This window comes from Pseudomonas bubulae (assembly GCF_900618535.1).
Taxonomy (GTDB): domain Bacteria; phylum Pseudomonadota; class Gammaproteobacteria; order Pseudomonadales; family Pseudomonadaceae; genus Aquipseudomonas; species Aquipseudomonas bubulae.
Genome location: NZ_UYJA01000004.1, coordinates 339,998 through 395,413 on the forward strand (window position 1 = coordinate 339,998; position 55,416 = coordinate 395,413).

Here is a 55,416-nt window from a genome sequence, read left to right on the forward strand (position 1 = left end):
AAGACACCATCGACGCCAGCCTGCTCAACGACAAGAGCCTGCTGTTGCTGGGCGAAGGTCACTGCTTCCGCGATCAGGTGCTGGAAGCCTGCCCGACTGTGGCCAAAGGCAATGATGGCGCCATGCACACCACGGTCGAATCCAGCTCGCTGGAAACCATCCGCCACATGGTCGCTTCCGGCCTGGGTATCTCGATTCTGCCGTTGTCGGCTGTCGACAGTCATCACTATGCCCCGGGCATCCTGGCCGTGCGTCCGCTGACCCCGCCGGTACCGTTCCGCACCGTTGCCATCGCCTGGCGCGCCAGCTTCCCGCGGCCAAAGGCGATTGAAATCCTCGCCGACTCGATCCGCCTGTGCTCGGTGGCCAAGCCGCCTGCCGCGACCTAAGTGCCACAGCAATGACCGAGTTGTCGAAAGTGTCGGTCACCGCGCTCAAGGGCGTCGGTGAGGCCATGGCCGAAAAATTGGCCAAGGTCGGACTGGAAAACGTCCAGGACGTGCTGTTCCATTTGCCGTTGCGCTATCAGGACCGCACCCGCGTTGTCCCGATTGGCGCTTTGCGCCCCGGTCAGGATGCCGTTGTCGAGGGCCGGGTCATTGGCGCCGACGTGGTCATGGGCAAGCGCCGCAGCTTGCTGGTGCGCATCAACGATGGCACCGGCGGCCTGAGTCTGCGCTTCTACCACTTCAGCAATGCGCAGAAGGAAAGCCTCAAACGTGGCACCGAAGTGCGCTGCTATGGCGAAGCCCGCCCCGGCGCTTCGGGACTGGAGATCTACCATCCCGAATACCGCGCCATTACCGGCGACGAACCGCCACCTGTCGACACCACGCTGACGCCCATCTACCCCACCACCGAAGGCCTGACCCAACAGCGCCTGCGTCAGCTCAGCCAGCAAAGCCTGGCCATGCTCGGCCCGCGCAGCCTGCCCGACTGGTTGCCGCCGGAGCTGGCCAAGGACTATCAACTGGCCCCGCTGGATGAAGCCATTCGCTATCTGCATCAGCCGCCTGCCAATGCTGATGTTGAAGAACTCGCCCTGGGCCATCACTGGGCCCAGCACCGCCTGGCCTTTGAGGAGCTGCTGACTCACCAGCTGTCGCAACAGCGACTGCGCGAGAGCCTGCGTTCACAACAAGCCCCGGCGTTGCCCAAGGCGAAAAAACTGCCAGTGCAGTTCCTCGCCAATCTGGGTTTCCCGCCGACGGGCGCGCAGACCCGGGTTGGCAACGAGATTGCCTACGACCTCAGTCAGCCCGAACCCATGTTGCGCCTGATTCAGGGCGACGTGGGCTCCGGCAAGACCGTGGTTGCGGCGATGGCAGCGTTACAAGCACTTGAGGCGGGTTATCAGGTTGCCCTGATGGCCCCCACGGAAATCCTCGCCGAGCAGCACTTCATCAACTTCAAGCGCTGGCTCGAGCCTTTGGGCCTTGAAGTGGCGTGGCTGGCCGGCAAGCTCAAGGGCAAGGCCCGGGTCAGTGCGCTGGAGCAAATCGCCAGCGGCGTACCGATGGTGGTCGGTACCCATGCTCTGTTCCAGGACAACGTGCAGTTCAAAAACCTGGCGCTGGTGATCATCGACGAACAGCACCGCTTTGGCGTGCAGCAACGTCTGGCCCTGCGCAACAAGGGCGTGGGCGGGGTGATGTGCCCGCACCAGTTGATCATGACTGCCACGCCGATCCCGCGCACCCTGGCCATGAGCGCCTATGCCGACCTCGACACCTCGATCCTCGACGAGCTGCCGCCGGGCCGTACTCCGGTTAATACGGTACTGGTGGTCGATACGCGGCGTCTCGAAGTGATCGAGCGGGTGCGCGCCGCCTGCGCTGAAGGGCGCCAGGCGTATTGGGTGTGCACCCTGATCGAAGAGTCTGAAGAAATGACCTGCCAGGCTGCCGAAACCACCTTTGAAGACCTCTCCAGCGCCTTGGGTGAGCTGCGCGTCGGGTTGATTCACGGGCGAATGAAGCCCGCTGAAAAAGCTGAAGTCATGGCGCGCTTCAAGGCTGGCGAGCTGCAATTGCTCGTGGCCACCACGGTGATTGAGGTGGGCGTCGACGTGCCCAACTCAAGCTTGATGATCATCGAAAACCCCGAGCGCCTCGGCCTGTCCCAGCTGCACCAGTTGCGCGGTCGCGTGGGCCGGGGCAGCGCCGTCAGCCATTGCGTGCTGCTGTATCACCCGCCGCTGTCACAAATCGGCCGTCAGCGCCTGGGCATCATGCGCGAGACCAACGATGGCTTTGTGATCGCCGAAAAAGACCTCGAACTGCGCGGCCCCGGCGAAATGCTCGGCACCCGCCAGACCGGTCTTCTGCAATTCAAGGTCGCCGACCTGATGCGCGATGCCGACCTGCTGCCCGCCGTGCGCGAGGCCGCCCAGGCGTTGATCGAACGCTGGCCGAGCCATGTCAGCCCCCTGCTTGATCGCTGGCTGCGCCACGGTCAGCAATATGGTCAGGTGTAAAAGACCATTCAGTAAATGGCCCGGCGGCCGATCAAGAGCTAATCAAAATCAAGTTGTACAGAACGGATGCAGACCATGACTGAAGTTGCCAGTGCCCTTGTTGCTGCGAGCACGCCGTCCGTTATCGGGCGCTTGCTCGGTGACCTGGCTGTTGCCTATCGCAAAGTCCCGGATCACCCGGAGCTCGACCCTGCGCGCAAGGTGCACGCCGTACTGCTCGACGATTCGATCGGTCCCCTGCTGGTGCTGTTCACCCAGAATCATTTACTTGATCTGAACCGTCTGGCCGACTTGACCGGGCGGCGCATGACCGCCGTTGCGCCGGAGCGCCTGCAGGTCTTGCTGGACAAGCATGGCCTGAGCCAGCTGCCGGGCTTGCCAGCGCTGGTCAACTCGCCCTGCCTGTACGAAGAACACTTGCTGCAACAACCCTCGCTGCTAATCAGCACGGGTGAACCGGGCCTGTGGCTGGAGATTGCCCAGCAAGACTTCAAACCCCTGCTCAAAAACGCCAGCGCCGGCCGTTTTGGCGAGCCTTTGGGCGCCATCACACCTGATCTCGGCGGGGACGATGGCGAGGCCATCACCCGGGCAGTGCAGGCCTTCACGGCGCGGCGCATCCAGCAGCGGCTGGAGGCCACCATCGAACTGCCACCGCTGTCCGAGAGCGTGCGCAGAATCATGCGGCTGCGCTCCGACCCTGACGTGACCATCGATGAAATCACCAGCGTGGTGGAAACTGACCCGGCGCTGGCGGCGCAGGTCATGAGCTGGGCCTCGTCATCGTTTTACGCCTCGCAGAGCAAGATTCGCTCGGTCGAAGACGCCATTGTGCGCGTGCTGGGGGTTGATCTGGTGATCAACCTGGCACTCAGCCTGTCGCTGGGCAAAACCCTGAGCCTGCCCAAGGACCATCCGCAATCGAGCACTCCTTACTGGCAGCAGTCGATCTACACCGCGGCGGTGATTGAAGGGCTGACCCGGGCCATGCCTCGGGAGCAGCGCCCCGAAGTCGGCATGACTTACCTGGGCGGGTTGCTGCACAATTTTGGTTACCTGCTGCTGGCCCATGTATTTCCGCCGCATTTTTCGCTGATCTGCCGGCATCTTGAGGTAAACCCCCACGTCAGCCACAGCCTGATCGAGCAGCACCTGTTGGGTATCAGCCGTGAACAGATGGGCGCCTGGCTGATGCGCTTTTGGGGGATGCCGGATGAGTTGGCGATTGCCGTACGCTATCAACACGACCCGGCTTATGTGGGGGTGGATGCGCAGTATCCGAACCTGGTGTGTGTGGCGCTGGGCTTGCTGCGCAGCCGCGGAGTCGGTCACGGTGCGTGTGCGCCGTTGCCGGATGCGTTGTTCGAGCGTCTTGGCGTGCCACGAGAAAAGGCTGAGGCGGTGGTGGGCAAAGTATTGGAGGCTGAAGTGTTGCTGCGCGAGATGGCAGCGCAGTTCGGTCAGGCTTGAATAGCTAAAAGCACAAGCCCCATCCCTCTCCCTCTCGGAGAGGGCTAGGGTGAGGGGCTCTTGATCTTAAGCCTTGGCCTTTTTACGCGGCTTGAGGTACTTGGTCAGGCCCTGGAACCAGATCACCAGCGCCGGGTTGCCCTTGATCTGAATCGACTTGTCCTGAATCCCTGTCATGAACGCCAGTTGCTTGTTCTTCGCCTGCAGCGTAGCGAAGCCGTAGGCGGCATCTTTAAAGGCGATGGCAAACGCCGGCTCGGGGTACAGGCCGCCGTGGCTGGTGATGCGCTGGTCTTTGACCTTGAAATGACGGGCCACTTTGCCGTCGAGGGTTTGCAGCTGGAACACCAGATCCTTGTCCACCAATTGTTGCTGGAAAGCAGGATTGTTGCGGCTGGCTTTGCCCATCAAAAAGCCCAGCATCCAGAGCAGAAAACGAAATTTCATGTACGCGGCCTCGGGGAAATAAAAAATGGCCGGCGCAGTGTAACGATTTGAGCGAAGAACGCCATATTTCTGCAGAGTTAGGCGTAGATGGGCTAGGTTTTGCCACTTATGGCCGCACAATCGGCCCGTGTTTTCTCAAGAACGGGCCGCTGGCAAGGCCAGCTTGCCCATTCTTCATGTAGCCCGTGCCTTAAGGATTCACGCTGTCCTTGAGGAATTTGCCCGGTTTGAACGCCACCGTGTTGCTGGCCTTGATGGTGACCGGCTGGCCGGTTTGCGGGTTTTGCCCCGTACGGGCACCGCGGTGGCGCTGGATAAAGGTGCCAAAGCCGACCAGCGTGACGCTGTCCTTGCGATGCAGGGCCTGGGTGATTTCTTCCAGCACCGCATTGAGAACGCGGTTGGCTTGTTCTTTGGTTAGGTCAGCCTTTTCAGCGATAGCTGCGGCGAGATCGGGTTTACGCATGATGAAGCCTCATTGACGGTTTTTTGTTGTTATGTCCGTGCTGCTCTCTACGGAACAGCGCCCAAGGCGCCGCAGGCTCTAAACTGCGGCAGACCCGTGTGAGAATGGCACGCGACCAAGGTCGGCGCCAGCCTCTGCACAGGCTTTGTTGAGTCAAGGCAATGGCATATGCGACAGAATGAGCCGCTTTTACGCCAAAAGTGCAGGCAGCTCTTTGTTTAGCGCGAGTTTTTCTCGAACAGCCTCACCCGTCAGCGCATAACCGAGCAACTTGCCGTCTGCGTCGCGGCACAGCGCCTTGATATCGGCGCCCTGACCTTCCACGGTCCACACACCCTCGTAGCCACGCGGCACAGGTGACACCACCAGCGGGCAAACCGGGGTTTTCACCGTAATGGGCATGGCTCCGTAACTGACCGCGGTCGGGTTGCCTGCCAGGGTTTGCGCCAGCGCCCGGGCGCAACTCATCAACGGCATCACATACAGCAGGTTAAGGCCGTCGACCTCGGCACAATCGCCCAGCGCGTAGATATGAGAGTGAGAGGTTTTAAGCTGACGATCCACCTCAACCCCGCGATTGACCTTGATCCCCGCAGCGGCGGCCATATCAATGCGAGGGCGCAAACCGATGGCGGACACCACCACATCGCACGGAACGACACTGCCATCCGACAAATGCGCCTCGAGGCCGCTGTCGGTACGTTGCAGGCGGGTCAACACCGGGCCCAGATGAAAGCGTGCGCCCAGGCTTTCGAGGCCAGCCTGCACCGCCGCTGCAGCAGCGGGGTGTAAAAGGGTTGGCATCACTTGCTCGCAGGGCGCGACCAGATCGACCTCATAACCGCCTGCGATCAGATCGTTGGCAAATTCGCAGCCGATCAGCCCGGCGCCCAGGATCAGGACGCGGCGTTTACCTGCGGCAGCTGCGCGAAAACGCGCGTAGTCTTCCAGGTCATTGATCGGGAAGATCGCATCCTGGGCGTCGCCCTCCACCGGGACCTGCACCGTTTGCGCACCCCAGGCCAGCACCAGGTCACGATAGGGCACCGCCTCTTCACCGATCCACAATTGCTTGTGGCCCGGGTCGATACCGCTGATGCGGGTATGGATACGCACCTGGGCCTTGAGCTGCTCGGCCATCGCCTCGGGCGTGGCCATGCTCAGGCCGTCAGCCTCTTTGTTTTTGCCAAAGCCGGTAGACAGCATTGGCTTGGAGTAAGAGCGCCCGTCATCGGAGGTGATCAACAGCAGCGGGGTTTCGCTGTCCAGCTTGCGAAACTCACGGGCCAGGTTATAGCCGGCCAGCCCGGTGCCAACGATCACGACAGGTGCGTTCATGCCAATCTCCAGAGGTTGAATCAGGTTTTAAAAGGGTTGATCAGTTGATTTCAATCATCTCGAAATCCATTTTACCGACGCCACAATCCGGGCACAGCCAGTCTTCAGGTACGTCCTGCCACAGGGTACCGGGGGCGATGCCATCATCCGGCCAGCCGTCGGCTTCGTTATAAATCAGTCCACATACAATGCATTGCCACTTCTTCATCTGGGTATTTCCTAAAGGTTCAGGCTTGGACAAGGCCACGGACTTATCAACAGGCGCCGTGTTACTCGTCAAATTCAGGGCGTTTTGTACTGATGACCACCCGCAGATGCAAGCACCAATACGGGCAAAAGTCCCTTGGACGCTCATTCGAGGATCCGCGTGATAAGCTCGCCGACCTCAATGGCTGCCAATTATGACCCACCGTGCCGCACATAACTTCTCCGCTTATCCCCCCTGTCTGGCTTGAACAAGGCCAACTTCCTGCGCTGCCTGACTCACAGACCCTGGACTGGCTATTTGACGAGGGCTCTCTGACTCGGCGTCTCACTGCAATTTCAGATAATGCCTTCAGCGTGCTTCCACTTTATGAAGGTTGGCAAGTACTGCGCCCGGATGAATGCGCTGCGTTGGACCTGCCTGAAGGCGTTCAGGGCTGGGTGCGCGAAGTGTATTTGCGCGGGCACGCTGAGCCTTGGGTGTTTGCACGCAGTGTCGCGGGTAAAAGCTCACTGCAAGAGGGTGGCCTGAACATGGACGAACTGGGCAACCGCTCGCTGGGGGAGTTGCTGTTCAGCGACCAGGCCTTTGAGCGCGGAGCCCTGCAGGTGTGCCACTACCCGCGTAACTGGTTGCCGCAGGCTGATCAGGTCGATCACCTGTGGGCACGCCGCTCGCGCTTTGTGCGTGGCAAACTGAGCGTGCTGGTGGCCGAAGTGTTTTTACCCAAACTGTGGGCCGCCCTCGGTGCCCGGTCGGAGAACAATTGATGTACACGCGCCTGCTCAAATCACTCAACCGTTTCAACCCCCGTGCCTGGGACTTTATCCAGCTGACCCGCATGGACAAGCCCATCGGCATCTACCTGCTGCTGTGGCCGACCTTGTGGGCATTGTGGGTGGCCGCCAAAGGCGTACCCTCGCTGGGTAACCTGCTGATTTTTGTCTTAGGCGTGGTGTTGACCCGTGCTGCCGGCTGCGTGATCAATGACTTTGCCGACCGCAAGGTGGATGGTCATGTCAAACGAACAGAACAACGGCCTATGGCCAGTGGCAAAATCAGCAGCAAAGAAGCCCTGGTGTTCTTTGCGCTGTTGATGGGGGTCAGCTTCCTGCTGGTGCTGTGCACCAATGCTCCGACCATCTGGCTTTCATTTGGCGCGCTGGCACTGGCGGCCACTTACCCGTTCATGAAGCGCTACACCTACTACCCGCAAGTGGTGCTGGGCGCAGCGTTCTCGTGGGGCATACCGATGGCCTTTACGGCCGAGACCGGCAGCCTGCCGGCTGCGGCCTGGCTGCTGTACATCGCCAACCTGCTGTGGACAGTGGCCTACGACACCTACTACGCCATGACCGACCGCGAAGATGATCTCAAGATCGGGGTTAAATCCACCGCCATCCTGTTTGGCGATGCCGACCGCGTGATCATCCTCAGCCTGCAGGGTCTGGCCCTGGGTTGCCTGCTGCTGGCAGGGTCGCACTTTGAGCTGGGCGGCTGGTTCCACCTTGGCCTGCTGGCGGCGGCGGGCTGTTTTGTGTGGGAATTCTGGTACACCCGCGACCGTGATCCGCAGCGCTGCTTCAAGGCCTTCCTGCACAACCACTGGGCAGGGTTGGCGATTTTTGTGGGGATCGTGCTCAATTATGCGGTGGCTTGAGCCCCTGCCCCGCGAGTTTTTTCAACGCTGACCCAACCCCTGTGGGAGCGGGCTTGCTCGCGATGCGGACAGCGCGGTGGCGCTGCAAGACCGCGACGATCCAGTCGCGAGCAAGCCCGCTCCCACATCGGCCTTACCCCGCTGGCACCAGCCGCAAGGTGCTGCGGGTATTGAGCTGGATTTCGTTTTCGTCCATATGCGGTTTGTCGTAATCACCCTCGATGTAGGACTCGGCCTGGTCGCGGTAGTGCTTGTCGAACGGCACGCCACTTTGCCCGACCGGGTTGATGGTCAGCCCGTGGGACGGCTCGGCAAAGTCGATCAGGCGCCGGGTAGACGGGCCGTAGCTCACTGGCCACGGGGCATTGCCCAGTTTGGCGCTGAGGTTGTTGGGCACTTCGTGGCCGCCGGGGGCGGCGAAGGGGCCGACGTTGAGCAGCCAGTCCAGGGGCTTTTGCCGCCCCAGCGGGTGTTCATGGGTCAGGGTGTGGGCCACGCCCCAGCGCCATTGCCCGGGGTCGTCACCCAGGGTGGCCTTCAAATGGGCGATGCTGGCCTGCCACGCCACCTTGACCGTATCGGCGCGGGTTTCTGTGCGCGCGGTGCTGCGGTTGTCCCACCACAGTGAATCCGGGCTGGCCGCAAGGCGCGGCAAGGCAGCATCGATCACACGCGTAGTCAGCATGGCATCAAAAAAACTGTCGCCCAGTTTGTCGCGCATGGTGGCCTCTGTGAGGCTGTACAAAAACTGGTTGAACAAGGTCGCCGCAGTTGAGTCCAGCGGATAATCGCCCTTCCACTGTGCCAGTTGCTCCACCAGTTTGCGTTCGCCCGGGTCCGTGACCACTTCGCGCAGCACCGGCAACAGAGGCTTGAGCACACGCTCACCGTAGCCCGTGGCAGTACCCAGCTGCAGGGCCTGGCTGTTTTTCAGGTTCCACTTGACGCTGTCATCGCGGAGCTGACGATCAAGCTGCTGGCCGCGATCAGCCAGGTTGTAATAACCGGGGATCTCGATGCCGACAGGCGACAATGGCTGGAAGTTGGCTGACACGATATAACCCCGCGCCGGATTTTCTTCCTGGGGGTTGGCGCTGAACGGGTAAAAACCGTCTTTGTCGGCCTGTGCTGTGCCGCCGTCGAGGATAAACGCCGGATTGACTCCGGCCGGGCGCTTGGGCAGTTGCGCCGCTGCCCACCAGCCGATATCACCTTTGGCGTTTGCCCACACCAGATTCAGACCGGGCGCCTGAATATAGGTCGCAGCCGTACGCGCCTTGCTCAGGCTGTCAGCACGGTTGAGATGGTAGAAGCCTTCGAGGATCGGGTTCTTGCTCTCCAGGAAGCCCCACCACATGGAAATCGGCGTGTTGCCCGCGGTAGCGCCCAACACGTCATTGATAATCGGCCCGTGGGGCGACTGGCGCAGAGTAAGGATCACCGGCGCCTCGCCCTTGACGGCAATCTGCTGTTCGCTGCGGGTCATGTCGACCCATTGACCGTGATACCAGACCTGATTGGGGTTATCGGGGTTGGTCTTCTCGGCGATCAGGTCCAGATCGTCGTTCTGGAACATGGTCAGGCTCCAGCCAAAATCGGGGTTATTGCCCAGAAAAGCGAACGGCACCAGCGCCTGATGGTAGCCATACAGGTCGAAATCCGGTGCCGACAGCTGCGCTTCGTACCACACAGACGGTGCCGCAAAACGGATATGCGGGTCACCCGCCAGCAGTGGCTTGCCACTTTGTGTGCGTTTGCCTGACACCACCCAGGCGTTGCTGCCTTCAAACTGCGGCAAGCCCGCCTGGCTCAGGGCCTGATCGCTCAGTTGGGCCAGCGCCCCCAGGGTTTCCCAGTCGCTGGCCGCCAGTGCAGGAGACAATACGCCCTGGGGCTGCCAGTCGAGGTCGAAGATTTTCAGGTAATCGCTGCCCAGTTGGTCACGTATATAGGTCAGCAGCGGTTCGGTACGAAAGCCGGCGGCAAAGCTGTAAGCCATGTAGCCGGCGACACTGATGGTATCTTCGCCGGTAAAGGGCCGGGGGGCGATGCCCAGCAGGTCGAACTCCACGGGTTTGGGGTTGTTGGCCTGGTATTGATTGATCCCGTCCAGGTACGCCTGCAAGGCCAGAAATGACGGGGACTGGTGATCCAGCTCAGTCAAGTAACTCGCAGCCCGCTCACGGATGCGCAGGCTGCGAAACAGCTTGTCGGTATCGACCAGCTTGGGGCCCAGCACCTCGGCCAGTTCGCCTCGGGCGAGGCGGCGCATGATCTCCATCTGAAACAGCCGGTCTTGTGCCTGAACGTAGCCCAGGGCCCGGTACATATCCGCCTGGTTGCCTGCACGAATATGCGGCACACCGCGCTCGTCATAACGCACCGTGACCGGCCCCTGCAACGCTGCAAGCGCCACCTGCCCCTGGCGTACGGGCAGTTTGCTCTGCACGTACCAGGCCCCGCCGCCTGCAAGGACGACAATGGCAACGGCGATAACGGTCAGGCTGCGATTCATGAAGCAACTCCTTGTTCTGGTCGTACGCGCCGGGGCGATATCAGTGGGCGGCGCTTTTATCTTGCCAGGAGCAGTAACAGCCCACCGCCATGGTATGGGTGGCCTTGACCGGGCGACCTTCGCTCAGGGCTTGCAGGATGGGTTCTATGAAACTGTTGCTGGCGTTGCAGGTGGCCCCTTCGCTGTAGGGGCCAAAGTAGGCCAGTTGGCCACTGCGGTCCCAGATGGCCACGGCCGGGCTGGCACTCAGATGCTCGGCGCCGGGCAGGCTGGCCAGCGCCTTGATCGCGCCCAGGGTGGCGGGTAATTGACCGTGAGTGCCGGGCTTTTGCAGTGAGTAGAATTCGACGCCTTGGGGCGCGTAATGAGCCAGCAGCTCGCTGAGGTGCTGCTGGTTGCCGACGTTGCAGGGGCACGCCGGGTCCCAGAAGTGCACCACGCGAATGGCACCCGGACCCGACAGTTCGGCGGGCAGGCTCAGTACATCCCCGGAGAACAAAGCGGCCTGATCACTGAAGGCACGGATATAGCGGCCCTGGAACCAGTCGTAGGCCGTCCACAACCCCACCGCGCAGATCAGCGTCAGCAGGCAGGCCAACAGGGTTTTGAACGGGGGCACCGGCATTGGAAAGCTCCTTGAAGGCCGCGTAGCTTGCCATGCTTGACCTGACAGATGAATATTGAAGGTCTATAAAGCCTGTTTTGCGCGCCTGCGCCCTGCCTGGAAGCCTCTATGCCTGCCCTGTTTTCTCCCGATTCCTTGCGCGCCAGCCTGCAGCCGCTGGCGGCGGGCCAGCCGTTATCGAGTGAAGCCCTGGCGTATCAGCGTTATTACGGTCTGGATTTTCCCCATCGTCAGGCGCCAGTCAAACGTCAGTTGGGGCGCTTCACTGCGGGGGGTTACGAGATCGTCAGTCAGGTGTGGTGGCCAGCCTCGTCACCCGTGGCGACCTTGTTTGTGATTCACGGGTTTTACGATCATATGGGGCTTTACCGGCATGTGATCGAATGGGGGCTGGACCACGGATTTGTAGTGATCGCCTGTGATCTGCCGGGGCACGGGCTGTCCAGTGGCGAGCGGGCCAGTATCGACGATTTCGCGCGGTACCAGGCGGTGCTGCAAGGCCTGTTTATCGAAGCGCAATCATTGCAGTTGCCGCAGCCCTGGCATCTGTGCGGGCAAAGCACGGGGGGAGCGATTGTGCTCGATCACCTGTTGCGCTGCGGTGCGCAAAGCCCGGCACAGGGCCAGGCAATACTGCTTTCGCCCCTGGTGCGACCCAAGGGCTGGAGCTGGTCGAAACTCAGCTACTACCTGCTGCGCCCGTTCGTCAAAGGCATTGCCCGGCGTTTTAGCGAAAACTCCAACGACCCGGATTTTTTGCCGTTTCTGCAAGCCGACCCTCTGCAACCGGTGCGCTTGCCGACGGCCTGGGTGGGTGCCCTGGCGCGCTGGATCCCGCGAATTGAAGGCGCGGCACCGAGTGCGCGGCAGCCGCTGGTGATTCAGGGCCAGGACGATAAAACGGTGGATTGGCAGCATAACCTTGAGGTGCTCAAGGCCAAGTTCAATCAGCCGCAGACACTGCTGTTGCCTGAAGCCCGGCACCATCTGGCGAATGAAACGCCCGAGATACGTGAGCGATATTTCGCTTTTCTGGACAAGTATTTCTGAGACCCTGAAGGGCGCTGTCCTATGGGTTCAGGTTGGCAGTGCTTTGCCCCACTGCCAGCCCGGCGCGAACCGCTGCCAGGGCTGCTTGATAATAGGTCTTGCCTTCAGGCGATTGCGCAAAGGTAACGAACTCTTCCAGCTCCGGGTCAGACAGATCGCGATACACGTAGAGCAAGGTGTTATCCAGCTCGCCGCCGATCTGATCCATCAACCGCTGGCGCTGCCCGTTCAACATGCTCTGCGCTTGCCCGCCACCCAATAGCCCCGGGATCATCGAACTCAAGCTGTCCGCGGCAACACCGGCAATCGCCAGGCTGACTTCGGCCCCGGCTTCACGGGCAGGCAGTGCGCGAGACAAATGATTGATCAGCAACTGGCGGGTAGCGTCGGCGTCCATGCGCGGCAGGCCCTGCGCATGCATGGCCAATTGATCGCGGCGCGTGGCCAACAGCTCGGCGGCGACAATTTTGCCGCCCAATGGCGAGCGGAAAAACACCAGCGCCGGCTTCGGATCAGGCAAGTTGCTACGCATCTGTTCCTTGGCCCGCTTATCCATCGCCGCAGGTGCAAAACGCTGGCTACTGTTGTTGACCAACGCCTGGTAGACCGCTGGCGGCAAATTGTTGCGATAACGCTCCTGAGCAGCGCCCAGCGCATCATTGAAGTGCTCACGTTGTTGCGGCCAGCCGGCGACCGTAAACAGATCATCAAGGTTGTCTGCCCATGCGGGTAACGTACAAAACATCATTAACAGTAAAAACAAGCGGCGCATGAGGGGCTCCTGTCTGCAGGGCGCTATTGTCCGGGTGTGGCGTAGGACTTGTCGAGAATTCGTCTTGCTCATATGGGCATTAAAGCGTGCAGGTGATTTATTTCGACATTGCCAGCTAGACGGAGCTGTCAGATTTTGAGGCGGCTCGATACTATGCGCGCCATGCAAATACCCTCTGATCACCCGCTGTTGCTACGCATCGTCGACGACCTGTATACGCAGGGATGGTCACAGCAAAATATTTTCCTGCCCGAGGCTCTGACCCTCGAACTGGCGGCTGAGTGCCATAAACGTTCAGCTGAAGGCGAACTGACCCCGGCAGCGGTCGGCCGCGGTGTGACTCAGGAGGTACGCGAGGGAATACGCGGTGACCATATCCAATGGCTGGAGCCGGGAGAGGCGCTGGCTTGCGACAGTTACCTGGGGTTAATGGAAAGCCTGCGAATCGCCATGAATCGCAGGCTTTTTTTGGGCCTGGAGGACTTTGAAAGCCACTTTGCGCTCTACCCGCCCGGTGCGTTTTACCTCAAGCATCTGGACCGCTTTCGGGATGATGACCGGCGCATGGTTTCGGCCGTGGTCTATCTCAACCAGGGCTGGCTGCCCGAGCATGGTGGGCATTTGCGCATGTACCTGGACGGCGATATCGACTATGACGTGTTGCCGACCGGCGGGTGTCTGGTGGTCTTTCTCTCGGGCGAAATCCCCCATGAAGTCATGCCTGCGACCCGTGACCGTCTGTCGTTGACCGGTTGGTTTCGCCGTCGTGCCACCGAGGTGTTTGTATGAGCCCCAAAGTACTGGTCAGTCGCTGCCTGCTGGGGCATCGCGTACGCTACGACGGCGGCGCCAGCGGCCCCTATGCACTACTGGCGCAATGGCAGGCCGAAGGCCGGGTGATTGCCTTGTGCCCGGAAGTGGCGGGCGGCTTGCCCACGCCACGCGCTGCAGCAGAGATCCCCGGCGGCCAAGGGGTCGAGGTGCTCGCGGGCAAGGCTGCAGTCATTACCACTGAAGGCGAAGACGTAACCGAGGCGTTTGTGTCCGGCGCGCGTCAGGCACTGGCGCTGGTTGAGCGCCACGGCATCCGCATTGCCATTCTCAAGGCCAACAGCCCGTCCTGCGGCAATCGACTGACCTATGACGGCAGCTTTAGGGGTGTCAAAGTCGAGGGGCAGGGCGTGACTGCAGCCTTGCTGACCCGTGCAGGGGTGCAGGTATTCAGTGAGCTGGAGCTCGAAGAAGCGGCCAAAGCACTGGGTGTTTTGACGCAGAAATGAGTTCAGGTAATATCCGCCATCACATTGCCCAGGGATACAACGATGACTGACAAGCCTAAATCGCAGCCCTCGGCCGCAGCTGAAAGTGCCGATTCAGCACTGCACCATATCGTTGATGGTTTTTTGCACTTTCATCACGAAATCTTCCCTGAACAAGAAGCCTTTTTCAAAAAGCTGGCCACGGCGCAAAACCCCCGTGCGATGTTTATTGCCTGTGCCGATTCGCGCATCGTGCCGGAGCTGATCACCCAGAGCGCACCGGGCGATCTGTTCGTGACCCGTAACGTCGGCAACGTTGTACCGCCTTACGGTCAGATGAACGGTGGTGTTTCCACGGCGATCGAGTACGCGGTACTGGCACTGGGCGTGCAGCACATCATCATTTGCGGGCATTCCGATTGTGGCGCGATGCGCGCCGTGCTCAACCCCGCCAGCCTGAAAAAAATGCCGACGGTAAAGGCCTGGTTGCACCACGTGGAAGTGGCCAAGACCATGGTGCAGGACAACTGCAACTGCGCCAATGAATCTGAAAGCATGCACGTGCTGACGGAAGAGAACGTGATTGCCCAACTGCAGCACTTGCGCACGCACCCGTCGGTAGCGTCGCGTATGGCCAATGGGCATCTGTTTATCCATGGCTGGGTCTACGACATCGAAACCAGCGCAATCAAGGCCTACGACGCCGACAAGGGCGAATTCCTGCCACTGGACGGCACCAGCCCGATCCCGAGCGCGACGCCCAAAGCGCGGTTTTAAACGCGCATGAGCGGTGGGAGCGGGCTTGCTCGCGATTGCATCAGCGCGGTATGTCAGTTAAACCGCAGCGTCTGCATCGCAGGCAAGCCAGCTCCCACAAAAAGCCTGCAAAAATCTTACAACGCCAGGCCAACGCCCAATTGCTTGGACAGGCACGGCCAGCGCTTCCAGGCTGCGCCCGTTTCAGGGCTGGTCAGGCGCTCGCGATAGGCTTCGACCGACTCCAGGGCAAAGCTCTCTTCGTTGAGCATCAGGTCAACCGCATGATGCACGGCGGCATCCAGCTGGTTGGCAAAGTCTTCGCCAATCAACTGGTGGGCGATCAGGTTGGCCACGGTCATGTCCAGCGGAATCAACGGCTGCTGGAAGTGCTTGATATAGAGGTCGTTGACCTCTTCGACCAGGCGGTGCGCCAGGTACGCTTCGTCCAGCAAACCCTCCAGCCCTTCGTGGCCAACGAGCAGCGGCAATGGCTGGGCAAAGAATTGCTCGGCGATTTTCAGGATCGGCTTGATCTGCGACTCGATACCGGCCTCGCGAGCGACTTCATTGGCCGCATCGAGCAAGTCGGGCACCTGGTCGATATAGGCGCTGACGAAACGCGTCATCACCACATTACGGTCGACTTCAGGCAATTGGATGGCGGTGTGAAGGTGTGGCAATTGAGCGGCCAGATGCTTGGCGAGCAGGCCCGTTTCAGCCTCATGGTCTTGGGCACGCGAGATCTGCACGCGGATGGCGGCGGTGTTCATGGGAACTCCAGGGGGGTGCTAGACAGGGGGGTACTTTTAAAAAAGTAGCCCTCTCAGGTCAAGGAGAGGGGTTTTTCAGGGGGAGTATTGTCATTCATTTTGTGACCGGGCAGTGAGTGCCATTTGTCGATGGCCCCTTATTTCATTGTTTTGGCCCCTCATATTGCGGGGCCGGGCCCTGTGTCTATACTCGTTTTTGTAACCGTTATTCGATGACGCCCGACTGCTTGAGCAGACGAGGCTCGGCGGTAAGGAACAGCTGGTTGGAACACCGCCCCCTTGTAGCGCTGCCCGTGTACAGATGCAGACCGGCGCAATAACAAGAAAAATAAAGGGGAACACCGCGATGCGACATCCACAGTTATGGATGGGCCTGCTGTTGTGGTCAGTGTTCAGCCAGGCACAAGCGGCCTGGACCGTGAATATGACGCCAGGTGCAACCGAAGTCAGTCATGCGGTCTTCGACCTACACATGACCATCTTCTGGATCTGTGTGGTGATCGGCATCATCGTCTTCGGGGCCATGTTCTGGTCGATGATCGTTCACCGTCGCTCCACCGGCCAGGAACCGGCCAAGTTTCATGAGAGCACCAGAGTCGAAATCCTGTGGACAGTCATCCCCCTGCTGATCCTGATCGCCATGGCGGTGCCAGCGACCCGCACCCTGATCCATATCTATGACAGCAGTGAATCGGATGTGGATATCCAGGTCACTGGCTATCAGTGGAAATGGCATTACAAATACCTGGGCCAGGACGTCGAGTTTTTCAGCAACCTGGCCACCCCCGCCGACCAGATCCACAACCAGGCCCCCAAGGGCGAGCATTACCTGCTCGAGGTCGATGAACCGCTGGTTTTGCCCATAGGCGCCAAGGTGCGGTTTTTGGTGACCTCGGCCGATGTCATCCATTCCTGGTGGGTGCCGGCTTTTGCAGTCAAACGTGACGCTATTCCGGGGTTTATCAACGAGGCCTGGACCCGCGTCGAGAAGCCTGGCCTTTACCGCGGCCAGTGCGCCGAACTGTGTGGCAAGGACCACGGCTTTATGCCGATTGTGGTTGATGTCAAAACTAGGGCCGATTACGACGCCTGGTTGACCGAACGCAAGGCCCAGGCCGCGCAACTCAAGGAATTGACCAGTAAAGAGTGGACCCTCGACGAGTTGGTGGCGCGTGGCGACAAGGTCTATCACACCGCCTGCGTGGCCTGTCACCAGGCTCAGGGCCAGGGCCTGCCGCCGATGTTCCCGGCACTCAAGGGTTCTCCTGTTGCCACCGGCCCTGCCGCCGACCACCTGCACCGCGTGTTCTTCGGCAAACCGGGGACCGCCATGGCCGCTTTCGGCAAGCAATTGTCGGAAGTCGACATCGCTGCGGTGGTGACTTACGAACGCAACGCCTGGGGCAACAACAAGGGCGACATGGTGACACCAAAAGACGTGCTGGCACTCAAGCAGGAACAAGGCAAATGAGCCGCCCGGGGATGTGTGCACGTAACGGTCGGGGGCAATCTGCCACTGGCTTCTTGGTCCAGCTGTTTGCAGGAGTCAGGACATGAGTGCTGTTATCGATGACCACGGCCATGCAGACGGTCAGGCCCATGGCCCGGCCAAAGGCCTGATGCGCTGGGTGCTGACCACCAACCACAAGGACATCGGCACCTTGTACCTGTGGTTCAGCTTCTGCATGTTTCTGCTTGGCGGCTCGTTTGCCATGGTGATTCGCGCCGAGCTGTTCCAGCCCGGCCTGCAGATCGTGGCCCCGGCCTTTTTCAACCAGATGACCACCATGCACGGTCTGATCATGGTCTTCGGCGCGGTGATGCCGGCGTTTGTCGGCCTGGCCAACTGGATGATCCCGCTGATGATCGGCGCACCGGACATGGCCTTGCCACGGATGAACAACTTCAGCTTCTGGCTGTTGCCCGCCGCATTTTTACTGCTGATTTCGACGCTATTCATCGCCGGGGGTGGGCCCAACTTCGGCTGGACGTTCTACGCGCCGCTGTCCACGACCTACGCACCCGAAAGCGTGACCTTTTTCATTTTTGCAATCCATTTGATGGGCATCAGCTCGATCATGGGCGCGATAAACGTGATCGCCACCATCCTCAACCTGCGCGCCCCCGGCATGACCCTGATGAAAATGCCCCTGTTTGTCTGGACCTGGTTAATCACCGCCTTTCTGCTGATTGCGGTAATGCCGGTGCTCGCGGGTGTGGTGACGATGATGCTGATGGATATCCACTTCGGCACCAGCTTTTTCAGCGCCGCAGGTGGCGGTGACCCTGTGCTGTTCCAGCATGTGTTCTGGTTTTTCGGCCATCCCGAGGTGTACATCATGATCCTGCCGGCCTTCGGTGCCGTCAGCGCGATCATTCCAACCTTCTCGCGCAAGCCGCTGTTTGGCTACACCTCGATGGTCTACGCCACGGCCAGCATCGCCTTCCTGTCGTTTATCGTATGGGCGCACCATATGTTTGTGGTGGGCATTCCGCTGGTGGGCGAGCTGTTCTTCATGTACGCCACGCTGCTGATCGCGGTGCCCACCGGGGTCAAGGTGTTCAACTGGGCCAGCACCATGTGGCAAGGCTCACTGACCTTTGAAACGCCGATGCTGTTTGCCGTGGCCTTTGTGATTCTGTTCACCATCGGCGGGTTTTCCGGGTTGATGCTGGCCATTGCCCCGGCGGACTTTCAGTACCACGACACCTATTTTGTGGTGGCGCATTTCCACTATGTGCTGGTGCCGGGGGCAATCTTTGGCATCTTCGCTTCGACCTACTACTGGCTGCCGAAATGGACCGGTCACATGTACGACGAAACCCTGGGCAAGCTGCACTTCTGGCTGTCCTTTGTGGGCATGAACCTGACGTTCTTCCCGATGCACTTTGTCGGACTGGCGGGTATGCCGCGGCGGATTCCGGACTACAACCTGCAATTTGCCGATTTCAACATGGTGTCGTCGATTGGTGGGTTCATGTTTGGAGCGACGCAGTTTTTGTTCCTGTTTATTGTCATCAAATGCATCCGCGGTGGGCCGCCAGCACCGGCCAAGCCGTGGGACGGCGCCGAAGGTCTGGAATGGAGCGTGCCTTCGCCCGCGCCGTACCACACCTTTACCACGCCGCCGGAAATCAAGTGAAAGGTCAAAGTCCCCTCTCCCTTTGGGAGAGGGGCTTTTGCTCCAAGGAGATCAAGCGTGAACAACTCAACCCCCATCAAACGCCTGGTCCTGCGCCTGTCGCTGCTGGTGGTGGTGATGTTTGCCTTCGGCTTTGCCCTGGTGCCGATTTACGACGTGATGTGCAAGGCCTTCGGCATCAATGGCAAGACCGCCGGGCAGTACGAAGGGGAGCAAGTGGTCGACCCGAGCCGTCAGGTACGGGTGCAATTCCTGTCTACCAATGCCATCGACATGGTGTGGGAGTTCTACCCCAAGGGCGATCAACTGGTGGTCAATCCGGGCGCGGTCAACGAGATGGTCTTTGTTGCCTACAACCCTACCGGTCAACCGATGTCAGCGCAGGCAGTGCCGAGCATTTCGCCCGCCGAAGCGGCCCGGTACTTCCACAAGACCGAGTGCTTTTGCTTTACCCAACAGGTGCTGCAACCGGGTGAACGGATCGAAATGCCCATGCGCTTTATCGTCGATCAGGCCATGCCCAAGGATGTGAAACACCTGACGCTGGCTTACACGCTGTTCGATATCACCGCTCGCCATCCGCCCGTCGCCGCCATCGCCGGCAAGGCCGCTGACCAGCCTTCCCGATAAGGAGAACGCCCCATGGCAACTCACGATCAGTACTACGTACCGGCGCAAAGCAAGTGGCCGATCATTGCCACCATTGGCTTGCTGGTCACGGTGTATGGACTGGGGACATGGTTCAACGATCTGAAGGCGGCGCGGCCTGAATCCCACGGGCCGCTGATCTTTTTCGTCGGCGGTCTGATCGTTGCCTACATGATGTTCGGCTGGTTTGGCGCAGTGATCAAAGAGAGTCGCGCCGGGCTTTACAGCTCGCAGCTCGACCGCTCCTTTCGCTGGGGCATGACCTGGTTTATTTTTTCCGAGGTAATGTTCTTTCTCGCCTTTTTTGGTGCGCTGTTTTATGTACGCCACTTTGCCGGCCCGTGGCTGGGGGGCGAAGGCAGCAAGGCAGTGGCACATATGCTGTGGCCCGACTTTCAGTTCACCTGGCCACTGCTGCACACCCCCGACCCTGCCCTGTACCCGCCCCCCAAAGGGACCATCAGCCCGTGGGGCTTGCCGCTGCTTAATACCGTATTGCTGGTCAGTTCCAGCGTCACCCTGACCATCGCCCACCATGCACTGAACAAGGGCCATCGCGGCGCGCTGAAGTTCTGGCTGGGGCTGACGGTGTTGCTGGGTGCAGGCTTCCTGGGGTTCCAGGCCGAGGAATATGTTCACGCCTACAAAGAGCTGGGGTTGACTCTGGGCTCAGGCATCTATGGTGCGACCTTCTTTATGCTCACCGGTTTTCACGGTGCCCACGTGACCATCGGCGCGCTGATTTTGCTGATCATGCTGATCCGTATTGTGCGCGGCCACTTCAATGCCGAGCACCAGTTCGGATTCCAGGCCGCAACCTGGTACTGGCATTTTGTTGATGTTGTGTGGCTCGGCCTGTTCTTGTTTGTTTACGTGCTATGACGCGCTTTCGCCCTGGTTTTGCCCCCACGCTGGTGGTGTTGGCGGTGCTGCCGCTTCTGGTGTTTCTGGGCTTCTGGCAGCTTGACCGGGGCGAGCAAAAGCGTGAGTTGCTCAACCACTACGCCGAGCGTCAGGTGGCCGCACCGGTGACCGTCGAGCAATTGCTCACCTTCGATGATCCGGCCTTTCGCCGCGTGCAGCTGCGCGGCCATTTCGACGGTCAACACAGCCTGCTCCTGGACAACCGCATGCGCGACGGCAAGGTCGGTGTGGAGCTGCTGCAACCCTTTCAGGATCAGGCCAGCGGCCAGTGGCTGTGGCTTAATCGCGGCTGGTTGCCATGGCCGAGCCGCCTTAAGCCACCCGAGTTCAGCACCCCGGAGCAGATACTGGATATTCAGGCCTGGGTTTACCAATCACCGGGCACTCCCTTCCAGCTGCACGCCGATCCGCTGAACGCACCCTGGCCACGGCTGGTAACGGCCGTGATGCCAGCCAAACTGTGGGCCGAACTGGGCCGTGAAGGCTTTGCCGACGAGGTGCGCATCGCCCCCGGGCCCGCAGCGTATCTGGCCGACTGGCCACTGATCTCCACGGGCATGGGCCCGGAAAAACACACCGCCTATGCCGTGCAATGGTTCGCCATGGCACTGGCGTTACTCGGTCTTTATCTGTATCTCGGTTGGCACACTGCTCAGGAGAAACGCCATGGGAACGGCCATCAATCCGCCTGAAAGCACACGCAGCCTGCCCCCGACCACACGACGGCGCGGGCGCTTGCAACTGATCCTTATTTTGCTGCTCACCGTCGGCCCGATGGTGCTGGCCACGTGCATGTACCAACTCAAATTCTGGCTGCCCGAAAGCCGCAGCTACCACGGCGAGCTAATCGGCAACGGGCAAAGCCGCGCTGCCCTTGGGGTGACGGCCGATGAACAACGCTGGCAGCTGCTGGTGACCGCGCCTCAGGGTTGCGCTACGGATTGCCAGCAACTGGTGTACCTGGCCCGCCAGCTGCAGATCGGCCTCGGTCGCGATGCCTCCCGCGCAACCCACGCACTGGCAGCCGCACACCCCGTAGATGCGGCCTACGCGGCCAAGCTGCAACTCGAATACCCGCAACTGCAGCGCTACGCCCTGGACCTGCCAACTTATACGCAGGGTGCCGAGGGCAACGGTGCAGCGCAACTGTGGATCATCGACCCCCACGGCAATCTGGTGCTGCGCTACGCCTACGGGGTGATCGGCAAGGACGTGCTCAACGACCTGCGCCTGCTGCTGAAGCTGTCCAATATCGGATAGAGGGCTACGCCATGGCCAAAGCCGGATTTCGTCTCGCCTTGCTTGCCACCTTGCTGGCGCTGGTGGTGGTGCTGCTCGGCGCCTACACCCGCCTGACCCATGCAGGGCTGGGCTGCCCTGACTGGCCGGGCTGCTACGGTTTTATCAGCGTGCCCAAGACCGAGGCGCAACTGGCCCATGCCGAGCTGCATTTTCCCGATGCCCCGGTGGAGGCCGATAAAGGGTGGAGCGAGATGACCCATCGTTACTTCGCTGGCACCCTGGGCCTGATGATCGTACTCCTGGCAGCCCGTGCATGGCGGCAGCGGCACTTGCCCGATCAGCCGCTCAAGCTGCCGCTGTTTATCCTGCTGGTGGTGATCGCCCAGGCGGCCTTTGGCATGTGGACGGTGACGCTCAAACTATGGCCGCAGGTTGTCACCGGGCATCTGCTCGGCGGCTTTGCCACCTTGAGTTTGCTGTTTTTGCTGACCTTGCGCCTCTCTGGCGTATTGCCCGCGCTGGCGGTACCGCGGCGTTTGCAACGTTGGGCCAGCGCCGGGCTGATGCTGGCAATCCTGCAGATCGCATTGGGGGGATGGGTCAGCTCCAACTATGCCGCCGTGGCGTGTGTTGATGTGCCGACCTGCCATGGCCAATGGTGGCCTGAAGCCGATTTCGCCAATGGTTTTCATCTGACTCAGCACATTGGCCCCAACTATCTGGGTGGGCAACTGGACAGCGAAGCCCGTACGGCGATTCACCTCACCCATCGTTTGGGCGCCATGCTGCTGACCGGCGTGCTGCTGGGTCTGGCCTGGCAATTGCGCAAGGTCGGCATGAGCCGTCTTGCGGGGTTACTGCTGGTGGCGCTGGCGGCACAGATCGGCCTGGGCCTGAGCAATGTGCTGTTTGGCTTGCCGCTGGCAGTGGCGGTGGCCCACAACGCCGGGGGTGCGGCTTTGCTGCTGACCCTGGTGCTGGTCAATTACCACGCACGCGCAGTGCTGGTACGGGCTCGGGCGCCACGATTTTCCCGCTGGACCTACAGCCTCAAAGGAGAACAACCGTGGCGACCTTGATGGGCGAGCAGGCACAGCGGGCGTTGTGGCGCGATTATCTGGAGCTGACCAAGCCCAAGGTGCTGGTCTTGATGCTGATTACGTCGCTGGTGGGCATGTTCCTGGCGACCCGCGCCGGCGTGCCCTGGCCGGTGCTGATCTTCGGCAATCTGGGCATCAGCCTGTGTGCCGGTGCTGCGGCCGCAGTCAATCATGTAGTGGACCGGCGCATTGACGCCGTCATGGCCCGCACCCACAAGCGCCCGCTGGCACAGGGGCGAGTGTCGCCGGTTGCTGCGCTGACCTTCGCTCTGTTGCTGGCGCTGGCGGGCATGGGATTGCTGCTGGTGTTTACCAATCCGCTGACAGCCTGGCTGACGCTGGCGTCGTTGCTCGGCTATGCGGTGATCTACACCGGTTTTTTGAAACGGGCCACACCGCAAAATATCGTTATCGGGGGGCTCGCCGGGGCTGCCCCACCGCTGCTGGGCTGGGTGGCGGTTACCGGGCAGGTCACCGCCGAGCCGTTGCTGCTGGTGTTGATCATCTTCGCCTGGACCCCGCCGCATTTCTGGGCCCTGGCCATTCATCGCAAGGAAGAATACGCCAAGGCCGATATCCCGATGCTGCCGGTCACTCACGGCGAACACTACACCAAGGTGCATATCCTGCTGTACACCTGTGCCCTGCTGGCAGTGAGTCTGCTGCCGTTTGTGATCCATATGAGCGGCTTGCTCTATCTGGGCTGTGCGCTAGGGTTGGGCGCACGCTTTCTGCATTGGGCGTGGGTGCTGTACCGTGGCACCCAGCCGCACGCGGCGATCAACACGTTCAAGTACTCTATCTACTACCTGTTCCTGCTGTTTATCGCGCTGCTTGTCGACCACTATCTGATGTTGAACCTATGACTAAAATTCAAAAGACCGTCTTTATTCTCGTTGCGCTGGTGGCCTTGGTCATGGGCCTGACGTTTAACAAAATGATGTCGGGTAAAAACCAGGGCGATAACACGTCGCTGATCGATGCCGGGATCATTTTGCTGCCGCAAAGCCGCCAACTGCCGGACGTGACGATGACCAACCAGGACGGTCAGCCGGTGGTGATGAACGCGCTGAAAGACAAATGGAGCATGCTGTTTTTTGGCTACACCTTCTGCCCGGACATTTGCCCGACCACCCTCGCCCAACTGCGCCAGATCAAAAGCGAGCTGCCCAAAGAGGTACAGGACAAGCTGCAGATCGTGCTGGTCAGCGTTGATCCCCATCGCGACACGCCGCAGCAGCTCAAGCAATACCTGGGCTACTTTGACCCGCAGTTTGTGGGGCTGACGCCGGGCTCCATTGAAGAGCTGCAGACACTCGCCAACGCGGTGAGCATCCCGTTTATTCCCGCCGATACCAGCAAGGCGAACTACACGGTGGATCACAGTGGCAATCTTGCGCTGATCGGGCCGGACGGCACTCAGCGAGGGTTTATCCGCGCACCGTTCAACAACCAGAAGATGGTTGCCCAGTTGCCGGGATTGGTTGAACGCAAGTAAGGAGGGGGGCTGCAGGTTACTGGGTGGGCGCTGGCTTGCCTGCGATGCAGGCGACACGGTCTTTCAGACAAACCGCAATGATGCCATCGCGAGCAAGCCCGCTCCCACAGAGGGGCGGGATTGCTCCGACAGTGGGTGTCAGAACGCCGGAACGATGGCGCCTTTGTACTTCTCAAGAATGAACGCTTTCACTTCCGGGCTGTGCAGGGCTGCAACCAGCTTTTGCATGTCAGCCGAGTCCTTGTCATCCGGGCGAGCCACCAGAATATTCACGTAAGGCGAGTCGCTGCCTTCGATGACCAGTGCGTCTGTTTCCGGGTTCAGCTTGGCTTCCAGCGCGTAGTTGGTGTTGATCAGCGCCAGATCAACCTGGGTCAGCACCCGTGGAATGGTGGCTGCTTCCAACTCGCGGAACTTCAGCTTCTTGGGGTTGGCGGTAATGTCTTTGGGTGTCGACAGGATGTTGGTCTTGTCCTTGAGCGTAATCAGCCCGGCCTTATCCAGCAACAACAGCGCACGGCCGCCGTTGGTGGCGTCATTCGGGATCACCACGGTAGAACCGTCTTTGATTTCATCCAGCTTTTTGTACTTGCTCGAGTAAGCGCCCAGCGGCTCCAGGTGAACGGCTGCAACGTTGATCAGGTGGGTGCCCTTGGCCTTGTTGAACTCATCCAGGTACGGTTGGTGCTGGAAGAAGTTGGCGTCCAGGCGCTTTTCGGCCACCTGCACGTTTGGCTGGATGTAGTCGGTGAACACCTTGACCTTGAGGTTTACACCCTCTTTGGCCAGTGCAGGTTTCACGAACTCCAGGATTTCGGCGTGAGGCACTGGGGTGGCCGCAACCGACAGATCGCCCGCGTGGGCCGAGAACGCCGCAACAGCGGCCACAGCAGCAAATAACTTCTTCATGCAGCAACTCCTTGGGAATACCTGAAATCAGGTATCTGCCAGCCACAGGCTGGCGGTTACGTTTATTAATCCGGGGCGTACTTACTTGCGCGAAAAATGCACCACCAGCCTGTCGCCAACGGTTTGCAGAATCTGCACCAGAATCAGCAGCAGCACCACCGTGACGATCATCACGTCGGTCTGGAAGCGCTGATAACCGAAGCGGATCGCCAGATCGCCCAGACCACCTGCGCCCACCACACCGGCCATCGCGGTGTAGCTCACCAGGGTAATGGCGGTCACGGTGATCGCCGCAAAGATACCAGGGCGCGCCTCAGGCAACAGGGCGCTGGTGATGATCTGCCGCGTGCTGGCGCCCATGGCCTGGGTCGCCTCGATGATGCCGCGGTCCACTTCACGCAAGGCAGTCTCCACCAGACGGGCGAAGAACGGCGTGGCGCCGACCACCAGTGGTGGGATGGCGCCGGCAACGCCCAGCGAGGTGCCGGTAATCAGTACCGTGAAGGGGATCATCACAATCAGCAGGATGATGAACGGCAGCGACCGCAAAATGTTCACCGCCAGCGAAAGAAAGGCATACACCGCCTTTTGTTCAAACAGTTGGCGCGGGCTGCACAAAAACAGCAGCACGCCCAGCGGCAGGCCCAACACGATGGTAAACAGCAGCGAACCGCCGAGCATCATCAGGGTGTCGCCGGTAGCCAGCCAGATTTCCAGCCAGTCGATATTGGAGAAAAAACTCAAGAAAGCGTCCATTAGCGCAGCACCTCCATATGAACGTCAGCGGCAACGAAGCGGGCGAACGCCGCTTTCATATCGCCACCGGTGATGGCGAGGGTCAATTGCCCATAAGGGGTGTCTTTGATGCGGTCAATACGACCGGCCAGGATGCTGTAGTCCACACCTGTTTCGCGGGCGATGGTGCCCAGCAGCGGTGCGTAGGTAGCTTCGCCCTGGAAGGTCAGGCGTACGATGCGACCAGGTACATGAGCGAAATCGTCGCGCTGCTCACTCTCGTCGATCTGCTCGTCTTCCTGCACAAAACGCTTGGTGGTCGGGTGCTTGGGGTGCAGGAATACATCGGCCACCGGGCCTTGCTCAACGATCACCCCCGCGTCCATCACTGCCACTTCGTCACACACGCGACGGATAACATCCATCTCGTGGGTGATCAGCACGATGGTCAACTTCAGCTCACGGTTGATCTCGGCCAGCAATTGCAGCACCGAGGCGGTGGTTTGCGGGTCGAGGGCGCTGGTGGCTTCGTCGCACAGCAACACTTTTGGCTTGGTGGCCAGCGCACGGGCAATGCCCACACGCTGTTTCTGGCCGCCTGAAAGTTGGGCCGGGTATTTTTTGGCGTGATCAGACAGGCCCACGCGCTCGAGCAACTCAGCAACGCGCTTATCAATGGCACTGCGGGACAATTCACCGGCCAGTGTCAGAGGCATCGCGACGTTATCAGCCACGGTCTTGGAAGCCAGCAGGTTGAAGTGCTGGAAAATCATGCCGACTTGCTGACGGAAACGGCGCAGGCCGTTGGCGTCCATCGCGGTCACGTCTTCGTTATCGACGATGATTTTGCCGCCGCTCGGCGTTTCGAGGCGGTTGATCAGGCGCAGCAATGTACTTTTACCCGCACCGGAGTGGCCTATCAGGCCGAACACCTGGCCGCTCTCAACACGCAAAGTGGTGGAGTGCAGCGCGGGGATGTCCTTACCGGCAACCCGGTAAGTTTTATGAACGTTATGAAACTCAATCACGTAGCGAACCTTGTGGGCGCGTAAATAGAAGTTCAGCGGTAAGCCGGGCGCGCATTTTAGCCTGTCCGTATAGATGCACTTAGCATTTATTTGCGCACAAACCTTTGATTTGGCAATAAGACGACTAAAGGTCAGAAAAAAGGAACGACGGTAACGGCCAGACGTCAGTACTTAGGCAACTCGCATCCGCTTGGGCGGTATTTGTCTACAAAGCCCTTATCACAGGGCTTTCGCATACAAGGAGTTTAGTCTGATGAGCAGCAAAAAACCGTCTTCCAACAAGAGCCAGATGGCCGGCACCGACACCCTGGATCGTGGTAACACCAACGTCAAACTGGAAAGCCTTGAAACCTTTCGCGACGACGCCACCGATCAGGCCTTACGAACCAACCAAGGGGTGAAGATTGCTGACAATCAGAACACCCTCAAGGCCGGTTCGCGCGGGCCGTCGCTGCTCGAAGACTTCATCATGCGCGAGAAGATCACGCATTTTGACCATGAGCGTATTCCCGAGCGCATCGTGCATGCGCGAGGCACTGGTGCTCATGGTTATTTTCAGGCGTACAAGTCCCACAGCGCACTGACCAAAGCAGGATTCTTGCAGGACCCCGGCAAGCAAACCCCCGTATTCGTGCGTTTCTCCACCGTGCAAGGCCCGCGGGGCTCCGGGGATACGGTGCGTGATGTTCGCGGTTTCGCGGTCAAGTTTTTCACCGACGAAGGTAACTTCGATCTGGTCGGGAACAATATGCCGGTATTTTTCATACAGGATGCGGTGAAGTTTCCAGACTTTGTACATGCTGTAAAACCTGAGCCACACAATGAAATCCCTACTGGCGGCTCGGCCCATGACACCTTCTGGGACTTTGTCTCGCTGGTTCCGGAATCCGCTCACATGGTCATTTGGGCCATGTCCGACCGGGCCATTCCGAAAAGCCTGAGAAGCATGCAGGGCTTTGGCGTGCACACCTTTCGTTTCATCAACGCGCAAGGCCAGTCTAACTTCGTCAAATTTCACTGGCGCCCAAGTGTAGGCACTTGCTCGTTGGTGTGGGACGAAGCGCAGAAGCTCGCAGGCAAAGACACGGACTTCCATCGCCGTGACCTGTGGGACGCCATTGAGACGGGCGATTACCCGGAGTGGGAGTTCGGTGTCCAGATCATCCCGGAGGAAGATGAGCATAAGTTTGATTTCGATATCCTTGACCCGACCAAGCTGATCCCGGAAGAACTGATACCGATTACGCCATTGGGAAAAATGGTCCTCAACCGCAACCCGGACAATTTTTTCGCAGAAACCGAACAAGTCGCCTTCTGCCCTGGCCACATTGTTCCAGGGATCGACTTTTCCAATGACCCGTTGCTGCAAGGGCGCCTGTTTTCCTATACGGATACGCAGATCAGTCGCCTTGGCGGGCCGAATTTTCATGAGATCCCGATCAACCGTCCGGTGGCGCCATTCCACAACAACCAGCGTGATGCCCAGCACCGCAGCACCCTCCACAAGGGGCGTGCAGCCTACGAACCCAACTCGATCGATGGCGGCTGGCCAAAAGAAACCCCACCGGCGGCCAGTGACGGCGGTTTTGAGAGTTACCCGGAACGCATCGACGCCAACAAAATCCGTCAGCGCAGCGAATCATTCGGTGACCATTTCTCCCAGGCGCGGCTGTTCTTCAACAGCATGAGCAACCATGAGCAAGAGCACATCATTGCTGCCTACAGCTTTGAGCTGGGTAAAGTTGAGCGCGAGTCTATCCGTGCGCGGCAGGTGAATGAGATTCTGGCCAATATTGATTTGGGCCTGGCCAGGCGCGTCGCCGAAAATCTGGGCTTGCCCGCACCCAAGGCCGGTACGGTAGCTGAGCGCAAGACTCGCTTTACCCAGTCGCCGGCCCTGAGCCAGGCCAATCTGCTGGCGGGGAATATCAAAACCCGAAAAGTGGCGATCCTGGCGGCCAACGGGGTGGATGGCAAAGCGATCGATGCGCTGAAACAGGCGCTTGCAGCAGAGGGTGCCCACGCCAAATTGCTGGGGCCGACGTCAGCCCCGGTGAAAACCGCTGACGGCACATTGCTGGCTGTGGATGCGTCGATGGAAGGCTTGCCTTCGGTGGCGTTCGACGCGGTGTACGTACCGGGTGGCGCGTCGTCGATCAAGGCACTGAGCGGCGACGGAGTGGCCTTGCACTACCTGCTGGAAGCGTACAAGCACCTCAAGGCCATCGCCTTGCAGGGTGATGCCAGACAACTGCTGGACGTGCTGCACCTACAGGCAGATGAAGGGTTGCTGGCGATCAAGGATGCCCAGGATCTAAAAGCCTTTTTTGCAGCCATCGGGCAACACCGCGTGTGGTCACGGGAGGCCAGGGCCAAGGCAATACCGGCCTAGCCGAAAACAAAAAACCCGTAGCAGCCTTTGGCTGCTACGGGTTTTTCATGCCCGGATGTTTTATTCCGGTTTGCTGGGGATCAGCACCATTTGTGCGGGTACGTGGCGAATGACTTGACGGTTCAGCTTGAGGTCAAACCCGGGGTCGATCTTTTTAACCCGCTTGCTGATCAGTGTGGCCAGCCATGGATAATCCGCCGTACGCGGAACCTGCAGGCTGACGGCGCACTGGTAATTGACGATATCTTGCGCGATCAAATCCAGTTGATGGCGAAGTTTGGCAATATCGTTGATGTTCAGTGCAACGGTGGTGCTTTCGGCCGCCGGGTCGATCACCTTGGCCGGTGGTCGGGCCTCGGCAGCCTTGAGGGCGGCTTCAGCCTTGTCCAGCTCGGCCTTGCGGGCCTGGGCAATGGCGCTATTGACCCCACCGGTCAGTGCAGGGGCCTTGGGCATCAGGGCGCGGGCACGGCTCAGGGCGGTAGCTGCCGCGTTGACATCACCCTTTTGCAGGACGATCTGGCTGCGTTGCAGGTAGGCCTCGGCCAGTTGGCGCTGGTATTGCACCAATTGCGGATCATCCGGGGTTTGCGCCTGCAAGGCGCTCAATTGATCTTCAGCGGTCGCGAGTTCACTGCTGGCCAGGTTTTGCTCCAGCTGTGCGATGGCCGTAGCGCGTGCGGCGGCGGCAGTAGTGTCGGCCGACGGCGTGCTTTGGCAGGCGCCCAGCAGCAGGGAAAATGCGGCCAGGAGCAAGTAACGGGAGTTGAACAGCTTCATTCCTGCGGCTCTCTAAGTGCGCAAAAAACAAGCAAGTCTACACCCCTCGACGGGGTAGAACAAAACTCAACAAAAACAGTGCTGCGGCACACACCACAATCGACGGGCCTGCTGGCGTGTCCTTAAACCATGACAGCGCAAGGCCACCCACTACGGCCAGTATGCCCAGTGCGCTGGCGCCCAGTGCCATTTGCTCCGGCGAGCGAGCATGACGCTGGGCCGCGGCCGCCGGAATAATCAGCAAGGAGGTAATCAGCAACACGCCGACGATTTTCATCGCTACGGCAATCACCACCGCAATCAACAGCATCAGGGCCAATCGTAACGCCGCCACGGGCAGGCCTTCAACCATGGCCAGCTCTTCATGCACGGTGATCGCCAGCAATGGTCGCCACAGTGCAACCAGCAAGGCCAAAACCGTCGCGCTGCCACCCAGGATCCACATCAGGTCGGTTGGGCTGATGGCCAGCAGGTCACCAAACAAATACGCCATCAGGTCGATCCGCACTTCATGCATGAAGCTTAGTACGACCAGCCCGAGGGACAAGGTGCTGGGGGCGAGAATTCCGAGCAGTGTGTCGGATGCCAGCGACTGTCGCTGCTGCAGCGTGACCAACAGCACCGCCAGCAACAGGCAGCCCACGGTCACGGCAATGGTCGGGCTGATATCCAGCAGGAACCCCAGGGCTACGCCCAACAGGGCTGCGTGCGATAACGTGTCGCCGAAGTAGGCCATGCGCCGCCACACCACGAATGACCCCAAAGGGCCTGCAACTATTGCCAAAGCCAGACCTGCCAGCAGGGCGTAAAGCAGAAAATCAGCCATGCTTGCAGCCTTCTCCATGAACGTGGGCGGATGCCGCCGGGTTATTTTCGCTAACCACTGAGCCATGCAAGTCATGAGCATGGTCGTGATGGTGGTGATAAATCGCCAGGCTTTGTGCGTTTTTGCCAAATAGCTCAACGAAAGCCGGGTCACCACTCACCTGCTCGGGATGGCCCGAACAACAGACGTGGCGGTTGAGGCATACCACCTGATCGGTGGTGCTCATCACCAGATGCAAATCGTGGGAGACCATCAGCACGCCGCAGCCGTGGCGGTCGCGCAGGCGGGTGATGAGGGCATACAGCTCCGATTGACCGGCCACGTCCACGCCTTGCACCGGCTCGTCGAGCACCAGCAATTCGGGCTTGCGCAGCAGGGCGCGGGCCAGCAGCACGCGCTGCATTTCACCACCGGACACGCTTTGCACCGGGCTATCGATGACCTTTTCAGCACCGACTTCCTTTAGCGCCTCAAGGGCCTGGGCACGGTCTACACCGGGCACCAGGCGCAAAAAGCGCAACACGGACAATGGCAGTGTCGGGTCAACGTGAAGCTTTTGCGGCATATAGCCCACGCGCAGCTTGGGCTTGCGCCATACGCTGCCGCTGGTGGGCTTGAGCAGGCCGAGCACGGCTTTGACCAGCGTGGTCTTGCCGGCGCCGTTGGGACCGATCAGGGTCACGATCTGGCCCGGTTCAACGCTCAGCTCGATATTGTCGAGTACGTTTTGTCCGGCATAGGTCACAGTGACATGTTGCAGGCGTATCAGTGCAGCGCTCATCAGGCCTCCCGGCAACCCGAACACAAACCGACCACTTCGACAGTCTGGCCTTCGACAGTAAAGCCGACATCCCGGGCGCTATTGATAATTGCGTCGCTGATGGACTTTTGCTCAAGCTCGATGGCGGCGTGGCAGTTGCGGCAAATCAGGAACTGGCCCTGGTGCGGGTGCTCGGGGTGGCTGCAGCCAACAAAAGCGTTGAGTGAGGAAATGCGGTGCACCAGGCCATTGTCGAGCAGGAAGTCCAAAGCCCGATAAACGGTAGGCGGCGCAGCGCGACGGCCATCCTGCTCGCTCAGTACTGCAAGAATGTCGTAGGCACCCAGCGGCTTGTGGCTTTGCCACACCAGCTCAAGCACCCGTCGACGCAAGGCGGTCAGGCGCAGGCCCTTTTGCGCACACAAGGCATCGGCCTCGGTCAGGGCGCTATGGACACAATGAGAGTGGTCGTGGGGACGGCTGGCAAGCGGTGTTATAGGCATGGGCGGCGACGATTATTGAGAGAGACGTTATTATGTTACCTGTTTCAGCCATCATGAGTGCTTATCGTGCCCCGTCTTTTTTCCCTTTTTCTTGCTCTAAGCGCCAGTTTGCTTGTGATCAGCCCGGCCCGGGCCGAGGTCAACGTGCTGACCAGCATCAAGCCCCTGCAACTGATTGCCGCTGCCGTGCAGGACGGCGTGGGGCATCCGGAGGTGCTTTTACCGCCCAATGCCTCACCGCATAACTATGCGCTGCGCCCATCCGACGTACGGCGCGTGCAGTCAGCAGACCTTCTCTACTGGATCGGTCCGGACATGGAAGGGTTTCTGCCACGAGTGATCAAGGGCCGCACCCTGCCATCGGTTACGGTACAAACCCTGCCGGGCTTGAAATTGCGTCATTTCGCCGAAGATAGCCATTCGCACGAAGAAGATGCCGCCGAACATGATCACGATCATCGTCCCGGCACCCTGGATGCACACTTGTGGCTGGCTCCGGACAATGCGCGGGTGATCGCCGCGAAAATGGCGGCGGACCTGAGTGAAAAAGACCCTGCCAATGCGACCAGGTATCAAAGCAATCTCAAGGCCTTCAATGAACGCCTGGATGCGTTGAATGCGCGCCTCAAAACGCGACTGGCCGGGATTGCCGACAAACCGTTCTTCGTCTTCCACGAAGGCTACGACTATTTTGAAAGCGCTTACGGCATCAAGCACACGGGAACCTTCAGTGTGGCTTCGGAAGTTCAGCCGGGCGCCCAGCACGTAGCCGCCATGCGTAAGCGTCTGCAGGAAGTGGGCAAGACCTGTGTATTCAGCGATCCGCCGCTGCGTCCGCGCCTGGCGGACACCCTGACAGCCGGGTTGCCGGTCAAGTTGGCGGAGCTGGATGCCCTGGGCGGCTACACCCCTGCGACGGCGCAGGGGTATGAGCAGTTGCTGGAAAAACTCGGCAATGACCTGGCGGGGTGTCTGGAAAGCTTGTAAGCCGACTCCCACAGATTGTGTGACATTCACAAAAGTTGCGGCTTGCCAGAACCTCTGTGGGAGCGGGCTTGCTCGCGATTGGATCGACGCGGTTGTTCAGATACACCGCGTCGCTACAATCGCGAACAAGCCCGCTCCCACAATTGATTTCAGTGTTTGTTACAACGCGAACGGCAGCTGTACGGTCACCGTCTGACGCAAAGCCAGGCGTTTTTCAAACTCGCCCGGATCATGAATCAGCACGTCCTGACCGGCAAAGGTCTGGGCTGCGATCAGGCGCGACAGCCAGAACCGCACGCAAGCAACGCGCAACAGGGTTGGCCACAACTCGGCCTCGGCGGCAGTGAACGGACGCAGGGCGGCATAGGCGCCCAGCAGCGCACGGGCGCGGGGAGCATCGATCTGACCGTCTTCGTCTGCACACCAGTCATTCAGGGCAATGGCCACGTCGTACAGCATCGGGCCCGAGCAGGCGTTGTAAAAATCGATCAGCCCGGTCAGATGAGTGCCTTCAAACATCGCGTTATCACGAAACAGGTCGCCATGCAGGTTCGCCCGGGGCAGTGCCAGAATCTGCGCCTTGCGCTCAGTAATTTCCTGCAGCGCCTTTTGCAGCAAATCTGCTGAATCAGGCGACAAACCAGCCATCAAGGCAGGACCTTCAGCCAGCATCCAGTCCAGGCCGCGGTCTGTCTTGCGTTCCAGTACGTTGTTGCGGGTCGCGGTATGCAAGTGGCCGAGCAGTTCCCCAACCTGGGCGCAATGCTGGGCGTTGGCCTCACGAATATGCTTGCCCGCCAGGCGCGGCTGCAGCAGCGCCGGCTTGCCCTTGAGTTCGCGCAGGGCCTGGCCGTCAACGGTGCGCAAGGCGAATGGCACCGGCAGGTCGGCGTCATGCAGCACATCCAGCAGCTCGATAAAGAACGGCATCTCTTTGACCGGCCCACGCTCAACCAGGGTCAGGACAAATTCACCGCGCTCCAGGCTGATGAAGTAGTTGGTATTTTCGCTGCCCGCAGCAATCCCCTGGAAATCGAGCAAACGGCCGAGTTCATAAGGCGCAAGGAAGGTTTCCAACTCGCTGCGAGTCAGTGGGGTGAATACAGACATGATTTAAATTGCCAGTACGGGCGCCGCGCAAGGCGGCGCCAATTAAAGTTAAGACGCTACTTCCATTCGAAGATTTTCCACGAAGGAATCAGCATATCCGGCTGGTCGGAACGGATGTAATTGGCATCAGTACCATCAGCCCGTACCAGGAAGTACGGTTTGCCCCCTTTTGGGGTGACCTTGATGGCGTACAGGAAACCGTTTTGACGGTACTCCTGAATGGTTTTATCGCCTTCCGTGCGAATGGTTACATCTGGATCGGCGGTGACTGCTTCATCTGCTGCGAAGGTTACCAGCGGAGTGAATGCAAACAAACCGGTCAGCAACAGGCGATTGAGTGTGCGCATGATAACCTTGTCCCTTTGTCGTCATTGGTCCGGACATTCTAGCGCCGGACTCGCCGAAAAGGTTGATCCTGCTCATGAGCCAAGCTCCCCTCGTCCTGGTGGACGGTTCTTCATATCTGTACCGCGCCTTCCACGCGCTGCCGCCGCTGACTACGTCCAAAGGGCTGCCGACAGGCGCCGTGAAGGGCGTATTGAACATGCTCAAAAGCCTGCGCAAGCAGTATCCGGACAGCCCGTTCGCGGTGGTTTTCGATGCCAAGGGCGGGACATTTCGCGATGACATGTACGCCGAGTACAAGGCCAACCGCCCGAGCATGCCCGATGACATGCGGGTGCAAATCGAGCCATTGCACGCCAGTGTGATTGCGCTGGGTTTCCCCTTGCTGTGCGTTGAAGGCGTGGAGGCCGATGATGTCATCGGCACGCTGGCCCGCAGCAGCGCCGCGGCAGACCGACCAGTGGTCATCTCCACCGGTGACAAGGACATGGCCCAGCTGGTTGATGGCCACATCACGCTGGTTAACACCATGACCGGCAGCGTGATGGACATTGAGGGCGTTAAAGAGAAATTTGGCGTATCGCCCGAGCAGATCATCGACTACCTCGCGCTGATGGGCGATTCGTCTGACAACATTCCAGGCGTACCTGGTATTGGTCCCAAGACAGCGTCCGGCTTGCTGGTGGGTGTAGGCGGTGGTTTGGTCGATCTGTACGAAAAGCTCGATATCGTGCCGACCCTGCCCATTCGCGGCGCCAAAAACTTGCCTGCCAAACTCGAAGAACATCGCGAAATGGCGTTTTTGTCCTATCAATTGGCGACGATCAAGATCGATGTGCCGCTGGATATCGGCCTGGAAGACTTGCACCTCAAGGCGCCTGACTGCGAAAAGTTGATTGAGCTGTACACCGAACTTGAGTTCAAAAGCTGGATTGCCGAAGTTGAGCGCGAGGCCAAGCGTGCCGGGCAGGTGATTGTGCATGAGGCTCCTGAAGCGCCCGCCGAAGCGGAGCAACAGTACGAGACCATCCTCGATCAGGCTCGCTTTGATGTATGGCTAAAAAAACTCAACGACGCCAAATTGATTGCCTTTGATACCGAAACCACCGGCCTGGACGCGCAGCAAGCGCAGCTGGTGGGCCTGTCGTTCGCGGTCAAGCCTGGCGAAGCGGCTTACATTCCATTGACCCATTCCTACATGGGCGTACCCGAGCAACTGGATCGCGACACGGTATTGCGTGCCCTCAAGCCGCTGCTGGAAGACCCGAGCAAAGCCAAGGTCGGACAACACGCCAAGTACGACATGAATATTCTGGCCAACTGCGCCATCGGTGGCGATCAATCCTGCGGGATCATGGTTCAGGGCGTTGCCTTCGACACCATGCTTGAGTCCTATGTGCTCGACTCCACGGGCAGCCGCCACGATATGGACAGCCTGGCCCTCAAGTACCTGGGCCACACCACCACCAGCTTCCAGGACATTGCCGGCAAGGGCGTCAAGCAACTGACCTTCGACCAGATTTCCCTGGAGCAGGCCGGCCCGTATGCGGCCGAAGATGCCGACGTGACCTTGCGTTTGCACCATGTACTGCACGAAAAACTCGCAGCGATCCCTAGCCTCAACAGCGTATTGACGGACATCGAGATGCCGCTGGTGCCGGTACTGGCGCGTATTGAACGTCAGGGCGCGCTGGTGGATGCCAACCTGCTGGGTATCCAGAGTGTTGAGCTGGGTGACAAGCTGGTTGCGCTTGAGCGTGAGGCTTTTGCCATTGCCGGTGAGGAGTTCAACCTGAGCTCACCCAAGCAACTGGGTGTGATCCTGTATGAAAAACTCGGTCTGCCAATCATCAGCAAAACGGCCAAAGGCCAGCCTTCGACTGCCGAAGCCGTGCTGGCGGAACTGGCCGAGCAGGACTTCCCGCTACCCAAGGTGCTGATGCAGTACCGCTCCATGAGCAAGCTGAAAAGCACCTACACCGATCGCCTGCCTGAGCAGATCAACCCGCGTACGGGCCGTATCCACACCTCCTACCACCAGGCCGTCACGGCGACCGGTCGTTTGTCTTCAAGTGATCCAAACTTGCAGAACATTCCGATCCGTACCGCCGAAGGTCGTCGGATCCGTCAGGCCTTTGTGGCCCCTAAAGGCTACAAACTGCTGGCGGCCGACTACTCGCAAATCGAGCTGCGGATCATGGCCCACCTGGCCAAGGACGAAGGTTTGCTGCATGCCTTCCGCAACAATCTGGACGTGCACAGCGCCACCGCTGCCGAGGTGTTCGGGGTTGATCTGGCGGACGTCACCACCGACCAGCGCCGCAGTGCCAAGGCCATCAACTTCGGCCTGATCTACGGCATGAGCGCCTTTGGCCTGGCCAAACAGATCGGCGTCGACCGCAAACAGTCGCAAGCCTATATCGACCGTTATTTCGCACGTTACCCGGGCGTGCTGGACTACATGGAGCGCACGCGCACCCAGGCTGCCGAGCAAGGCTATGTCGAGACCATTTTCGGTCGTCGCTTGTACCTGCCGGAAATCAACGCGAAAAACCCGGCGCTGCGCAAAGGCGCCGAACGCACGGCAATCAACGCACCGATGCAGGGCACGGCAGCCGATATCATCAAAAAAGCCATGGTGTCTGTGGATAACTGGCTCAGCGCCTCAGGCCTCGATGCCCGCGTCATCCTGCAGGTACACGATGAACTGGTGCTAGAAGTGCGCGAAGACCTGGTGGACCAGGTGCGTGATGAAGTGCGGATACACATGAGCGAAGCGGCGAAGCTGGATGTGCCGCTAGTGGTTGAAGTAGGCGTGGGCAACAACTGGGATGAAGCGCATTAATGAGGGAATGTGGGAGCGGGCTTGCTCGCGATGCAGGCGACGCGGTCTGTCGCAATGACCGCGTTGATGCCATCGCGAGCAAGCCCGCTCCCACACTAAAAATTTATTGCTGCTGCAGAGACCGGGCTTATTCCAAAGAGTTTTTAAGCTCCCGGAACTAAATCTGCCAACACCACTCAGATTTATTGAATGGGTGGTGAAGCCCTTCAAAGCTCCTAATGTTGTGTTAAGTGTTGGCAGATACCTGAACCCCGCCCTAGCGGTTCAGTACTTGAACCCCGGACCTCCTTCCCCCCATGCGAAGTCCGGGTTTTTTTTTGCCTGCGATTTGTTACTCGTCAGCTTCAACCAGTTCTTCGCCTTTGTTCGGCAATTCCATCCAGCGTGCCAGCACGGTGTACGCCTCTTCCAGGCCCATGCGCTTTGGCGTGGAGAACAACTGGATGGTGACGGCATCGCCCCATTGCTTGCGAATGTCCGACTGGATTTTAAGCAGCGTATTTTTTGCAGCGCCGTACGTCAGTTTGTCGGCTTTGGTCAGCAAAATGTGCATAGGCATGCCGCTGGACACGGTCCAATCAAGCATCAAAAGGTCGAAATCGGTCATTGGATGACGGATATCCATCATCAAGATCACACCCTTGAGGCTTTCACGGCTGCCGAAATATGCTTCAAGGTGGCGCTGCCAGTGCAATTTCAGCGGGATCGGCACCTTGGCATAACCGTAACCTGGCAAGTCGACCAGGCGACGTTCTTCGTCCAGTTGGAAGAAGTTCAGCAACTGAGTGCGGCCCGGAGTTTTCGACGTGCGCGCCAGGCTGGCGTGGGTCAAAGTGTTGAGTGCACTGGACTTGCCGGCGTTGGAGCGCCCGGCAAACGCGACTTCGTAGCCTTCGTCATCGGGGCATTGATCGACTTTGGCAGCGCTGAGCATGAAGGTGGCCTGTTGGCACAGACCGAGAATGGGGTTCTTGAGTTGCATGGGATTTCCGATGTGAGCGGCGTCAGGAATGGACGCGGCGAGCGTGTCGTTTCCGTTTCAGTGACGCCAGTATATAATGCCGCAGATTTTGTGTGCGCTTTGTCCCAGCGTAGGATGAAGAACACGGGAGCAAAAAACCCAGGTTGCGCATTAGAACGCAGCAGGCTCCCAACCCTGAAAAGGTCGTTTTATGACTGCTGGTGACGGTGTCTTGATGCCACGTTACAGCATTCAGGCTACACAGGATCCGGAAGCCGTGTACAACCGCGTTTGTATTGTCTGCCATGCTGGTCAGCTAATAGGCCAAGGTAAGAGCAAGGTATGTAGGCGCTGGTACGACATGTGACCCAGGGTTTCAAGGCGATGCCGCCGCGTGGTTTGTGCATGGACTGCAGTGTCGAGGATTACCGAACTGTCCTACAGTGGATAAGCGAGTGAGCCCGGCCCATAACTCTTTAACCCTTAGCCGTAGTTGGATTAGCTGATGAACAAATTACTCGTGAGTCTGCTGTTGACCTTGGGCGTCAGCGGTATTGCCCAGGCTGCTAGCACCGCTGTGGTAGGTGATGCTGCTGCAGGTCAGGCAAAAACCGCTGTATGTGGCGCTTGTCACGGTCCGGACGGCAATAGCATGGCCCCAAACTTCCCCAAGCTGGCCGGGCAAGGTGATCGCTACCTGCTCAAGCAGTTGCATGAAATCAAGGACGGCAAGCGTCAGGTGCTGGAAATGACCGGCCTGCTGGCGAACCTGAACGATCAGGACCTTGCCGACATCGCGGCCTACTACTCAAGCCAGAAAGGTTCGGTTGGCGCTGCTGACCCGGCCCTGGTAGCCCAGGGTGAGGCCCTGTTCCGTGGTGGCAACCTTGAGAAAGGCATGCCAGCGTGCATCGGCTGCCACTCGCCAGACGGCCAGGGCCTTGCCGCTGCCGGTTTCCCGCACCTGGGCGGCCAGCACGCCAGCTATATCGAGAAACAGCTGACAGACTTCCGTGAAGGCGACCGCACCAACGATGGTGACTCGATGATCATGCGCGGCATCGCGGCCAAAATGAGCAACAAGGACATCAAGGCGCTGGCCAGCTATATTCAAGGCCTGCACTAAGGTCTGTACGGTCGGCGGGGCCAGGTCTTGAAACCAGAGGTCACGTTAACGATCGTTTAATCCTTGAATGTGAACCTCAAAGGGCAGCTTCGGCTGCCCTTTTGCATCGCGTCTACAGTTACACTATCGAACTCAAGCCAGCATGGACCTGTCTGAATACAGGTCACGTTGATATGACCTTATCTGTCCAGGAGTAAAGCATGCGTAATCTGATTCTCAGCGCCGCTCTCGTCAGTGCCAGCCTGTTTGGCATGACCGCTCAAGCTGCCGAGCCGCTTGAAGCGGGCAAACAATATGTAGAGCTGAGCAGCGCCGTTCCGGTTGCCGTGCCTGGCAAGATCGAAGTGGTCGAGCTGTTCTGGTATGGCTGCCCGCATTGCTTTGCATTCGAGCCAACCATCAATCCCTGGGTAGAAAAACTGCCCGCCGACGTGAGCTTCGTGCGTATCCCTGCCATGTTTGGCGGGATCTGGAATGTTCATGGCCAATTGTTCATCACCCTTGAAGCCATGGGCGTTGAAAACAAGGTTCACAAAGCCGTGTTCCAGGCCATCCACGACGGCAAGAAGCTGGCAACCCCAGAAGAAATGGCTGATTTCCTGGCCGGTGAAGGCATCGATAAAGACAAGTTCCTGAGCACTTACAACTCGTTCGCCGTCAAAGGCAAAGTTGAAGACGCCAAGAAGAAGGCACAGGCCTATCAAATCTCCGGCGTACCGACCATGGTCGTCAACGGCAAGTACCGCTTCGACCTGGGCACTGCCGGTGGCCCTGAAGGCGCTTTGAGCGTGGCTGACCAGCTGATCGCCAAAGAGCGCGCAGCGGGCGCAAAAAACTAAGCGGCGCCCTCGCCCATGCTCCGCTGGAAAGGCGAGCGAAGTGTTGGTCTGCATGAGCCGCAGATCAACGAAGATCATCTGGCGTCCTGCGGGATGCCGGATGATCGACGTTTACGACTGCTCAGTTTCAATATTCAGGTGGGTAACAGCACCCAGGGTTACCGGCATTACCTGACCCGCAGTTGGCAGCATGTGCTCCCCCATAAGGGGCGGGCCGGTAACCTGGAGCGTATTGGTGACCTGCTCGGCGACTTCGACCTGGTCGCCCTGCAAGAGGCCGACGGTGGTAGCCATCGTTCTGGCTACATCAATCAGGTCAAGTATCTTGCCCAGCAGGGCGAATTTCCCTACTGGTATCAACAACTCAATCGCAATCTCGGGCGTCTGGCCCAGCACAGTAATGGTGTGCTCAGCCGGTTGCGCCCTGCCGCGATTGAAGATCATCCCTTGCCCGGCCCTGAGGGGCGTGGTGCGATTCTGGTGCGCTTTGGTGAAGGCCCCGACGCTTTGGTGGTCGTGGTCATGCACCTGGCGCTGGGAACCAAAACCCGTACCCGGCAGCTGGCCTATATTCGCGAGTTGATTGGCGACTATCAGCACCAGGTGTTGATGGGCGACATGAACACCCATGCCAACGACCTGCTGCACACCTCGCCACTGCGGGACCTCGGGCTGCTGGCGCCGCAAATGGAGGCCACCTTCCCCAGTTGGCGCCCGCAACGTTGCCTGGATCATATTTTGCTCAGCCCAAGCCTGACCCTTGAGCGCGTCCAGGTACTGGATCAGCCTATCTCGGACCATCTGCCGGTAGCCGTCGATATCCGTCTGCCAGGCTCTGTCGGCGTCGACTCCCAGATCGCGCTGCGCCCGCCTGACAACGGGGCGAAGGCATGAGGGACGAGGCCGCGCGCTGGAAAGAGAAATACCTTAAAAGCGTGGAGCTGCAAGACAAGCTTGAGCGCCGCTGGAATGCCCGCCTCGACTTGCTGCGCCGTGGCCTGGTGCGTAGCACCCTGGCCGCTGAGGGCACGGACCGCACGGTCGACCAATGCATGAAAGAAATGCGCGAAGCGGTGCGCACCAATGAGATGGACGCCGCCCTTGCCGCCTTGCTCCCGCGCCTTGAAAAAGCCGTGCTCGACTCCGAGCAGCGACGTGAAACCCGGGTTGAGCAAGTCAGCGCAGCGCTCAATACGCTGGTCACCCAACTGCAGGCCCTGCCACTGCCCCGTGAGGTCAGCAAGCCGCTCAAGGCCTATGCCAAACAGCTCGAAAACCGGGTGACGCACGCCCGAGAAATACCGCTGCTGCTTGGTGAGCTGAGTCACTTGCAAGGGCAGGCACTGGCGCCGCAACTCAATGACGCCCAGCCGCCCAAGCCGGGCTTGTTACAGCGATTATTTGGTGCACAAGACGCTGAAAAGGCACTTGGCGAAGCGACTGTGGTTCCGATTCCGGTTGAGACTCAGGCGCCGCGACCGGCTGCGCCGAACAGCGTGGTCCCAGCGCATGTTGCCGAGCCGCCGGCAGTACCCACGCCTCAGCCTGAACCGGTAATTGTTGAAGCCGAACCACAGCCCTTGCCGCCCGTTGCTACGGCTGACGATGACGCCCAGGCGCTTGCCGAGCCGCCCCCTTCGGTACCTCTAGAGGCTCAAGAGCATGCATCCAGCGGTGCACTTGAGTCAGTGGTCGCGATGGTTGAGGCCGAAAATGATCAAGCCCGGGATTTCGTTGAGCAGTCGCCGCTCGACGAACAGACTGAGCTGGCCGAAGTCGATGCTGTCTATGCCTTGCCTGATGCCCCCGAGCCAACCTACAGCAGCGTGGCCGAGCACATTGAGTCCACACTGCTCGGGTTGTTGAGCGGCCTGTCGCTGCCTGAACACCACAGGCCACAGGCCGAGGCCATGTGCCGGCGTCTGGAAAAAGGGCTCAACTGGTACGAATTACTGCCGATCCTCGACGATCTTGCGGTTTTGATGCTGGCCATCACTGACAGCGGCCAGCATGAGTTCGAGGCTTACCTCAAACAGCTCAATGAACGCCTGGAGTCATTTCAGAACAACCTCCAGGCGGCCAGCGAGGGTCATGCCGAGGGTCGATCCGCCGCCGACGACTTGCACAGCCAGCTGCGCGAACATGTGGACGGTTTGCAAAACAGCGTGCAGGACGCCGTTGACCTTAACAGCCTCAAGCACCTGCTGGAAAATCGTCTCGAAGGACTGCTGGGCACGATGGACCAGCACCAGCAGCAGCGCATCGCCCGTGAACAGGAGGTCTCGGCCCACCTCCAGGGGCTGGCCGAGCGTATCGCGAGCATGGAACAGCAGGCCCAGGGCTATCGCGAGCATCTTGAAGAACAGCGCCAAAAAGCACTGATAGACCCCCTGACCGATCTGCCTAACCGGGCGGCATGGGGCGAACGCCTGCAATATGAAGTCGATCAGTGGCAAAAAAACGGTAATCCTCTACTGATTGCCATGCTCGACCTCGATCATTTCAAGCGTATCAATGATGGTTACGGCCACCTGGCGGGCGACAAGGTGCTCAAGATCATTGCCACCCAGTTGCGCAAGCATCTGCGGCCGATCGACTTTATTGCCCGCTTTGGTGGCGAAGAGTTTGTGCTACTGATGCCCGATACTCCGTTGAGCGCAGGTTTGCATCTGATCGAGAAGCTGCGGGCAGCAATCCAGGCCTGCCCGTTCCACTTCAAGGGCGAACCCGTGACCATCACCACGTCTATCGGTGTATCCGCGTTCAGGCCGGGTGATCGCAGTGACCATGTGCTTAAACGGGCTGATGAAGCACTGTATCGGGCCAAACGGCGTGGACGTAACTGCGTGGAGCCTCAAGCAGCGACTATTGAAACTTGATATTTATTTGTCGCTTTATGTAGTTACTTTCTAGACAGCAAGTAGTCCCTGTCGGTATTTAAAATTAATTAACGGATTTCCTCGCGGCTTTCTTGACGGGTTGTGAGTGGGCGACTTATATAAAATAACAGACCGGCTTGGTTACCCGACAAGTAACGACGGCACTGTAGACATCTCATTATCAAACCCCCATCGACAATGCCGCCGGGCACTGCAGGCTCTAGCCCGGTGGTATAAAGCCAGTACGGTGTACGGCCGTAAAAGGTAGTGTATGAAAATATTGATTTACTTGTTATCTGTGTTCTTTTTGATCACGGACTCTGTTTCGGTAAGTGCAGCCACTAAAACCCCGATCTATTCGGCCTCCATTAACAAGGATGGAACACTGGCCGCACAATCGCCGCACTGGATTGAAAGTATTGAATACTCCAGCCAACCCGATTATGCAGCCAGTTATAAAGTTAATCTGATGCCCGATGCCTTTCAAAAGGAGCCAAAATTTTGTGTGGCATCGACTTACGACAATTCAAGCTATGAACATACCCTTTATGGCATCGCCAAATTGTCGAGCAAACCGACCCGATCCGAAGTGAATGTTATAGGCTTGATGCTAGGTGCCAACGGGCCATCCGGGGATTCATCGATGAGTTTTTACCTGGTGTGCGGCAAATAAATCACCTTACGAAGGCTGCGACCCTGTTGGTGTTTACAAGGTCGCAGCCCTTGTCTTCATCCGGTACAGCTGCACGACACGGGCGGTAAGGTATGCTTGCCTATTAATTGCTCAGTCGTGTTGTTCTCGCCCATGAAATTCTCCGCCCTGATCTTGTCCCTTGCCCTGCTGGCCGGTTGCAGCAACGGTCTGCGCATGGACACCAGTCATCCTTCGATCAACCACGACAGCCGCGTGCAGTTTGTGGTGCTTCACTACACCTCAACCTCGCTGGAGCGCTCCCTGGAGCTGTTAACCCGCGGTCCGGTCAGCAGCCATTACCTGGTCGGGGATACTCCGCCGACCATTTACAAACTGGTGGATGAAAACCAGCGCGCCTGGCACGCCGGTGAAAGCCAGTGGAAGGGCCGCACCTGGCTGAACTCCAGCTCCATCGGCATTGAAATCGTCAACAAGGGTTTTCGCGATACGCCCGAAGGTCGAGTCTGGTACCCCTATACAGAGGGTCAGGTCCAGTCGGTTATCGCACTGCTCAAAGATATTTCAACCCGCTATCAGATCGACCCGCGCAACATCATTGGCCACAGCGATATCGCGCCCTTGCGCAAGCTGGATCCGGGCCCGCTGTTTCCCTGGAAGCGCCTGGCCGACGCTGGCTTTGGCATCTGGCCAAACGCCCGGGCCGTAGCCCGGGAGCAAGCACTGTACGCCAGCAACTTGCCAAGCATCACCTGGTTCCAGCAGCAACTGGCGCTTCTGGGCTACGAAACCCCGCAAACTGGAGAGCTGGATGTCGCCACTCGTCACGTTCTGGCCGCCTTCCAGATGCATTTTAGGCCTTCGCGATACGATGGCACTCCGGATGCTGAAAGTGCGGCCATTTTGAAAGTGCTGAACACGCAAAAGGACTGATGAGCTAGAGCAATGGCAGGGCCATGTAAAATTGTGTGCCTTGCCCTGGACGCGAATACACCCCAATGCGCCCGCCATGCAGTTGCACAATCTCTTTGCACAGTGCCAGCCCAAGGCCGGCGCCACCCTTTTTGCGCCCCACTTGCACAAAGGGCTCAAAAATCCGCCCTTGTTGGCTATAGGCAATGCCTTCGCCATTGTCTTCGATGCTGATAATCACCCGTTCCCCATGGCGCCTGGCCTGCAGGCAGATCTGCCCGCCACTGGCGGTGTGGCGCAAGGCGTTGTCCAGCAGGTTGTCCAGCACCCGCTCCAACTGGGCCTGATCGGCCCGCAACTCAGGTAGCGGTTGTTGCAGCTGCACCAGCAGCTCGACATTTTTTACCCGCGCACGGTCGGCGAAACGGACACGGGCGTCCTCGAGCATGTGTTCGACACTGCAGGGGGCCAGCGTCAGCTTCTGCATGCCGTTTTGATAGCGGGAGAAGTTCAGCAGGTCATTGATCAACTGCATCAGGCGCTGCATTTCTTCGTTGACGGTGTTGAGCAGGTCGGTTTCCCGTGACTGGGGATCAAAGCGTGAACGCTCCAGAAACAACCCGAACGCCATATGCATGCCGGTGACGGGGGTGCGCAACTCATGGGAGGCCCGCAACACGAACTCGCTGCGTACCCGCTCAAAGGCACGCTGCTCGGTGACGTCGTGCAGCACCATGACGGCGCCGAGGATAGGCCCCTTGGGCTGGCTCACCGGGGTCAAGCTGTAGGTCAGGAGTCGGGTTTCGCCTTCAATGTCGACGCTCAAGTCTTCCGGCAAGCGCTCAAGACTGCCTCCGCGCAGTACTGTTTGCAGTTGCTGGTCGAGTTCCGGACGTTGCAAGGCCTCACCCAGCGACTGCCCCAATCGCCCTTCATCCCAACCCAGCTGGCGCTGTGCGACGGGGTTCAAGTGCTCCAGCCGGCCTTGCTGATCGATCATCAACAACCCGTCATCGATACTGTCGAGTACCGCTTGCAGCCGCTGCTGGCCCGCCAGCAGCTCGTCGATGTTGGTTGCCTGATGCTGGCGCAATGCCTCGGCCATAATCCCAAAGCGCCGCGTCAGCAGGTTCATCTCTGTGGCCGAGGAGAGCGGCAACACCACTTCGAAATTGCCTTTGCCAATGTTATCCGCGGCCTTGGCCAGTGCCTCGATCGGGGCACCAAAACGCCTGGCAATACCGTGGGCAGTGATAAAGCCGATGATCAGCACGGCAATGCCGACCAGGCCGAGCAAGGCGGCGACAACCAAGGCGCGATCCCGGGCTGCGGCCTGGGCAGCATATATGGTGTCGAGCGCACGACGGTGTTCGGTAATCAGACCGTTGCGCAGTTGATTGAAGCGGCTGGTCAGATCCTTGTCATTGCTCAGGTTCAGTTGCGCGTCGCTGGCCTTGTTGAAGGCCAGCAAAAAACTGCTGTAATCCTCCCGGGCCTGGGCAAAACCGCTATGCAGATTGTTTTTACGCTCATGCTCGATGCCCTCGTCGAGCAGCTTCAAATACTCCCGGGCTGATGACTTCAGCGCTTCAGGATCTGGCTGGTTGTGCAGCATCATCACCAACTGATCGCCCAGCGACTGACGCAGTTTCAGGCCCAGATCGAGGGTAATGAAGTTGTTACGAATCAGCGCTTCCTGGGTTTTCGCCATTTGCATCACGCTGACGACGCCAAGCAACAGGCCAAGCAGCGCCACCGTGATTAACGCGGAAATGCTCAGGAACAGGCGGGTGCGCAGCTTGATCGCAAGTTTCATCGCGGGCTCACAGGTTGTACTGCTTACGTTTGCGGTACAGCGTCGAGGCATCGATACCCAGGGTTTTTGCTGCCTGATCCAGGGTTTCACTGGTGGCCAGGACGGCGCCGATATGGGCTTTCTCCAGTTGATCGAGGCTCAGAGCAGCACCAATGCGCGGGGCGTTGGGTACCGTTTGTTCCGCCATGCCCAGATGGCTGACTTCAACCACTTCCTGCGGGCAAATAATACTCGCGCGCTCAACCACATTGCGCAACTCGCGGATATTGCCCGGCCAACGGTAATTGGCCAGGGCCCGGCGGGCTTCCTCACTGAAGCCGCGGGCAGGGCGAGCATATTCCTTGACGAAACGGGCCAGGAAACGGTCGGCCAGGGTCAGGATATCCTCACTGCGCTCGCGCAGCGGCGGCAAATGCAGGGTGATCACGTTGAGACGGTAGAGCAGGTCTTCACGGAAGCGGCCATCGCGCACCATGTCCTCAAGGTGGAGGTTGGTGGCGGCCAGAATCCGTACATCGGCGCGGCGGGTAACGGGGTCGCCGACGCGCTCGTATTCTTTGTCCTGAATAAAGCGCAGCAGTTTTGGCTGTAGGGCCAGCGGGAAATCGCCGATTTCATCGAGGAACAAGGTACCGCCATCGGCCTGATTCACCCGGCCCAGGGTGCTTTCGCTGGCACCGGTAAAGGCTCCACGGGTATGGCCAAACAGTTCGCTTTCCATCAGCTCGGCCGTCAGTGACGGACAATTGATCGTGACACAGGACTTTTTCGCCCGTTTGCTCCAGCCGTGGATTGCGCGTGCCAGTTCCCCCTTACCGGTACCCGACTCGCCCAGAATAAGAATATTGGCATCCGTACCGGCCACCTGGCGGGCGGTTTCGAGCACCGCCATCATGGCCGGGCTATGGGAGTCGAGGCCTTCTTTGGGCTTGCGTACTTCACCCTCCAGGGCTTCAAGCCGGGCCGCCAACTGGCGCACTTCCAGTTGCTTGGCCGTGGCCAGCCTTAGCTGGTCGGGGCTGCACGGCTTGACCAGATAATCGGCGGCACCTGCCTGGATCGCATCAACGGCTGTATCGACGGCCGAGTGGGCAGTGACTATCACAACACGCATCCACGGCGCCTGGATACGCATTTGAGCCAGCACATCCAGACCGTTGTCTTCGCCCAGGCGCAGATCGAGAAAACACAGATCAAACACCTGTCGTTGCAGCAGTGCGTCGGCCTGCGCTGCGCTGTTGGCGGTGGCGACAGTGTAGCCCTCGTCTTCGAGGCAATAGCGGAATGTACGCAGGATGGCGGACTCATCGTCGACCAGCAGAATGCGGCCCTGTTGCTCTTTGGCTGAATCCATTTCCTACGTTCCTTTATATGTGGTCTTGGTTAGTGTCGGAATAATCGGGCAAGTTGCATGATTTTTCTGATTGATTCCGAGGCTAGCACCGAAGGCTCTGGCCTGCATAAGGTAACTGGCTGATTTTGCGGCTTTTTGCGTTGAGTCGCAGGTCGAAATTAATCCCTCTCGCAGCAGCTGACTCGCGGAGCAAGGCTGCGTCCGACGGCGAAGCCGTCGTAAACCCTGAAAACCGGATTTTACTGGCACACCGTGGTGTCTGATTTGCGACGGCTGTGCCGCCGCACGCAGCCTCGCTCCGCGAGTCAGCTGCTACGCGACGTGTGGTATCCCCTGATCGTGCAGAACGCCCGACCCGCAGGCCGGGCATCGTGCAGGTTGCGCGTCAAATCCATCCGAAAAAATAGATAACATATTGATTTATAACGGTTTTTTATTTTGCCAAAAGCTGGCACGGCCCCTGCAATTACCCTTGTACAGAGCGTCGCACAGAGCGGCTCAACCTCACATTGACCACCGGGTGGCAGGAGTTTGAACATGAATATTCACGAATTCTCCAACTTGCGTGTTTCGTCATTGCATCTGCAACAAGGTCTGTTCGCCAGCCTTGCGTTGTCGGTGACCCTGATCGGTGGTCAGCAGTTGGGCCGGTTGGAGCAAGCACCGCAGCCGGTTGCCGCTGCACAGCACTACATCGCTCCCCAGCAGCACTTCAAGGCATTTGGCCCAGTGTCTGATACCACTGGCCGTTACGAACTCGCAGCCTCGGACGAAACCCAAATCGCCCGCTCGCAACCAGCACCTGAACGTTGGGTGTTTTAAGTGTTCACAACCTTGAGGCCCTGATCGGGCGTCGAGACACACCCTCATCACCCTGTTTCGCACAGTAATAAGGAGAATCACCATGTTGAGTTGGGCCATTACCTTCCTGATTATCGCCATCATCGCTGCTGTCCTGGGCTTCGGTGGTATTGCGGGCACCGCTACCGGCATCGCCAAGATTCTCTTTGTCGTGTTCCTGGTGATGTTTGTGGTGTCCTTTATCTTTGGTCGCCGCGGTCGAGGCTAGAGATGACCGCCCCCTCCTTTAAGGCTACGGTCGCTGTCCTGGTAACGGGCGGCGGCCGAGGGGCATGAAACCGGTTACATGGATGCAGGCAGCCAAGGTTCTACCTTGGTTTTTTTGTGCCCGGAGAAAATCTTTCGGCGGCTGTAATGCCTTATCAGGGTTCATTTTTTTGAAAACAAATGTGGCCTGAACAGCACTTCGAAACGTCGACCGTATATCGACTTGTAGAAAAATAGCCCGGACTTATATCTGATTTGTGTTGTCGGATATTTCTTGGATATAAGCGGCTTAATGCCACCCCCTCCTTAGCCAAAAAGACCTTGAAACAGCCGGTCTACGGCACTTATGTCGTCTATTCTGTGGATTCTCAGGAGGGGCGATTTGAGGTCTTGTCGGACAAAACCCATGCCGATTCGGCATAGGGTAGGCGTTTACGGCATTAGACGGCCACCTCATGCATGGGAATAGTTGCGCCTTTTTTCGCCTGCCAAAGAGCCTTTCTGGCTCGGTTTGGGCGACCTTCTACGGGGGTGGCGGTTTCTGCTTTTTGCGCTTTCAAGCGCTCTATTCAGAGCCTCTGCCCGAGTCCACTTGAAGTAAGGGTAATGACATGAAGAAGGCAAAACTTAGCCTCGCCTGGCAGATCCTGATTGGTCTGGTCCTCGGGATTGCAATCGGCGCGCTGCTTAACCATTTCAGTGCTGAAAAGACCTGGTGGATCAGTAACGTTCTGCAACCTGCCGGCGATATCTTTATCCGTCTGATCAAGATGATCGTAATCCCAATCGTGATTTCTTCACTGGTTGTCGGGATTGCAGGCGTGGGAGATGCGAAGAAACTCGGTCGTATCGGTTTTAAAACCATCATTTACTTCGAGGTGGTCACCACCATCGCGATCCTGGTCGGCCTGGTGCTGGCCAACGTGTTCCAACCCGGTGCCGGTATCGACATGAGCACCCTGGGCACGGTCGATATTTCCAAGTACGCAGCCACGGCAGCTGAAGTCACGCATGAACATGCGTTTATCGAGACCATCCTCAACCTGATTCCATCGAACATCTTCGCGGCCATGGCTCGCGGTGAGATGTTGCCGATCATCTTCTTCTCGGTGCTCTTCGGTCTCGGTTTGTCGAGCCTGAACGCCGAACTGCGCGACCCGCTGGTGAAAACCTTCCAGGGCGTGTCCGAGTCGATGTTCAAAGTCACTCACATGATCATGAACTACGCGCCAATCGGTGTGTTCGCCCTGATCGCCGTGACCGTCGCCAACTTCGGTTTCGCCTCGCTGGTGCCTCTGGCCAAGCTGGTGCTGCTGGTTTACGGCGCCATCCTGTTCTTCGCCGTTGCGGTGCTGGGCCTGATTGCCAAGCTGTTCGGCTTCTCGGTGTTCAAGCTGATCCGTATCTTCAAGGATGAACTGGTTCTGGCTTACTCCACCGCCAGCTCCGAAACCGTGCTGCCACGCGTGATCGAGAAGATGGAAGCCTACGGCTGCCCGAAAGCGATCTGCAGCTTTGTGGTACCGACCGGCTACTCGTTCAACCTTGACGGCTCGACCCTGTACCAGAGCATCGCGGCAATCTTTATCGCCCAGCTGTATGGCATCGACTTGTCGATCAGCCAGCAACTGCTGCTGGTACTGACCCTGATGGTGACCTCCAAAGGCATCGCCGGTGTACCAGGCGTATCCTTCGTGGTACTGCTGGCGACCCTGGGCAGCGTGGGTATCCCGCTGGAAGGCCTGGCCTTTATCGCCGGTGTTGACCGTGTGATGGACATGGCCCGTACGGCCCTGAACGTGATCGGTAACGCCCTGGCGGTACTGGTAATCTCCCGTTGGGAAGGCATGTACGACAACGCCAAGGGCGAGCGCTACTGGAACTCGCTGCCGCACTGGCGCAGCAAGGAAGCCCTGCCAAAAGGTGAGTAACCTCGCCTGGTAGCGCAACTCCCACAAACCCCGGCCCTGGCCGGGGTTTGTTGTTTCTGGGGGTAGGCCGCTATCATTCGCATCATCTTCCAGGAGTTTTCTTGATGCTCAACGGCCTATGGCTCAGCTTTTTCGTCGTCGCTACGGTGTCGGCGCTCGCCCAATGGCTGGTGGGGGGCAACGCGGGGATCTTCTCGGCGATCGTGGAAAGCATCTTCGCCATGGCCAAGTTGTCCGTCGAAGTGATGATCTTGCTCTTCGGCACCCTGACGTTATGGCTCGGCTTCCTGCGCATTGCCGAAAAAGCCGGCATCGTCGATTGGCTGGGCAGGGCCCTGGGACCTCTGTTCAAGCGCCTGATGCCGGAAGTCCCGCCTGGGCATCCGGCGCTGGGCTTTATCACCCTGAACTTCGCCGCCAACGGCCTGGGGCTGGATAACGCGGCCACGCCCATCGGCCTCAAGGCCATGCGTGCCCTGCAAGAGCTCAACCCGAGCCCGACCAGTGCGAGTAATGCACAGATCCTGTTTCTGGTGCTCAACGCCTCGTCCCTGACCCTGCTGCCGGTCACTATCTTCATGTACCGTGCCCAGCAAGGGGCGCCGGACCCGACACTGGTATTCCTGCCGATCCTGCTGGCCACCAGCGCCTCGACCCTGGTCGGCTTGCTGTCGGTGGCCATTGTCCAGCGCCTGCGTCTGTGGGACCCGGTGGTGCTGGCGTACCTGGTGCCTGGCGCGCTGATCCTGGGCGGTTTCATGGCATTGCTGGCGACCCTGTCAGCCACGGCGCTGGCCAGCTTGTCGTCGATCCTGGGCAACCTCACGCTGTTCGGCCTGATCATGCTGTTTCTGGTGATCGGGGCGCTGCGCAAGGTCAAGGTCTACGAAGCGTTTGTGGAAGGGGCCAAGGAAGGCTTCGACGTCGCGAAAAACCTGTTGCCGTATCTGGTGGCGATGCTGTGCGCGGTGGGTGTGCTGCGTGCTTCCGGGGCACTGGATTTTGGCCTGGACGGTATTCGCCATGTGGTTGAGTGGCTGGGTTGGGATACGCGCTTTGTCGATGCGCTGCCAACGGCCATGGTCAAACCCTTTTCGGGCAGTGCGGCGCGGGCCTTGCTGATCGAGACCATGCAGACCCAGGGTGTGGACAGCTTCCCGGCGCTGGTGGCGGCCACGGTGCAGGGCAGCACGGAAACCACGTTCTATGTGCTGGCGGTGTACTTCGGCGCCGTGGGCATCCAGCGTGCCCGGCATGCGGTGGGTTGCGCCCTGCTGGCCGAGTTTGCCGGCGTGGTGGCGGCGATTGCGGTGTGCTACTGGTTCTTCGGCTAACCCAGGCCACCTTGTGGGAGCGGGCTTGCTCGCGATGGCATCACCGCGGCCACGCAGGTAAACCGTGTTGCCTGCATCGCGAGCAAGCCCGCTCCCACAGGTTTACAGGGTTTTACGCCACACACTCACCAGCCACGGTTGCTGGTCACGGGGCAAGCCCGCCGGGCGGTAGTAGTGCTCCAGCTCGGCAAACCCTGCAGCCGTCAGCATCGTCCGCCAGTTCTGCAGATCGTGATAAGCCCCGTAACGCTCACCGTTCCAGCCTTCGCGGTTGTCGCCGCGCGGGTTGGAACTGAGCAGTACGCCGCCGGATTTCAGGGCTGCATGCAGCTTGCCCAGCACCTGACCCAGTTCCTGGGTCGGCACATGGAACAACGAAGCATTGGCGAAGATGCCGTCGAAGCGTTCAGCGGGCAAGTCGAGCTTGAGGAAGTCCTGGTGCCACACTTCACAGCCGCTGTCTTCGCGGGCCATTTGGGTGAAGCGTTCGGTGCCGTCCAGCCCGATTGCCACATGCCCGAGGCGGGTGAAAGCCTGCAGGTCGCGACCCGGCCCGCAGCCGAAATCCAGGACAGTGAAGGGCGCCGAACCTTGAATATGACGCAACAGGGCGTCGATGTTCTGGCTCACGTCATGGTCGCGGGTGCCTTCACGGAAGCCCTCGGCGCTCTGTTGATAGTGGCTCAGGGTCGTGGCGGCAATCTGTTCGAGAGTTTTTGCATCGAGGGTCATCGCAGGCTCGGTCGGCGGCAGGGCTGGCCGCCGACTATACCTCAGCGTTTGTTCAGTGCCAGGGCCAGGCGGTCACCACCCAGCTGAATCACGGCCACCAGAATCACCAGCAATACGATCACGGTCAGCATCACCTGCGAGTCGAAGCGCTGGTAACCATAGCGGTACGCGATGTCACCCAGCCCGCCGGCACCAATCGCACCGGCCATGGCCGACGAATTGATCATCGTCACCAGGGTGATGGTAAAACCGCCGACGATGCCGGGTAAGGCTTCGGGCAGCAGTACGTGCCAGATAATGTGATGGCGCTTACAGCCCATGGCTTGGGCGGCTTCAATCAAACCGTGATCCACCTCACGCAGGCTGACTTCAGCTATGCGTGCAAAAAACGGTGTGGCGGCGATGGTCAGCGGTACGACCGCCGCCCATACGCCGTAGGTAGTGCCCACAATCAGGCGGGTGAACGGGATCAATGCCACCATCAAAATCAGAAACGGGATTGAACGGAACAGATTGACGAACGCACCCAGAGCCTTGTTCAGTGTGGGGGCTTGATAAATCCCGCCTTTGCCGCTGGTGACAAGGATCACCGCCAGCGGTATGCCCAGAACCAGCGCGATCAGCGACGACACACCGACCATCAGGAAGGTGTCGATCACCCCCTGCCACAAACGATCAAATCCCATAGCCCACTACCTCGACCTGTTGTGCCCATTGCCCGGCCCGTTTGCGCAGCTCTTCGGCGCCCAGCGAAGTGCTGGTTACGCTGAGCAGCAGTTGCCCCAGGGCATGCCCCTGGATGTGTTCGACGCCGCCGTGGAGCAGCCGCACTTGCCCTCCCAGCGCGCTGAACAGCGCTCCCAGGTCGGGCTCTTGGGCCAGCCGGCCGGTAAAACGCAGGCGCAAGATCACGCTGGCTTGTGCGGACTGTGCCTGCGCCGAAATACGGTTACGCAGCGCTTCAGGCAGGGTCGCCTGCAAGGGCGCCAGCAGGGTCTTGCTGACGTCATGCTGAGGATCGCCGAAGACCTGCCACACAGGGCCTTGCTCGACCACGCGACCTTGCTCCAGTACCACTACGCGGTGACAGATATCACGAATCACGGCCATTTCATGGGTAATGAGGATGATGGTCAGGCCCAGGCGCTGGTTGATTTCGCGCAGCAGACCGAGGATCGACTGAGTGGTTTCGGGGTCCAGGGCCGAGGTGGCTTCGTCGCACAGCAAAATCGCCGGATCGTGCACCAGCGCACGGGCAATGCCCACACGCTGTTTTTGCCCGCCCGACAGTTGCGCCGGGTAAGCCGTGTGCTTGCCTTGCAGGCCAACCAGCTCCAGCAGCTCACGCACCTTCTGCTCCCGTTGCAGCTTGGGCACGCCCGCCACCTTGAGTGGCAACTCGACGTTCTGCCATACGGTTTTGGCCGACATCAGGTTGAAGTGCTGGAAGATCATGCCGATCTTGCGCCGCAGCGCCACCAGCTTGTCTTCGTCAAAGCTGGCGATATCGACCTGATCGATCAGCACGCGGCCGCGGGTAGGCTGTTCGAGGCGGTTGATGGTGCGAATCAACGACGACTTGCCAGCACCGCTGCGCCCGATGATGCCGAAGATCTCCCCGCGCTGGATTGCCAGATCAATACCCGTGAGGGCATCCACAGGGCCCTGGCGGCCGTCATAGGTTTTGCCGATACCGATAAAACGCACATGGGCGTGGCTCAACTCAGGGTGCAGCTCGGTGTGGTTGGCGCCGGGCTGCGGCTGATCGAGCCGCTCGCGAGCAATGGCCACATTCATGGTCAGCCTCCCCAGCCGGGCTGGTACAGAGTGCCGTAGGTCTTATCCAGCGCAGCTTTGACTACTGGCGAGTGCTGATAGATATCGATAAATTTGGCCAGACGCGGGTCGTCTTTGTTCTTGGGCTGGATCACGAACTGAATCACATACTCGGGGTGGTCGATGCCGTCGAACAGCAAGGCCGACTCGGCATCGAAGGTTTTCGACAGGCGAATGTAGGCTGGATAACCCTGCACCAGGTCGGCATCGTCGTAGGCGCGTACCAGTTGCACGGCCTCAACCTGCAGGATCTTGATCTTTTTCGGGTTGGCGATGATGTCCTCTTCCGTCGCCTTGTAACCAACGCCCGGCTTGAGTGTAATCAGCCCGGCCTTGGCCAGCAGTTGCAGGCCACGCCCGCTATTGATCGGGTCATTGGCAATGGCAAC

General features: G+C 59.3%; 55 protein-coding genes and 1 pseudogene (2 of these 56 only partly in view). 32 read left to right on the forward strand and 24 right to left on the reverse strand.

Annotated features, from left to right (window positions below; genetic code table 11):
* The 3 genes from PPTH39_RS16110 to PPTH39_RS16120 form a co-directional block, all read left to right on the forward strand.
* Positions 1-389, forward strand: partial view of a hydrogen peroxide-inducible genes activator gene (locus PPTH39_RS16110; protein ID WP_094999711.1) — the final stretch only. The gene continues 532 nt to the left of window position 1, outside the view; the window shows 389 of its 921 coding nt (coding positions 533-921); the start codon falls outside the window, past its left edge; the stop codon is at positions 387-389.
* An 11-nt stretch (positions 390-400) separates the two neighbouring features.
* Positions 401-2,476 (forward strand): ATP-dependent DNA helicase RecG, encoded by a 2,076-nt coding sequence (gene recG / locus PPTH39_RS16115; protein WP_094999710.1) that lies wholly within the window; start codon positions 401-403, stop codon positions 2,474-2,476.
* A 75-nt stretch (positions 2,477-2,551) separates the two neighbouring features.
* Complete coding sequence (locus PPTH39_RS16120) at positions 2,552-3,946, forward strand: aminoacyl-tRNA deacylase and HDOD domain-containing protein (protein ID WP_198417411.1); 1,395 nt, start codon at positions 2,552-2,554, stop codon at positions 3,944-3,946.
* 66 nt (positions 3,947-4,012) lie between these two features.
* On the opposite strand, the gene PPTH39_RS16125 is transcribed toward PPTH39_RS16120, so the two are convergent.
* The 4 genes from PPTH39_RS16125 to PPTH39_RS16140 form a co-directional block, all read right to left on the reverse strand.
* Positions 4,013-4,393: a helicase gene (locus tag PPTH39_RS16125; protein ID WP_094999708.1), complete on the reverse strand. Its 381-nt coding sequence runs from the start codon at positions 4,391-4,393 to the stop codon at positions 4,013-4,015.
* A gap of 190 nt (positions 4,394-4,583) precedes the next feature.
* Positions 4,584-4,859 carry an HU family DNA-binding protein gene (locus PPTH39_RS16130; protein ID WP_016782719.1) on the reverse strand — a complete coding sequence of 92 codons (276 nt, stop codon included), beginning with the start codon at positions 4,857-4,859 and terminating at the stop codon, positions 4,584-4,586.
* Between the two features lie 189 nt (positions 4,860-5,048).
* Positions 5,049-6,197 (reverse strand): NAD(P)/FAD-dependent oxidoreductase, encoded by a 1,149-nt coding sequence (locus tag PPTH39_RS16135; protein WP_094999707.1) that lies wholly within the window; start codon positions 6,195-6,197, stop codon positions 5,049-5,051.
* A 40-nt stretch (positions 6,198-6,237) separates the two neighbouring features.
* Positions 6,238-6,405 carry a rubredoxin gene (locus tag PPTH39_RS16140; RefSeq protein ID WP_003437744.1) on the reverse strand — a complete coding sequence of 56 codons (168 nt, stop codon included), beginning with the start codon at positions 6,403-6,405 and terminating at the stop codon, positions 6,238-6,240.
* Between the two features lie 203 nt (positions 6,406-6,608).
* Here PPTH39_RS16140 and PPTH39_RS16145 point away from each other — a divergent pair, with 203 nt between their 5' ends.
* Positions 6,609-7,172 (forward strand): chorismate--pyruvate lyase family protein, encoded by a 564-nt coding sequence (locus tag PPTH39_RS16145; RefSeq protein WP_130872190.1) that lies wholly within the window; start codon positions 6,609-6,611, stop codon positions 7,170-7,172.
* Positions 7,172-8,062 carry a 4-hydroxybenzoate octaprenyltransferase gene (ubiA, locus tag PPTH39_RS16150; protein ID WP_095017874.1) on the forward strand — a complete coding sequence of 297 codons (891 nt, stop codon included), beginning with the start codon at positions 7,172-7,174 and terminating at the stop codon, positions 8,060-8,062. The genes PPTH39_RS16145 and ubiA overlap by 1 nt, the downstream gene beginning before the upstream one ends.
* Positions 8,063-8,195: 133 nt before the next feature.
* Here ubiA and PPTH39_RS16155 read toward each other — a convergent pair whose 3' ends face one another.
* On the reverse strand, positions 8,196-10,577 hold the full coding sequence (locus PPTH39_RS16155; protein ID WP_130872191.1) for a penicillin acylase family protein: 2,382 nt from the start codon (positions 10,575-10,577) through the stop codon (positions 8,196-8,198).
* 40 nt (positions 10,578-10,617) lie between these two features.
* Positions 10,618-11,202 (reverse strand): DUF6436 domain-containing protein, encoded by a 585-nt coding sequence (locus PPTH39_RS16160; protein ID WP_095017876.1) that lies wholly within the window; start codon positions 11,200-11,202, stop codon positions 10,618-10,620.
* A gap of 108 nt (positions 11,203-11,310) precedes the next feature.
* Here PPTH39_RS16160 and bipL point away from each other — a divergent pair, with 108 nt between their 5' ends.
* On the forward strand, positions 11,311-12,252 hold the full coding sequence (gene bipL / locus PPTH39_RS16165) for a phospholipase BipL (protein WP_130872192.1): 942 nt from the start codon (positions 11,311-11,313) through the stop codon (positions 12,250-12,252).
* A 19-nt stretch (positions 12,253-12,271) separates the two neighbouring features.
* Here bipL and PPTH39_RS16170 read toward each other — a convergent pair whose 3' ends face one another.
* Positions 12,272-13,024 carry a hypothetical protein gene (locus PPTH39_RS16170; protein ID WP_094999700.1) on the reverse strand — a complete coding sequence of 251 codons (753 nt, stop codon included), beginning with the start codon at positions 13,022-13,024 and terminating at the stop codon, positions 12,272-12,274.
* Positions 13,025-13,177: 153 nt separating this feature from the next.
* On the opposite strand from PPTH39_RS16170, the gene PPTH39_RS16175 reads away from it, so the two are divergent.
* Genes PPTH39_RS16175 through PPTH39_RS16185 form a run of 3 tightly spaced genes read left to right on the forward strand, consistent with a single transcriptional unit; the run spans position 13,178 to position 15,060 of the window.
* Positions 13,178-13,813 carry a 2OG-Fe(II) oxygenase gene (locus tag PPTH39_RS16175; protein WP_094999699.1) on the forward strand — a complete coding sequence of 212 codons (636 nt, stop codon included), beginning with the start codon at positions 13,178-13,180 and terminating at the stop codon, positions 13,811-13,813.
* Positions 13,810-14,304 (forward strand): 2-thiouracil desulfurase family protein, encoded by a 495-nt coding sequence (locus PPTH39_RS16180; protein ID WP_094999698.1) that lies wholly within the window; start codon positions 13,810-13,812, stop codon positions 14,302-14,304. The genes PPTH39_RS16175 and PPTH39_RS16180 overlap by 4 nt, the downstream gene beginning before the upstream one ends.
* Positions 14,305-14,346: 42 nt before the next feature.
* Complete coding sequence (locus PPTH39_RS16185; protein ID WP_094999697.1) at positions 14,347-15,060, forward strand: carbonic anhydrase; 714 nt, start codon at positions 14,347-14,349, stop codon at positions 15,058-15,060.
* Positions 15,061-15,176: 116 nt separating this feature from the next.
* Here the strand turns inward: PPTH39_RS16185 and PPTH39_RS16195 are convergent, their stop codons facing one another.
* Positions 15,177-15,812, reverse strand: coding sequence for a hypothetical protein (locus PPTH39_RS16195; RefSeq protein WP_094999696.1), 636 nt, complete (start codon positions 15,810-15,812; stop codon positions 15,177-15,179).
* A gap of 346 nt (positions 15,813-16,158) precedes the next feature.
* Between PPTH39_RS16195 and coxB the strand changes: the two genes are divergently transcribed.
* From coxB to PPTH39_RS16240, 9 genes are all read left to right on the forward strand, one after another.
* On the forward strand, positions 16,159-17,283 hold the full coding sequence (gene coxB, locus PPTH39_RS16200) for a cytochrome c oxidase subunit II (protein ID WP_130872193.1): 1,125 nt from the start codon (positions 16,159-16,161) through the stop codon (positions 17,281-17,283).
* A gap of 82 nt (positions 17,284-17,365) precedes the next feature.
* Positions 17,366-18,955, forward strand: coding sequence for a cytochrome c oxidase subunit I (ctaD, locus tag PPTH39_RS16205; RefSeq protein ID WP_130872194.1), 1,590 nt, complete (start codon positions 17,366-17,368; stop codon positions 18,953-18,955).
* 57 nt (positions 18,956-19,012) lie between these two features.
* Complete coding sequence (locus tag PPTH39_RS16210; protein ID WP_094999693.1) at positions 19,013-19,585, forward strand: cytochrome c oxidase assembly protein; 573 nt, start codon at positions 19,013-19,015, stop codon at positions 19,583-19,585.
* Positions 19,586-19,597: 12 nt separating this feature from the next.
* Complete coding sequence (locus tag PPTH39_RS16215; RefSeq protein WP_094999692.1) at positions 19,598-20,485, forward strand: cytochrome c oxidase subunit 3; 888 nt, start codon at positions 19,598-19,600, stop codon at positions 20,483-20,485.
* Complete coding sequence (locus PPTH39_RS16220) at positions 20,482-21,219, forward strand: SURF1 family protein (protein ID WP_130872195.1); 738 nt, start codon at positions 20,482-20,484, stop codon at positions 21,217-21,219. Before PPTH39_RS16215 ends, PPTH39_RS16220 begins: the two co-directional genes overlap by 4 nt.
* Entirely contained in the window at positions 21,194-21,787 is a 594-nt protein-coding gene (locus PPTH39_RS16225; RefSeq protein WP_130872196.1) for a hypothetical protein, read from the forward strand. Before PPTH39_RS16220 ends, PPTH39_RS16225 begins: the two co-directional genes overlap by 26 nt.
* 11 nt (positions 21,788-21,798) lie before the next feature.
* Positions 21,799-22,848: a COX15/CtaA family protein gene (locus PPTH39_RS16230; RefSeq protein ID WP_095017883.1), complete on the forward strand. Its 1,050-nt coding sequence runs from the start codon at positions 21,799-21,801 to the stop codon at positions 22,846-22,848.
* A complete protein-coding gene (cyoE, locus tag PPTH39_RS16235) occupies positions 22,848-23,735 on the forward strand; it encodes a heme o synthase (protein ID WP_153326762.1) in 888 nt (295 codons plus the stop codon). The genes PPTH39_RS16230 and cyoE overlap by 1 nt, the downstream gene beginning before the upstream one ends.
* On the forward strand, positions 23,732-24,367 hold the full coding sequence (locus PPTH39_RS16240) for an SCO family protein (RefSeq protein WP_095017884.1): 636 nt from the start codon (positions 23,732-23,734) through the stop codon (positions 24,365-24,367). The genes cyoE and PPTH39_RS16240 overlap by 4 nt, the downstream gene beginning before the upstream one ends.
* Positions 24,368-24,505: 138 nt before the next feature.
* Here PPTH39_RS16240 and PPTH39_RS16245 read toward each other — a convergent pair whose 3' ends face one another.
* From PPTH39_RS16245 to PPTH39_RS16255, 3 genes are all read right to left on the reverse strand, one after another.
* A complete protein-coding gene (locus tag PPTH39_RS16245) occupies positions 24,506-25,276 on the reverse strand; it encodes a MetQ/NlpA family ABC transporter substrate-binding protein (protein WP_094999686.1) in 771 nt (256 codons plus the stop codon).
* Between the two features lie 81 nt (positions 25,277-25,357).
* A complete protein-coding gene (locus PPTH39_RS16250) occupies positions 25,358-26,032 on the reverse strand; it encodes a methionine ABC transporter permease (protein ID WP_094999685.1) in 675 nt (224 codons plus the stop codon).
* Positions 26,032-27,039, reverse strand: coding sequence for a methionine ABC transporter ATP-binding protein (locus tag PPTH39_RS16255; protein ID WP_094999684.1), 1,008 nt, complete (start codon positions 27,037-27,039; stop codon positions 26,032-26,034). Before PPTH39_RS16255 ends, PPTH39_RS16250 begins: the two co-directional genes overlap by 1 nt.
* A 199-nt stretch (positions 27,040-27,238) precedes the next feature.
* On the opposite strand from PPTH39_RS16255, the gene katE reads away from it, so the two are divergent.
* Positions 27,239-29,431: a catalase HPII gene (katE, locus tag PPTH39_RS16260; RefSeq protein ID WP_269779722.1), complete on the forward strand. Its 2,193-nt coding sequence runs from the start codon at positions 27,239-27,241 to the stop codon at positions 29,429-29,431.
* A gap of 60 nt (positions 29,432-29,491) precedes the next feature.
* Here katE and PPTH39_RS16265 read toward each other — a convergent pair whose 3' ends face one another.
* From PPTH39_RS16265 to PPTH39_RS16280, 4 genes are read right to left on the reverse strand one after another with little or no spacing between them, the layout of a single operon-like run.
* Positions 29,492-30,211: a PA5502 family lipoprotein gene (locus PPTH39_RS16265; protein ID WP_094999682.1), complete on the reverse strand. Its 720-nt coding sequence runs from the start codon at positions 30,209-30,211 to the stop codon at positions 29,492-29,494.
* A 37-nt stretch (positions 30,212-30,248) separates the two neighbouring features.
* Positions 30,249-31,037 (reverse strand): zinc ABC transporter permease subunit ZnuB, encoded by a 789-nt coding sequence (gene znuB / locus PPTH39_RS16270; protein WP_094999681.1) that lies wholly within the window; start codon positions 31,035-31,037, stop codon positions 30,249-30,251.
* Positions 31,030-31,818 (reverse strand): zinc ABC transporter ATP-binding protein ZnuC, encoded by a 789-nt coding sequence (gene znuC / locus PPTH39_RS16275; RefSeq protein ID WP_094999680.1) that lies wholly within the window; start codon positions 31,816-31,818, stop codon positions 31,030-31,032. Before znuC ends, znuB begins: the two co-directional genes overlap by 8 nt.
* Positions 31,818-32,300 (reverse strand): Fur family transcriptional regulator, encoded by a 483-nt coding sequence (locus PPTH39_RS16280; RefSeq protein WP_094999679.1) that lies wholly within the window; start codon positions 32,298-32,300, stop codon positions 31,818-31,820. The genes znuC and PPTH39_RS16280 overlap by 1 nt, the downstream gene beginning before the upstream one ends.
* A gap of 66 nt (positions 32,301-32,366) precedes the next feature.
* Between PPTH39_RS16280 and PPTH39_RS16285 the strand changes: the two genes are divergently transcribed.
* Complete coding sequence (locus tag PPTH39_RS16285) at positions 32,367-33,287, forward strand: zinc ABC transporter substrate-binding protein ZnuA (RefSeq protein WP_095017886.1); 921 nt, start codon at positions 32,367-32,369, stop codon at positions 33,285-33,287.
* Positions 33,288-33,446: 159 nt separating this feature from the next.
* Here PPTH39_RS16285 and PPTH39_RS16290 read toward each other — a convergent pair whose 3' ends face one another.
* On the reverse strand, positions 33,447-34,397 hold the full coding sequence (locus PPTH39_RS16290; RefSeq protein WP_095020623.1) for a homoserine kinase: 951 nt from the start codon (positions 34,395-34,397) through the stop codon (positions 33,447-33,449).
* 56 nt (positions 34,398-34,453) lie between these two features.
* Positions 34,454-34,744 (reverse strand): DUF2782 domain-containing protein, encoded by a 291-nt coding sequence (locus PPTH39_RS16295; protein ID WP_019828138.1) that lies wholly within the window; start codon positions 34,742-34,744, stop codon positions 34,454-34,456.
* Between the two features lie 74 nt (positions 34,745-34,818).
* On the opposite strand from PPTH39_RS16295, the gene polA reads away from it, so the two are divergent.
* Positions 34,819-37,587 (forward strand): DNA polymerase I, encoded by a 2,769-nt coding sequence (gene polA, locus PPTH39_RS16300; protein WP_094999676.1) that lies wholly within the window; start codon positions 34,819-34,821, stop codon positions 37,585-37,587.
* Positions 37,588-37,918: 331 nt separating this feature from the next.
* Here polA and yihA read toward each other — a convergent pair whose 3' ends face one another.
* Positions 37,919-38,569, reverse strand: coding sequence for a ribosome biogenesis GTP-binding protein YihA/YsxC (yihA, locus tag PPTH39_RS16310; protein ID WP_094999674.1), 651 nt, complete (start codon positions 38,567-38,569; stop codon positions 37,919-37,921).
* 190 nt (positions 38,570-38,759) lie between these two features.
* On the opposite strand from yihA, the pseudogene PPTH39_RS23740 reads away from it, so the two are divergent.
* The 7 genes and pseudogenes from PPTH39_RS23740 (at position 38,760) to PPTH39_RS16345 (ending at position 44,977) form a co-directional block, all read left to right on the forward strand.
* Positions 38,760-39,007, forward strand: a pseudogene (locus PPTH39_RS23740) (c-type cytochrome).
* 46 nt (positions 39,008-39,053) lie between these two features.
* The gene (locus PPTH39_RS16320) at positions 39,054-39,674 is read left to right on the forward strand and encodes a c-type cytochrome (RefSeq protein ID WP_094999673.1); all 621 of its coding nucleotides are present in this window, start codon (positions 39,054-39,056) and stop codon (positions 39,672-39,674) included.
* Positions 39,675-39,874: 200 nt separating this feature from the next.
* Positions 39,875-40,513, forward strand: coding sequence for a thiol:disulfide interchange protein DsbA/DsbL (locus tag PPTH39_RS16325; protein WP_130872198.1), 639 nt, complete (start codon positions 39,875-39,877; stop codon positions 40,511-40,513).
* Positions 40,514-40,528: 15 nt separating this feature from the next.
* The gene (locus tag PPTH39_RS16330; protein WP_130872199.1) at positions 40,529-41,407 is read left to right on the forward strand and encodes an endonuclease/exonuclease/phosphatase family protein; all 879 of its coding nucleotides are present in this window, start codon (positions 40,529-40,531) and stop codon (positions 41,405-41,407) included.
* Positions 41,404-43,392, forward strand: a complete 1,989-nt coding sequence (locus PPTH39_RS16335; RefSeq protein WP_130872200.1) for a diguanylate cyclase — start codon at positions 41,404-41,406, stop codon at positions 43,390-43,392. Before PPTH39_RS16330 ends, PPTH39_RS16335 begins: the two co-directional genes overlap by 4 nt.
* A 271-nt stretch (positions 43,393-43,663) precedes the next feature.
* Positions 43,664-44,065, forward strand: coding sequence for a hypothetical protein (locus PPTH39_RS16340; RefSeq protein WP_130872201.1), 402 nt, complete (start codon positions 43,664-43,666; stop codon positions 44,063-44,065).
* Between the two features lie 132 nt (positions 44,066-44,197).
* The gene (locus tag PPTH39_RS16345) at positions 44,198-44,977 is read left to right on the forward strand and encodes an N-acetylmuramoyl-L-alanine amidase (RefSeq protein ID WP_130872202.1); all 780 of its coding nucleotides are present in this window, start codon (positions 44,198-44,200) and stop codon (positions 44,975-44,977) included.
* Between the two features lie 4 nt (positions 44,978-44,981).
* On the opposite strand, the gene PPTH39_RS16350 is transcribed toward PPTH39_RS16345, so the two are convergent.
* Together PPTH39_RS16350 and algB are read right to left on the reverse strand one after the other, a co-directional pair.
* A complete protein-coding gene (locus PPTH39_RS16350; RefSeq protein WP_094999668.1) occupies positions 44,982-46,772 on the reverse strand; it encodes an ATP-binding protein in 1,791 nt (596 codons plus the stop codon).
* A 7-nt stretch (positions 46,773-46,779) separates the two neighbouring features.
* Positions 46,780-48,126, reverse strand: a complete 1,347-nt coding sequence (gene algB / locus PPTH39_RS16355; RefSeq protein ID WP_094999667.1) for a sigma-54-dependent response regulator transcription factor AlgB — start codon at positions 48,124-48,126, stop codon at positions 46,780-46,782.
* Positions 48,127-48,663: 537 nt separating this feature from the next.
* Between algB and PPTH39_RS16360 the strand changes: the two genes are divergently transcribed.
* The 4 genes from PPTH39_RS16360 to PPTH39_RS16375 all read left to right on the forward strand — a co-directional run bounded on the left by PPTH39_RS16360 (position 48,664) and on the right by PPTH39_RS16375 (position 52,459).
* Complete coding sequence (locus PPTH39_RS16360; protein ID WP_094999666.1) at positions 48,664-48,948, forward strand: hypothetical protein; 285 nt, start codon at positions 48,664-48,666, stop codon at positions 48,946-48,948.
* An 82-nt stretch (positions 48,949-49,030) separates the two neighbouring features.
* Positions 49,031-49,195 (forward strand): DUF1328 domain-containing protein, encoded by a 165-nt coding sequence (locus PPTH39_RS16365; protein WP_019828122.1) that lies wholly within the window; start codon positions 49,031-49,033, stop codon positions 49,193-49,195.
* 610 nt (positions 49,196-49,805) lie between these two features.
* Positions 49,806-51,125 carry a glutamate/aspartate:proton symporter GltP gene (gene gltP / locus PPTH39_RS16370; protein WP_130872203.1) on the forward strand — a complete coding sequence of 440 codons (1,320 nt, stop codon included), beginning with the start codon at positions 49,806-49,808 and terminating at the stop codon, positions 51,123-51,125.
* Positions 51,126-51,229: 104 nt separating this feature from the next.
* Entirely contained in the window at positions 51,230-52,459 is a 1,230-nt protein-coding gene (locus PPTH39_RS16375; RefSeq protein WP_094999664.1) for a nucleoside recognition domain-containing protein, read from the forward strand.
* 102 nt (positions 52,460-52,561) lie between these two features.
* Here PPTH39_RS16375 and PPTH39_RS16380 read toward each other — a convergent pair whose 3' ends face one another.
* The 4 genes in view from PPTH39_RS16380 to PPTH39_RS16395 are tightly spaced (at most 41 nt apart) and all read right to left on the reverse strand, a layout consistent with a single transcriptional unit that may run on beyond the window.
* Positions 52,562-53,191 (reverse strand): class I SAM-dependent methyltransferase, encoded by a 630-nt coding sequence (locus PPTH39_RS16380; RefSeq protein ID WP_095017892.1) that lies wholly within the window; start codon positions 53,189-53,191, stop codon positions 52,562-52,564.
* Between the two features lie 41 nt (positions 53,192-53,232).
* A complete protein-coding gene (locus tag PPTH39_RS16385; protein WP_094999662.1) occupies positions 53,233-53,877 on the reverse strand; it encodes a methionine ABC transporter permease in 645 nt (214 codons plus the stop codon).
* Positions 53,867-54,988, reverse strand: coding sequence for a methionine ABC transporter ATP-binding protein (locus PPTH39_RS16390; RefSeq protein WP_095024836.1), 1,122 nt, complete (start codon positions 54,986-54,988; stop codon positions 53,867-53,869). The genes PPTH39_RS16385 and PPTH39_RS16390 overlap by 11 nt, the downstream gene beginning before the upstream one ends.
* Positions 54,989-54,990: 2 nt before the next feature.
* Positions 54,991-55,416: the 3' portion of a MetQ/NlpA family ABC transporter substrate-binding protein gene (locus PPTH39_RS16395; RefSeq protein ID WP_094999660.1), read on the reverse strand. Its footprint extends 366 nt past the window's final position; 426 of the gene's 792 nt are visible here — the last part of the coding sequence; its start codon lies off the right edge, out of view — the gene reads right to left on this strand; the stop codon is at positions 54,991-54,993.

What these genes read in the sequence shown, in the direction of transcription:
- bipL (WP_130872192.1), top strand. Translation starts at nt 11,311, where the DNA reads ATGCCTGCCCTGTTTTCTCCCGATTCCTTGCGCGCCAGCCTGCAGCCG.
- PPTH39_RS16180 (WP_094999698.1), top strand. Translation starts at nt 13,810, where the DNA reads ATGAGCCCCAAAGTACTGGTCAGTCGCTGCCTGCTGGGGCATCGCGTA.
- PPTH39_RS16295 (WP_019828138.1), bottom strand. Translation starts at nt 34,744, where the DNA reads ATGCGCACACTCAATCGCCTGTTGCTGACCGGTTTGTTTGCATTCACT.
- PPTH39_RS16225 (WP_130872196.1), top strand. Translation starts at nt 21,194, where the DNA reads ATGGGAACGGCCATCAATCCGCCTGAAAGCACACGCAGCCTGCCCCCG.
- PPTH39_RS16360 (WP_094999666.1), top strand. Translation starts at nt 48,664, where the DNA reads ATGAATATTCACGAATTCTCCAACTTGCGTGTTTCGTCATTGCATCTG.
- PPTH39_RS16125 (WP_094999708.1), bottom strand. Translation starts at nt 4,393, where the DNA reads ATGAAATTTCGTTTTCTGCTCTGGATGCTGGGCTTTTTGATGGGCAAA.
- PPTH39_RS16240 (WP_095017884.1), top strand. Translation starts at nt 23,732, where the DNA reads ATGACTAAAATTCAAAAGACCGTCTTTATTCTCGTTGCGCTGGTGGCC.
- PPTH39_RS16140 (WP_003437744.1), bottom strand. Translation starts at nt 6,405, where the DNA reads ATGAAGAAGTGGCAATGCATTGTATGTGGACTGATTTATAACGAAGCC.
- PPTH39_RS16340 (WP_130872201.1), top strand. Translation starts at nt 43,664, where the DNA reads ATGAAAATATTGATTTACTTGTTATCTGTGTTCTTTTTGATCACGGAC.
- yihA (WP_094999674.1), bottom strand. Translation starts at nt 38,569, where the DNA reads ATGCAACTCAAGAACCCCATTCTCGGTCTGTGCCAACAGGCCACCTTC.
- PPTH39_RS16350 (WP_094999668.1), bottom strand. Translation starts at nt 46,772, where the DNA reads ATGAAACTTGCGATCAAGCTGCGCACCCGCCTGTTCCTGAGCATTTCC.
- PPTH39_RS16290 (WP_095020623.1), bottom strand. Translation starts at nt 34,397, where the DNA reads ATGTCTGTATTCACCCCACTGACTCGCAGCGAGTTGGAAACCTTCCTT.
- PPTH39_RS16390 (WP_095024836.1), bottom strand. Translation starts at nt 54,988, where the DNA reads ATGAATGTGGCCATTGCTCGCGAGCGGCTCGATCAGCCGCAGCCCGGC.
- PPTH39_RS16120 (WP_198417411.1), top strand. Translation starts at nt 2,552, where the DNA reads ATGACTGAAGTTGCCAGTGCCCTTGTTGCTGCGAGCACGCCGTCCGTT.
- PPTH39_RS16375 (WP_094999664.1), top strand. Translation starts at nt 51,230, where the DNA reads ATGCTCAACGGCCTATGGCTCAGCTTTTTCGTCGTCGCTACGGTGTCG.
- PPTH39_RS16385 (WP_094999662.1), bottom strand. Translation starts at nt 53,877, where the DNA reads ATGGGATTTGATCGTTTGTGGCAGGGGGTGATCGACACCTTCCTGATG.
- znuB (WP_094999681.1), bottom strand. Translation starts at nt 31,037, where the DNA reads ATGGCTGATTTTCTGCTTTACGCCCTGCTGGCAGGTCTGGCTTTGGCA.
- PPTH39_RS16220 (WP_130872195.1), top strand. Translation starts at nt 20,482, where the DNA reads ATGACGCGCTTTCGCCCTGGTTTTGCCCCCACGCTGGTGGTGTTGGCG.
- algB (WP_094999667.1), bottom strand. Translation starts at nt 48,126, where the DNA reads ATGGATTCAGCCAAAGAGCAACAGGGCCGCATTCTGCTGGTCGACGAT.
- PPTH39_RS16160 (WP_095017876.1), bottom strand. Translation starts at nt 11,202, where the DNA reads ATGCCGGTGCCCCCGTTCAAAACCCTGTTGGCCTGCCTGCTGACGCTG.
- PPTH39_RS16195 (WP_094999696.1), bottom strand. Translation starts at nt 15,812, where the DNA reads ATGAACACCGCCGCCATCCGCGTGCAGATCTCGCGTGCCCAAGACCAT.
- PPTH39_RS16135 (WP_094999707.1), bottom strand. Translation starts at nt 6,197, where the DNA reads ATGAACGCACCTGTCGTGATCGTTGGCACCGGGCTGGCCGGCTATAAC.
- PPTH39_RS16325 (WP_130872198.1), top strand. Translation starts at nt 39,875, where the DNA reads ATGCGTAATCTGATTCTCAGCGCCGCTCTCGTCAGTGCCAGCCTGTTT.
- PPTH39_RS16155 (WP_130872191.1), bottom strand. Translation starts at nt 10,577, where the DNA reads ATGAATCGCAGCCTGACCGTTATCGCCGTTGCCATTGTCGTCCTTGCA.
- PPTH39_RS16335 (WP_130872200.1), top strand. Translation starts at nt 41,404, where the DNA reads ATGAGGGACGAGGCCGCGCGCTGGAAAGAGAAATACCTTAAAAGCGTG.
- PPTH39_RS16345 (WP_130872202.1), top strand. Translation starts at nt 44,198, where the DNA reads ATGAAATTCTCCGCCCTGATCTTGTCCCTTGCCCTGCTGGCCGGTTGC.
- ubiA (WP_095017874.1), top strand. Translation starts at nt 7,172, where the DNA reads ATGTACACGCGCCTGCTCAAATCACTCAACCGTTTCAACCCCCGTGCC.
- PPTH39_RS16380 (WP_095017892.1), bottom strand. Translation starts at nt 53,191, where the DNA reads ATGACCCTCGATGCAAAAACTCTCGAACAGATTGCCGCCACGACCCTG.
- PPTH39_RS16265 (WP_094999682.1), bottom strand. Translation starts at nt 30,211, where the DNA reads ATGAAGCTGTTCAACTCCCGTTACTTGCTCCTGGCCGCATTTTCCCTG.
- recG (WP_094999710.1), top strand. Translation starts at nt 401, where the DNA reads ATGACCGAGTTGTCGAAAGTGTCGGTCACCGCGCTCAAGGGCGTCGGT.
- cyoE (WP_153326762.1), top strand. Translation starts at nt 22,848, where the DNA reads ATGGGCGAGCAGGCACAGCGGGCGTTGTGGCGCGATTATCTGGAGCTG.
- PPTH39_RS16330 (WP_130872199.1), top strand. Translation starts at nt 40,529, where the DNA reads ATGCTCCGCTGGAAAGGCGAGCGAAGTGTTGGTCTGCATGAGCCGCAG.
- polA (WP_094999676.1), top strand. Translation starts at nt 34,819, where the DNA reads ATGAGCCAAGCTCCCCTCGTCCTGGTGGACGGTTCTTCATATCTGTAC.
- PPTH39_RS16130 (WP_016782719.1), bottom strand. Translation starts at nt 4,859, where the DNA reads ATGCGTAAACCCGATCTCGCCGCAGCTATCGCTGAAAAGGCTGACCTA.
- PPTH39_RS16280 (WP_094999679.1), bottom strand. Translation starts at nt 32,300, where the DNA reads ATGCCTATAACACCGCTTGCCAGCCGTCCCCACGACCACTCTCATTGT.
- PPTH39_RS16245 (WP_094999686.1), bottom strand. Translation starts at nt 25,276, where the DNA reads ATGAAGAAGTTATTTGCTGCTGTGGCCGCTGTTGCGGCGTTCTCGGCC.
- PPTH39_RS16250 (WP_094999685.1), bottom strand. Translation starts at nt 26,032, where the DNA reads ATGGACGCTTTCTTGAGTTTTTTCTCCAATATCGACTGGCTGGAAATC.
- PPTH39_RS16230 (WP_095017883.1), top strand. Translation starts at nt 21,799, where the DNA reads ATGGCCAAAGCCGGATTTCGTCTCGCCTTGCTTGCCACCTTGCTGGCG.
- ctaD (WP_130872194.1), top strand. Translation starts at nt 17,366, where the DNA reads ATGAGTGCTGTTATCGATGACCACGGCCATGCAGACGGTCAGGCCCAT.
- znuC (WP_094999680.1), bottom strand. Translation starts at nt 31,818, where the DNA reads ATGAGCGCTGCACTGATACGCCTGCAACATGTCACTGTGACCTATGCC.
- coxB (WP_130872193.1), top strand. Translation starts at nt 16,159, where the DNA reads ATGCGACATCCACAGTTATGGATGGGCCTGCTGTTGTGGTCAGTGTTC.
- PPTH39_RS16170 (WP_094999700.1), bottom strand. Translation starts at nt 13,024, where the DNA reads ATGCGCCGCTTGTTTTTACTGTTAATGATGTTTTGTACGTTACCCGCA.
- PPTH39_RS16365 (WP_019828122.1), top strand. Translation starts at nt 49,031, where the DNA reads ATGTTGAGTTGGGCCATTACCTTCCTGATTATCGCCATCATCGCTGCT.
- gltP (WP_130872203.1), top strand. Translation starts at nt 49,806, where the DNA reads ATGAAGAAGGCAAAACTTAGCCTCGCCTGGCAGATCCTGATTGGTCTG.
- PPTH39_RS16215 (WP_094999692.1), top strand. Translation starts at nt 19,598, where the DNA reads ATGGCAACTCACGATCAGTACTACGTACCGGCGCAAAGCAAGTGGCCG.
- PPTH39_RS16320 (WP_094999673.1), top strand. Translation starts at nt 39,054, where the DNA reads ATGAACAAATTACTCGTGAGTCTGCTGTTGACCTTGGGCGTCAGCGGT.
- PPTH39_RS16175 (WP_094999699.1), top strand. Translation starts at nt 13,178, where the DNA reads ATGCGCGCCATGCAAATACCCTCTGATCACCCGCTGTTGCTACGCATC.
- PPTH39_RS16185 (WP_094999697.1), top strand. Translation starts at nt 14,347, where the DNA reads ATGACTGACAAGCCTAAATCGCAGCCCTCGGCCGCAGCTGAAAGTGCC.